The 57,671-nt window shown below is 40.3% G+C and carries 52 protein-coding genes and 1 pseudogene; 35 read left to right on the top strand and 18 right to left on the bottom strand.

Annotation, left to right across the window (positions count from 1 at the left end):
- The first annotated feature begins 221 nt into the window (after positions 1-221).
- From SAE01_RS17965 to SAE01_RS17975, 3 genes are all read left to right on the top strand, one after another.
- Complete coding sequence (locus SAE01_RS17965; RefSeq protein ID WP_170234199.1) at positions 222-1,292, top strand: sensor histidine kinase; 1,071 nt, start codon at positions 222-224, stop codon at positions 1,290-1,292.
- A complete protein-coding gene (locus tag SAE01_RS17970; RefSeq protein WP_147205186.1) occupies positions 1,264-1,971 on the top strand; it encodes a LytR/AlgR family response regulator transcription factor in 708 nt (235 codons plus the stop codon). The genes SAE01_RS17965 and SAE01_RS17970 overlap by 29 nt, the downstream gene beginning before the upstream one ends.
- A gap of 162 nt (positions 1,972-2,133) precedes the next feature.
- Positions 2,134-3,009, top strand: coding sequence for a hypothetical protein (locus SAE01_RS17975; RefSeq protein WP_147205187.1), 876 nt, complete (start codon positions 2,134-2,136; stop codon positions 3,007-3,009).
- Between the two features lie 12 nt (positions 3,010-3,021).
- On the opposite strand, the gene SAE01_RS17980 is transcribed toward SAE01_RS17975, so the two are convergent.
- The 5 genes from SAE01_RS17980 to SAE01_RS18000 all read right to left on the bottom strand — a co-directional run bounded on the left by SAE01_RS17980 (position 3,022) and on the right by SAE01_RS18000 (position 8,604).
- Positions 3,022-3,561: a helix-turn-helix domain-containing protein gene (locus tag SAE01_RS17980; RefSeq protein ID WP_147205262.1), complete on the bottom strand. Its 540-nt coding sequence runs from the start codon at positions 3,559-3,561 to the stop codon at positions 3,022-3,024.
- Positions 3,562-3,672: 111 nt separating this feature from the next.
- Positions 3,673-4,170, bottom strand: a complete 498-nt coding sequence (locus tag SAE01_RS17985) for an ExbD/TolR family protein (RefSeq protein WP_147205188.1) — start codon at positions 4,168-4,170, stop codon at positions 3,673-3,675.
- 71 nt (positions 4,171-4,241) lie between these two features.
- Positions 4,242-5,006 carry an ABC transporter permease gene (locus SAE01_RS17990; RefSeq protein WP_147205189.1) on the bottom strand — a complete coding sequence of 255 codons (765 nt, stop codon included), beginning with the start codon at positions 5,004-5,006 and terminating at the stop codon, positions 4,242-4,244.
- Entirely contained in the window at positions 5,003-5,917 is a 915-nt protein-coding gene (locus SAE01_RS17995; RefSeq protein ID WP_147205190.1) for an ATP-binding cassette domain-containing protein, read from the bottom strand. The genes SAE01_RS17990 and SAE01_RS17995 overlap by 4 nt, the downstream gene beginning before the upstream one ends.
- A gap of 254 nt (positions 5,918-6,171) precedes the next feature.
- On the bottom strand, positions 6,172-8,604 hold the full coding sequence (locus SAE01_RS18000) for an outer membrane beta-barrel family protein (RefSeq protein WP_147205191.1): 2,433 nt from the start codon (positions 8,602-8,604) through the stop codon (positions 6,172-6,174).
- Between the two features lie 260 nt (positions 8,605-8,864).
- On the opposite strand from SAE01_RS18000, the gene SAE01_RS18005 reads away from it, so the two are divergent.
- Positions 8,865-10,409 carry a sensor histidine kinase gene (locus SAE01_RS18005; protein WP_147205192.1) on the top strand — a complete coding sequence of 515 codons (1,545 nt, stop codon included), beginning with the start codon at positions 8,865-8,867 and terminating at the stop codon, positions 10,407-10,409.
- A gap of 9 nt (positions 10,410-10,418) precedes the next feature.
- The gene (locus SAE01_RS18010; RefSeq protein WP_147205193.1) at positions 10,419-11,099 is read left to right on the top strand and encodes a LytR/AlgR family response regulator transcription factor; all 681 of its coding nucleotides are present in this window, start codon (positions 10,419-10,421) and stop codon (positions 11,097-11,099) included.
- Between the two features lie 99 nt (positions 11,100-11,198).
- On the opposite strand, the gene SAE01_RS18015 is transcribed toward SAE01_RS18010, so the two are convergent.
- From SAE01_RS18015 to arr, 4 genes are all read right to left on the bottom strand, one after another.
- Positions 11,199-11,636, bottom strand: a complete 438-nt coding sequence (locus SAE01_RS18015; RefSeq protein WP_147205194.1) for a DUF1801 domain-containing protein — start codon at positions 11,634-11,636, stop codon at positions 11,199-11,201.
- Between the two features lie 152 nt (positions 11,637-11,788).
- Positions 11,789-13,285, bottom strand: a complete 1,497-nt coding sequence (locus tag SAE01_RS18020; protein ID WP_147205195.1) for a SusD/RagB family nutrient-binding outer membrane lipoprotein — start codon at positions 13,283-13,285, stop codon at positions 11,789-11,791.
- Between the two features lie 24 nt (positions 13,286-13,309).
- Positions 13,310-16,576 (bottom strand): SusC/RagA family TonB-linked outer membrane protein, encoded by a 3,267-nt coding sequence (locus tag SAE01_RS18025; RefSeq protein WP_218029189.1) that lies wholly within the window; start codon positions 16,574-16,576, stop codon positions 13,310-13,312.
- Between the two features lie 271 nt (positions 16,577-16,847).
- Complete coding sequence (gene arr / locus SAE01_RS18030; protein WP_147205196.1) at positions 16,848-17,294, bottom strand: NAD(+)--rifampin ADP-ribosyltransferase; 447 nt, start codon at positions 17,292-17,294, stop codon at positions 16,848-16,850.
- A 129-nt stretch (positions 17,295-17,423) separates the two neighbouring features.
- Here arr and SAE01_RS18035 point away from each other — a divergent pair, with 129 nt between their 5' ends.
- Positions 17,424-19,040: an amidohydrolase gene (locus SAE01_RS18035; RefSeq protein WP_147205197.1), complete on the top strand. Its 1,617-nt coding sequence runs from the start codon at positions 17,424-17,426 to the stop codon at positions 19,038-19,040.
- Between the two features lie 444 nt (positions 19,041-19,484).
- Positions 19,485-19,733 carry a hypothetical protein gene (locus tag SAE01_RS18040; RefSeq protein WP_147205198.1) on the top strand — a complete coding sequence of 83 codons (249 nt, stop codon included), beginning with the start codon at positions 19,485-19,487 and terminating at the stop codon, positions 19,731-19,733.
- A 179-nt stretch (positions 19,734-19,912) separates the two neighbouring features.
- On the opposite strand, the gene SAE01_RS18045 is transcribed toward SAE01_RS18040, so the two are convergent.
- On the bottom strand, positions 19,913-20,536 hold the full coding sequence (locus SAE01_RS18045; RefSeq protein WP_147205199.1) for a hypothetical protein: 624 nt from the start codon (positions 20,534-20,536) through the stop codon (positions 19,913-19,915).
- A gap of 424 nt (positions 20,537-20,960) precedes the next feature.
- Positions 20,961-23,375 (bottom strand): outer membrane beta-barrel family protein, encoded by a 2,415-nt coding sequence (locus SAE01_RS18050; RefSeq protein ID WP_170234200.1) that lies wholly within the window; start codon positions 23,373-23,375, stop codon positions 20,961-20,963.
- A 219-nt stretch (positions 23,376-23,594) separates the two neighbouring features.
- Here SAE01_RS18050 and SAE01_RS18055 point away from each other — a divergent pair, with 219 nt between their 5' ends.
- Positions 23,595-24,569, top strand: coding sequence for a nucleoside hydrolase (locus SAE01_RS18055; RefSeq protein WP_218029190.1), 975 nt, complete (start codon positions 23,595-23,597; stop codon positions 24,567-24,569).
- Between the two features lie 224 nt (positions 24,570-24,793).
- Here SAE01_RS18055 and SAE01_RS18060 read toward each other — a convergent pair whose 3' ends face one another.
- The 3 genes from SAE01_RS18060 to SAE01_RS18070 form a co-directional block, all read right to left on the bottom strand.
- A complete protein-coding gene (locus SAE01_RS18060) occupies positions 24,794-25,375 on the bottom strand; it encodes a flavodoxin family protein (RefSeq protein WP_147205201.1) in 582 nt (193 codons plus the stop codon).
- A 184-nt stretch (positions 25,376-25,559) separates the two neighbouring features.
- Positions 25,560-28,841, bottom strand: a complete 3,282-nt coding sequence (locus SAE01_RS18065) for an NHL domain-containing protein (protein ID WP_147205202.1) — start codon at positions 28,839-28,841, stop codon at positions 25,560-25,562.
- Between the two features lie 228 nt (positions 28,842-29,069).
- Positions 29,070-29,729: a TlpA family protein disulfide reductase gene (locus SAE01_RS18070; protein ID WP_147205203.1), complete on the bottom strand. Its 660-nt coding sequence runs from the start codon at positions 29,727-29,729 to the stop codon at positions 29,070-29,072.
- A gap of 314 nt (positions 29,730-30,043) precedes the next feature.
- Between SAE01_RS18070 and SAE01_RS18075 the strand changes: the two genes are divergently transcribed.
- A complete protein-coding gene (locus SAE01_RS18075; protein ID WP_147205204.1) occupies positions 30,044-30,595 on the top strand; it encodes a hypothetical protein in 552 nt (183 codons plus the stop codon).
- Positions 30,596-30,742: 147 nt separating this feature from the next.
- Here the strand turns inward: SAE01_RS18075 and SAE01_RS18080 are convergent, their stop codons facing one another.
- The 3 genes from SAE01_RS18080 to SAE01_RS18090 form a co-directional block, all read right to left on the bottom strand.
- Positions 30,743-31,207, bottom strand: coding sequence for a SusF/SusE family carbohydrate-binding protein (locus tag SAE01_RS18080; protein ID WP_147205205.1), 465 nt, complete (start codon positions 31,205-31,207; stop codon positions 30,743-30,745).
- 64 nt (positions 31,208-31,271) lie between these two features.
- Complete coding sequence (locus SAE01_RS18085) at positions 31,272-32,984, bottom strand: RagB/SusD family nutrient uptake outer membrane protein (protein WP_147205206.1); 1,713 nt, start codon at positions 32,982-32,984, stop codon at positions 31,272-31,274.
- Between the two features lie 19 nt (positions 32,985-33,003).
- Positions 33,004-35,955, bottom strand: coding sequence for a SusC/RagA family TonB-linked outer membrane protein (locus SAE01_RS18090; protein WP_246113274.1), 2,952 nt, complete (start codon positions 35,953-35,955; stop codon positions 33,004-33,006).
- Positions 35,956-36,581: 626 nt separating this feature from the next.
- Between SAE01_RS18090 and SAE01_RS18095 the strand changes: the two genes are divergently transcribed.
- Positions 36,582-38,657, top strand: coding sequence for a c-type cytochrome (locus tag SAE01_RS18095; protein ID WP_147205207.1), 2,076 nt, complete (start codon positions 36,582-36,584; stop codon positions 38,655-38,657).
- Between the two features lie 108 nt (positions 38,658-38,765).
- On the opposite strand, the gene SAE01_RS18100 is transcribed toward SAE01_RS18095, so the two are convergent.
- Positions 38,766-39,428 (bottom strand): basic secretory protein-like protein, encoded by a 663-nt coding sequence (locus SAE01_RS18100; protein ID WP_147205208.1) that lies wholly within the window; start codon positions 39,426-39,428, stop codon positions 38,766-38,768.
- A 656-nt stretch (positions 39,429-40,084) separates the two neighbouring features.
- Between SAE01_RS18100 and SAE01_RS18105 the strand changes: the two genes are divergently transcribed.
- From SAE01_RS18105 to SAE01_RS18220, 25 genes and pseudogenes are all read left to right on the top strand, one after another.
- The gene (locus SAE01_RS18105; RefSeq protein WP_170234201.1) at positions 40,085-41,140 is read left to right on the top strand and encodes a tyrosine-type recombinase/integrase; all 1,056 of its coding nucleotides are present in this window, start codon (positions 40,085-40,087) and stop codon (positions 41,138-41,140) included.
- A 354-nt stretch (positions 41,141-41,494) separates the two neighbouring features.
- A complete protein-coding gene (locus SAE01_RS18110; RefSeq protein ID WP_147205210.1) occupies positions 41,495-41,803 on the top strand; it encodes a winged helix-turn-helix domain-containing protein in 309 nt (102 codons plus the stop codon).
- A gap of 382 nt (positions 41,804-42,185) precedes the next feature.
- A complete protein-coding gene (locus SAE01_RS18115) occupies positions 42,186-42,554 on the top strand; it encodes a hypothetical protein (RefSeq protein ID WP_147205211.1) in 369 nt (122 codons plus the stop codon).
- 16 nt (positions 42,555-42,570) lie between these two features.
- Positions 42,571-43,329: a hypothetical protein gene (locus SAE01_RS18120; protein ID WP_147205212.1), complete on the top strand. Its 759-nt coding sequence runs from the start codon at positions 42,571-42,573 to the stop codon at positions 43,327-43,329.
- Entirely contained in the window at positions 43,326-43,460 is a 135-nt protein-coding gene (locus tag SAE01_RS25095; protein ID WP_262713375.1) for a hypothetical protein, read from the top strand. The genes SAE01_RS18120 and SAE01_RS25095 overlap by 4 nt, the downstream gene beginning before the upstream one ends.
- A 121-nt stretch (positions 43,461-43,581) precedes the next feature.
- Positions 43,582-44,049, top strand: a complete 468-nt coding sequence (locus SAE01_RS18125) for a hypothetical protein (protein ID WP_147205213.1) — start codon at positions 43,582-43,584, stop codon at positions 44,047-44,049.
- 147 nt (positions 44,050-44,196) lie between these two features.
- Complete coding sequence (locus tag SAE01_RS18130) at positions 44,197-44,862, top strand: hypothetical protein (protein ID WP_147205214.1); 666 nt, start codon at positions 44,197-44,199, stop codon at positions 44,860-44,862.
- Between the two features lie 146 nt (positions 44,863-45,008).
- Positions 45,009-45,590, top strand: coding sequence for a hypothetical protein (locus SAE01_RS18135; protein ID WP_147205215.1), 582 nt, complete (start codon positions 45,009-45,011; stop codon positions 45,588-45,590).
- 209 nt (positions 45,591-45,799) lie between these two features.
- Positions 45,800-46,141, top strand: coding sequence for a hypothetical protein (locus tag SAE01_RS18140; protein WP_147205216.1), 342 nt, complete (start codon positions 45,800-45,802; stop codon positions 46,139-46,141).
- A 180-nt stretch (positions 46,142-46,321) separates the two neighbouring features.
- Entirely contained in the window at positions 46,322-46,813 is a 492-nt protein-coding gene (locus SAE01_RS18145; protein ID WP_147205217.1) for a hypothetical protein, read from the top strand.
- 202 nt (positions 46,814-47,015) lie between these two features.
- Positions 47,016-47,432, top strand: coding sequence for an NTF2 fold immunity protein (locus SAE01_RS18150; protein WP_147205218.1), 417 nt, complete (start codon positions 47,016-47,018; stop codon positions 47,430-47,432).
- A 331-nt stretch (positions 47,433-47,763) separates the two neighbouring features.
- Positions 47,764-47,976 carry a hypothetical protein gene (locus SAE01_RS18155; protein ID WP_147205219.1) on the top strand — a complete coding sequence of 71 codons (213 nt, stop codon included), beginning with the start codon at positions 47,764-47,766 and terminating at the stop codon, positions 47,974-47,976.
- Between the two features lie 224 nt (positions 47,977-48,200).
- Positions 48,201-48,668 (top strand): hypothetical protein, encoded by a 468-nt coding sequence (locus SAE01_RS18160; RefSeq protein WP_218029191.1) that lies wholly within the window; start codon positions 48,201-48,203, stop codon positions 48,666-48,668.
- A 183-nt stretch (positions 48,669-48,851) separates the two neighbouring features.
- Positions 48,852-49,451, top strand: a complete 600-nt coding sequence (locus SAE01_RS18165) for a hypothetical protein (RefSeq protein ID WP_147205221.1) — start codon at positions 48,852-48,854, stop codon at positions 49,449-49,451.
- A gap of 216 nt (positions 49,452-49,667) precedes the next feature.
- Positions 49,668-50,237: a hypothetical protein gene (locus tag SAE01_RS18170; protein ID WP_147205222.1), complete on the top strand. Its 570-nt coding sequence runs from the start codon at positions 49,668-49,670 to the stop codon at positions 50,235-50,237.
- 91 nt (positions 50,238-50,328) lie between these two features.
- On the top strand, positions 50,329-50,790 hold the full coding sequence (locus tag SAE01_RS18175; RefSeq protein ID WP_147205223.1) for a DUF3997 domain-containing protein: 462 nt from the start codon (positions 50,329-50,331) through the stop codon (positions 50,788-50,790).
- A 97-nt stretch (positions 50,791-50,887) separates the two neighbouring features.
- Positions 50,888-51,286 (top strand): hypothetical protein, encoded by a 399-nt coding sequence (locus tag SAE01_RS18180; protein WP_147205224.1) that lies wholly within the window; start codon positions 50,888-50,890, stop codon positions 51,284-51,286.
- Positions 51,287-51,948: 662 nt separating this feature from the next.
- Positions 51,949-52,545 carry a hypothetical protein gene (locus SAE01_RS18185; protein ID WP_147205225.1) on the top strand — a complete coding sequence of 199 codons (597 nt, stop codon included), beginning with the start codon at positions 51,949-51,951 and terminating at the stop codon, positions 52,543-52,545.
- A complete protein-coding gene (locus SAE01_RS18190; protein ID WP_147205226.1) occupies positions 52,535-52,798 on the top strand; it encodes a hypothetical protein in 264 nt (87 codons plus the stop codon). The genes SAE01_RS18185 and SAE01_RS18190 overlap by 11 nt, the downstream gene beginning before the upstream one ends.
- A 281-nt stretch (positions 52,799-53,079) precedes the next feature.
- Positions 53,080-53,691, top strand: a pseudogene (locus tag SAE01_RS18195) (SIMPL domain-containing protein); the annotation flags it as partial.
- Positions 53,692-53,808: 117 nt separating this feature from the next.
- A complete protein-coding gene (locus SAE01_RS18200) occupies positions 53,809-54,333 on the top strand; it encodes a hypothetical protein (protein ID WP_147205228.1) in 525 nt (174 codons plus the stop codon).
- Positions 54,334-54,510: 177 nt separating this feature from the next.
- Positions 54,511-55,068 carry a hypothetical protein gene (locus SAE01_RS18205; RefSeq protein WP_147205229.1) on the top strand — a complete coding sequence of 186 codons (558 nt, stop codon included), beginning with the start codon at positions 54,511-54,513 and terminating at the stop codon, positions 55,066-55,068.
- Positions 55,069-55,090: 22 nt separating this feature from the next.
- The gene (locus SAE01_RS18210; RefSeq protein ID WP_147205230.1) at positions 55,091-55,567 is read left to right on the top strand and encodes an SRPBCC family protein; all 477 of its coding nucleotides are present in this window, start codon (positions 55,091-55,093) and stop codon (positions 55,565-55,567) included.
- 63 nt (positions 55,568-55,630) lie between these two features.
- Entirely contained in the window at positions 55,631-56,272 is a 642-nt protein-coding gene (locus SAE01_RS18215; protein ID WP_147205231.1) for a hypothetical protein, read from the top strand.
- 710 nt (positions 56,273-56,982) lie between these two features.
- Positions 56,983-57,519, top strand: coding sequence for a hypothetical protein (locus SAE01_RS18220; RefSeq protein WP_147205232.1), 537 nt, complete (start codon positions 56,983-56,985; stop codon positions 57,517-57,519).
- Positions 57,520-57,671: the final 152 nt, after the last annotated feature.

Here is a 57,671-nt window from a genome sequence, read left to right on the forward strand (position 1 = left end):
AATTAGGCTTTTGTAGTACTGTGGTGAAGGACAATTGTTCCTTGATGCTTTGAATGTTTTTCAGCTCTGTTTCGTTACTAAGTAAAAGAACAGGTAAGGACTAGGCTTGAATTTGGTCAGATTTGCGACTCAGCTGGTTCAAAAGGTTATTTATAGGATGAAAAATGCTGTCGGCAACATGCTTCTTACTATTGACTTTTTTTAATGAATTTTATAAAAATATGAGAAGAGCCTTGCTGCATATATTTTTCTGGGTGGCCTATTTGTTCCAGGATGTTCTGTTGATTTTTCTTTTAAATACTACCCGGCTTCAAGACTCTACAGAAAGAAATCTTACACTATCCTTTTACAACGGTCTCTTATTGCTTTTGCCCAAACTACTATTCACGTATTTTATTCTTTATACCACACTTAATAAAATGATTAGCGAGGGCTTTCAGAAAAAAGGAGCTATGTATTCTCTTTTTGCCTTGCTGCTAACTCTGCTGCTCTATAGAGCGCTAGTCTTCTTTTTTGTTAATCCTGTTATTTACGGTTGGGATGGCGCTACTACTTCATTTTTTTATCCTCTTGCGTTTCCTGTTGCGTTAATGGATATAGGATTTGTGTCGGCAGCGGCCATTGCTTTGAAACAAATCAGGCAACAATTGCGGAGAGAGAAAGTAGAGCAAAGCCTGGTTAGAGAAAAGCTGGAAACTGAATTAAAATATCTTCGAAATCAAACCAATCCTCACTTTCTATTCAATACGCTCAATAACATTTATGCCCTTGCAAGGAAAAAGTCTGATGAAACTCCTGAGGTAGTAATGAAGTTGTCAAAGCTGTTGCGCTTTATGTTGTATGACGCCGCTAAACCCCTGATCACATTAGCTGAGGAGATTAAAATGCTTGAAGATTATATCGATTTGGAAAGAATACGATATAACGACAGGCTTACCTTGAGTTTTTGTAAAGATGTAACAGATGAACAGCAATTAATCTCTCCCTTACTTTTATTGCCGTTTGTTGAGAATGCATTTAAGCACGGTGCTAGTGAAAGCAGGTTCGCATCGATGATTGATCTCAAAATGAAAGTGCAGGACAGCATGCTTACATTTAGCGTGAAGAATACAAAAGAAAACAACGAGCATACGCCTGCAGGTGCAACTATTGGTCTGCACAACGTGAAAAGGCAATTGGAGCTGTTGTACACAGAACATGACCTACAGGTACGGAATGAGGATGCCCTTTTTATTGTGTTATTGACTGTTAACCTTAAAAGCTATGCAAAAAATAACTTGCCTCATCGTTGAAGACGAACCGTTGGCAACAGAAGTACTTGAAGACTATATAAGCCAGGTTCCGTTTTTACAACTAGTAAGTACGTGTCACGATGCAATTTCTGCGCTGGAAGTATTGCAAAGAGAAAAAGTTACACTCATCTTTTTAGATATTCACCTACCTAAATTAAAAGGTCTCGACTTTATAAAAACACTCGATAATCCTCCAAGAATAATTATTACTACTGCGTACCAGGAATATGCGCTGCAAGGCTACGAAATGAATGTAGTGGACTACCTGCTCAAGCCCATTGACTTCAGACGATTTATAAACGCCGTAAACAAAGCAAGTCAACTAATCGAAAGTTCCCAACCAATAGCGGATGGGCAAATGGCTGGCGAGAGAGCGTACTTATTTTTTAATGTTGGAAAAAAGAAGGTGAAAATGTTTCTTGATGAAATCCTCTACATCGAGAGTTTGAAGGAGTACATTAAAATTGTTTCCAGTGAAAAATCAATCCTCACAAAATTCCAGCTGGGACAAACTGAAGACCTTCTAAAGAACAAGAATTTCCTTCGCATTCACCGTTCTTTCATTGTTGCAAAAGATAAAGTAGACTCGTTTTCTGCAACCGATATTGAAATCAAGGGACGCCTTATTCCAATTGGCAGAAGCTATAAAGAACAAGTCTATGCTGATTTAGAGAAATGAGTTTTTTATCGTTTAAACTGAGTAATCGGCGTCTTAAGACCGCAAAGAATTTTGCCGCATTAATTGCTGTTCGTTCTTACAAACATGTTGTTCGTTGATTAGCATCGAAGGTTTTAACCTTTTTGATGAACTTAACGCCAGAGCAAATAAAAAACTTCAGAAATGAACAAACTTATAAAAACCGGCCGCTTGTTTTTTAGTGTAGGCATCGTAGCCTATGGAGTACAGCAAATTATTATCAAAGATTTTCGTCCGCAAATAGTACCGGGATTTCCTACATGGGCTCATACAATAGCTGCGCTACCAATAGTGACCGGAGTAATCATGGTTGTTGTAGGGCTCATCATTGCAGGAGTGTTTAAAGTGAGTGACGATATCAGAAAAAAGACAGCTCTGTATCTTGGCTTCTACTTTCTGGCTCTCATCATTGTTAGTCATATTCCGTATCTTCTTTTCGTTTATCCTCATAAGCTAAGCCATCTCGGGTCGTGGGGAGATGTATTGAAAGAATTAGCTTTTACCGGTGGAGCATTTGTAATTGCAGGATCTTTTTTACACAACTCTTCCGTACCTGGTAAGAATAACTTTTCTACATCTGCTGATCGAAAACTGACCCTGATAGGAAGGATATTTTTTTGCACGACAATCATCTTATTTGGATGCAATCACTTTGCGTACGACATATCGTTTATGGTGCCAAGGTGGTACGGCATGCCTACTTTCTGGAGCTATTTTGGTGGCGCCGCACTCATTCTATCGGGAATAGCAATATTGTTCAAAATATATTTAAAGCCTGTTGCATTACTTCTGGCTCTTATGCTTTTCCTATGGTTTATTTCACTTCATGTGCCCAATGCAATTGCGGACCCTTATGCAGGCCGTGGCAATCGTGTAGTAAGTGCCTTTGATGCATTGCTGTTTTGCGGTGTAGCGTTGGTACTTTCACAATTTAGAAATCAAACAAGTAGTAAAATTTCAAAAAGTTCTTCAACGCTGAACATGGAATATGAAAGCTCTTTGCGGAACGAAAGGGTATAGTTCATTCCGACGTCATACTTTATCAAGTGGTTTTCTTTTCTGTTCACCCACCTTTTTAAAATGGCTTGGAGTTAGCCCTGTTACTTTTTTAAATTGGTTGGAAAGATGGGCTACACTGCTATAGTTAAGTTTATAGGCAATTTCGCTTAAGCTCAATTCGTCATAGATAATAAGCTCCTTAACCTTCTCAATTTTTTGGTTGATGATATACTTTTCGATCGTAACTCCTTCAACTTCTGAGAACAGGCTGCTTAGGTAAGAGTAATCTTTATGAAGAGCGTTGGAAAGTACTTCTGAAAAGTTGTGGTTGCTTGCTTCCTCGCTATGATGGACTTGGTTAATTACTATGTTCTTTATCTTCTCGATTAACTGTTGTTTGCTATTGTCGAGCAATTCAAAACCGAGTGAAGCCAGGTTGTGGGCGAGTTGCTCAACTGTTTCTTTAGGTAATTCATTTTCGGTCTCTACTTCTCCTAAGGAAACAGTACGACTTTCTATATTCAGTTTTTCCAATTCCTGTTTTACAACCAGTATGCATCTGTTGCATACCATGTTTTTTATGTAGAGGTGCATAAGCTCAAATTACAGTAAGGCAAAAGTACTACTGCAGTTCAACAACTTCATAAACGCATAATAAGTGAATGATTTTGTATAGCTACTTTGTTACTTCATCAGCCCTTCTTCCTCGTTTGATATATCTGCTATTGCATACCTTTTTACGTCATTTATCGTCATCTCGTCCAGCACATTAACCACATCGCGGTACACGCAAGCATTGCCCGGTTTGATGATAACGAAAAAGTCTTTTTCCGAAGTTCTCCTCTTTTTGATGAGGATGAGATTACGTATTTCTTCAAGGTTGGATACCTTGAACTTGCCCTTCTCCAAGGCTCCTTCGTAAAAATATACAGACCCATTAGAAGAGGGTAGTAAAGTCAATGCTCCGCTTTCTTTAGTAGGCATTGCTTCACCTGTATCATCAGGCAACACTAGTCTCATAGTAGTTGGCTGACTCATAGTCGTAGTAAATATAAAAAAGGTAATTAAAAGGAACCCGAGATCTACCATTGGAGTAAGGTCGACTCTCGTTGATAACTTTTTTGTTTTAGGAGTACCAGCCGTTTGTTTTTTGTGGCTTTCGCCGGAAGAAATATCTGCCATAGTGTAAGGTTTCTTCTAAGATGCCTGGTTAGAAGAATTCCATATTCCGTTCCTTAATAAACCACTTTCAATCAATTCATGCTCTTTTTCCGGAAATCCCTAAAGCCAATGAAGAGAAACAAAAGTGTGTAAGCAACGGAGGTAAAGCGGATGGTGTTAAGATGCTTTAGCTGGAATTCCTTAAAGCTGACAAACATGTGAAAGCTATACGGGAAGTATTCAGTGAAGAGGAGCTTAGTTTGCATCACTAAGATGGAGCCAATGAACCAAAAGGCTATACCAATGGCTACAGGAATAATGAAGTTTTTATATCGTATTCCTAACCAAAAATGTATAGCACTCATAGCAAGTAGAGCAACATAACCGTTTGCGAGTGTAGCAAACATTGCCGACACATTTAGCGGCTGATTTAATACATGCAACGATGGCTCCATAAAATGAAGGATAACTGCATCTGCAAACATGAGTAACTGGTTGGTGACGATGAATAGAAATATGAGCAACTGGATGTTTACAAACTTTGCGAAGAATACATTGGGTTTGAGTTGGGGTGAAGCAAGCACTTGCTTCCACGTGTTATTTTTATACTCGATTTGCGGCAATAGGGTACAAATAAGTATTATAAACATGGGAAGCACCACCGCGCTTGTCATCTGAAACTTCGTTGTAAACATCTCGTTGAAGATGTCTTTTTGATGATCCTTATCGACACCATCAAAAATGAGATCCAGCATAGACATAAGAGGACCAAATGCCGCAGCGGCAAGAGTAAAATATAGCGAGACGGTCCGTTTAGTTTTAAAAACTTCAGACCGCAGTGATATCAGTAGGCTCATGATTTCGTTGATGTAAGGTCAATAAATAATTGTTCGAGATTATTCTCCTTCGGGTGAAGAAGATATACATCAAGGTTGTTTTGGGTAAGGGTTCTGTTTATGCATGCTATCTGTTCCCTATCCTTTAAGGGGAGAGCTAGTGTATTACCAACCCATTCAGGATGATGCTCCTGCAACAGCTTTAACGCCGCCTCGTTATCAGATGTATCGACTAACAGCTTTGAACCTTTTTGCTCGAATAAATGCAATTCTGCCAAAGAGCCCTGGAATAACATTTTTCCCTTGAAAATAATTCCAACATGACTTACCATTTTCTCTACTTCAATCAACAAGTGGCTCGAGATAAGTATTGTCATGCCGTAGTCTTTGTTCAATCTTTTAATTAGTTCCCGAAGCTCAATAATGCCGGCAGGATCTAAACCGTTTGAAGGTTCATCGAGTATTAAAAGTTCAGGGTTAGGCAAAAGGGCCAATGCAATTGATAGCCGTTGCTTCATCCCTAATGAGAACTTTTTTACTGTCTTCTGGCCCGTCCCTTCAATACCGGTAATTTTCAAAACTTCATTCACTCGTTCTTTTGACGCACCGTATACCGTCCGATAAATTTCGAGATTTTCCTTTGCTGTAAGGTGAGCATATAGGGAAGGTGTTTCAACCAATGAACCGATCTTTTTTAGAATATCAATCCTGTTAGAATGTAAGTGTTGGCCAAAGATTTCAATATCTCCTTGTTGGTTGCCTAGCAGGCCAAGCAGGAGACTTAGCGTGGTTGTTTTCCCGGATCCATTAGGACCAAGAAAGCCGTAAATGCTTCCTTTTTCAACATGTAGATTAATGTCGAATAAGGTTTGCGCTTCCTTCGAATAGTGATAGGAGAGGCCCGTCGTTTTTATTACTGGCGCATTAGCCATTGCGTTTTTGATTTAAAGGGTGTTATGGTTTTGCTTTCTCTATCCATACAAGCATTTGGAACACGGATAGATCATTGTTGCGTCGCACATTTCAACATTCGTCATTGCGAGGAACAGAGCTGTTGATAATAGAAAAGCGGGTTGCTTCGTCGTTCCTCCTCCCAAGTCGAAGCATAGAGTGAGGTACAAGTGTGTGACACAACAATGTTTAATAATGATGTTATGCCGGCTACAAACAAATTAACAACATGCTCCTATTGACCGATACGGTTTTGCTCCTCGTTAGCACTGCCTGCAGTTCTTTTTACGGGTGCAATCTTTTTTCCTTTGCTAAAGCTGTACGAGAAGCCAAGGGTTACAACTTGCGTTTCGCTAACCTGGCGCATTTCAAAGTCTACATTACCATATTGAGTCACGCCTTTTAATCTTTGTGTCCAGAAAATATCGCGTGCTGTTAAGCGCAGCATTCCCTTTGTTTTTAAAACCTGTTGACTAAGTCCCGCACCAATAAAACCTACCGGCCTCACTCGCATAATACCTTCCAGCCAACCATTTCTAAACCTGCCATTTACCTCAGCAGTGAGTGTTTTGTTTACCTTAAACTGCTGCGTTCCGGTGACGGTAAAACTGGTGGCCGCCCTGTTGATGGAAGTGCCGTTAATCGCTCCTTTATAGTTGTCGTTATACACATTTAAGTTGATGCTGCTTGTCCACCACTTGGCGATGGGTGTGTTTGCATTTACGGCAATACCAAACTGGTTAAGAGATGAAACATTTGCAGGCATATTGTAAGCTTCCTGTCCTTTCTGTTGGATTACTTCCTCTATTACGTCTTTTATATTCGTGTAGTTTATCGTCGTAGTGATTTGATTTTTCCAGGTATGTGATAGCTCGAAATTGTTACTGATCGATGGCCTCAGGTTCGGGTTGCCCTGGCTAAAAGTGTAGCGATCTATGAACTTAATAAAAGGGTTTAGGCTTTGATAACTCGGGCGGCTAACTCTTCTTCCGAGGTTTGCACCAAAGCTGTTTTTATCATTGATTTTGTACTGCAAATACGCGGTAGGAAATAACTGGGTGTAATGCCTGTCGAATTTTTCGCCTGTAGTTCTTTGTCTTCCTTTTGCATTTGTATTTTCTACCCGTAGGCCAAATTGGGCAGTTATTTTTTTAGATAAAGGTGTGCTGAAATTTGCATAAGCAGCATCGATGTTCTCTTCGTAAACGAAATGGTTGCTACGATTAAAGTCATGCGAGACTCTTCCATATTGTATGCTATCGTAATTTGCGTTGTTGTCTGTTTTTACTACGCTACTTTTTATACCCGCTTCAAATCTCGCGTTCTTCTTCAAAGGGTGTAGGTAATCTACCCTCGCACTGTATACATTTATTTGTTGTGGTAATAGTCCTGTTAGGGTGTCTGCTTTTCTATATGGATTACCAGTTGCATCGGTATAAGAATTAACCATAAACAGGTTATTGTCCATCGTGTGTTTTGCAAAGTCAATATCTGAAGTGATTTCTTTGCCCGTCTTATCAAGCACGGTGCGGAAGTTTACATTGGTGCTGATGCTATTCCAATCTGTCTCGTTTCCAACTTCGGCCCTTGTTATACTTTGAAGGGTTTTAGCAGCGTTTGAGATATTCGTGATATTTGGGTTGTTTGATGACATCCCCCGTGAATTCACATTTACAACCGCGCCCAGTGTTGTTTTCTTAGTGGCAAAAAAATCAACTCCGATTTTTGCGTTATAAGAATTGCCAGCCGAAATTCTATTAGCCTCCTGGTTGAAGATATTCTCTACAGAATTTGTATTGCTGTCGAAAATGTTTCTATCAATTGAAAGTATCGAAAATCGTTTCTGGTAGTTATGGCTCAGATTGGTGAAGAGGTTCACTTTGCCTTCTCTATAGTTGAAGTTCATGCCTTCTGTTGTTTTAGGGTATCGGCCCTGGGAATAGGCTACACTTGCAGAACCGTTGTACCCGGCAGTAACCGTCTTCTTTGTTTTAATATTGATAATGCCTGCATTTCCCGCGGCATCGTACCGTGCGGGTGGGTTTGTCATTATTTCAATTTGATCGAGTTGGTTGGAGTTCATAGTACGCAAAAGGTTTGCGAGATCCGCTCCGCCTAGTTGCGTTGGCCTGCCATCAACCATTACCAACACACCTGCCTTTCCTTTTAAACTAATATTACCATCCCTGTCAACTGAAACACCGGGAGATTTTTCCAATACTTCCAGTGCTGAGGTGCCAACGTTTGTGATCGACGCATCCACATTTACTATTGTTCTATCTATGCGTTGTTCTACAAGCGCACGCTTAGTCGTAACATTCACGTCCGCCAGAGCTTTTGGTAAGGCAATGAGGTTGACGGTCGGCAGCAGAACTCGTGGTGCGCTGGGCGTAATTTCAAAAAGACGCGAGAAACTTTTTCTATGCCCAACGGTCGTTACTGATACCAGGTACTTTCCGTTAGCTACATTTTCAAAGCTGAAAAGTCCTTCTTTACTGGTGACCGAAAGTTTAATTGTGGCTGAATCTTTTGCTTTTAAAAGCGCAACTGTTGCACCTTCTGCTGCTTTGTTGTTATTGCTCACATTGCCCGAAACCGTTCCTGCATTTTGAGCGCTTACGTTGGATAGAAAAAGAATAATGCATGATAGTAAAACGTAAAACTTCATAATGTTTGATTTGTTTTTTGTAATAATCAAACAAGGTTAGGCTACAATGATGCGTAGCAGGAATGGTATGTGTCGAATGACTTTTATTATGTGACGGAAAGTGTTTTATGGAAAAAGGAGGTACTGGGGCAGGACTATAAACAGTGGAAAGTTTTGGTTAGCAAACGACACCAGGCACTTGTCACATTTTGTGGGTGTTTCGTCACTTTTGATATATCTATGTCTTGCCTATAAACTAGCATTGCAGCATAAGACATAGTATGAGAGAATTATTTAAAAAACCTACAACCTTTACCCGCATCGAATTCTGGGCCATTACTACCATTTTTGCTTTTGTAATATTTTTCTTCGTACGCGATGTCTTCGAGTGGGATGACAGGCAGTTTGCCGATGCACCATACCGGGTGTTTTTTGAACAGGTGAAAATGCCATTTGACTTCTACGGAAATTATTTCCTTCCCCAATTGATACGGCATGTGGGGCTTTATATCGCACTGGTGGCGCTTAATTTTATCATCATTCCATCCCTGCTAAAGAAAGAATTCGTCGTGCGCAATATCGTATTGTTTGTGTTGGTCTTCATAGCCCTGACAATAATGTTTGCTGTTACTGCCACCCATTTGCGTGAATACCTGTACGCCTCCGGAAAAAGGGATCAAATTGACCAACGGCTTTTTCTCGATGCAGTTGGGGATGCATTTACAATCATTTCTATGCTCTTAATTTATACGGCAACAAAGTATGCAGCTATCCGCCTGCTTGCTAAAGCAGAAACGGTCGAAGCTAAATATCGTTTCCTTAGAAAGGAAGCCATCGTTGCTGCCATGATTTGGGCAGTTGTGCTAATCATGTTTAGGTTTGGACGTGCGGAGATCGATATCATTATTGGCTGGGCCATCGTGATCCCATCAGCCATTGCACTCTACCTCTTTTCTTTTTATAGATTAATTCCACGCTCCATGGCCGGCAACAAAGGAAAGTTCTTTTCCTATGTGCTCAGAAGCGCCTTTATTCTGTTCATTGCTTTCTTCGTGGTATACCTTGCATTTGCACTTCCCTCAGGGGCGGATGATACAGGGTTAGGGTATGCTGCCTTCAATACATTTTTTCAGCTTTTTGTTACGGTACCAGTCACCTGGGCAGCGTACAAAAGACATTTAAAAGGGAATGAAGAAATAAACGTGTTGCAAAAAGAATTGAAGAGATCTAGCGCAAGCGTTGATTTTCTTCGTTCGCAAATAAATCCCCATTTTTTGTTCAATGCTCTAAACACGCTTTACGGAACAGCTATACAAGAAAATGCAGATAGAACAAGTGAGGGCATCCAAAAGCTTGGCGATATGATGCGGTTTATGCTGCAGGAAAATATGCAGGATAAAATCTCGTTAGCAAGAGAGATTGATTACCTGAATAATTATATCAGCTTGCAACGGTTGCGTACGGACGCAAATCCAATTGTACAGATACAAACTGAAATACAGGACCGGGAAAACCTGTTCCAGATCGCGCCCATGTTATTGATACCTTTTGTTGAGAATGCTTTCAAACATGGCATCAGTTTTCGAGAACAATCGCATATAAAAGTGACGTTAGAAATAAAAGCAAATACACTCTACTTTGATGTGCACAATAGTAAACATGCTGCTAGAGATAATGATCCCGAGAAAGACAAAAGCGGTATTGGGTTAGAAAACGTAAAGCAGCGTTTGAAGCTTTTTTATCCTAATAATCATGAATTGATAATTCGGGAAACCAGCAAAGATTTTTTTGTACACCTTACGATAGAATTGGCAAAATCATCTTAATCTTACGACATGAGAGCTATTGCCATAGACGATGAACCGATAGCGTTGGAGATTATAAAGTCGCATGCTTCAAAGGTTCCTTTCCTTGACTTGACGGCAACCTTTACAGATGCATTTAAAGCGCTCGAATACTTACAGAAAGAGCAACCGGACCTTTTATTTCTCGACATAAAAATGCCCGACATCTCCGGCCTGGAATTCTTTAATAGCCTAAGCAAAAAGCCGCTTGTAATTTTTACCACAGCTTATAGCGAGTATGCAGTTACCAGCTTTGAAATGGATGCGGTTGACTACCTCTTAAAACCTTTTTCGTTATCCAGGTTTTTGAAGGGATGCAACAAAGCTTACGAACTTTATAATTTTAGAAATGGCACCGAAACTGTAGATCACCTATATATAAAAAATGGTTACGAACAGGTAAAAGTGATGTACGATGAGATACTTTACCTGGAAGCAACCGGGAACTATGTAACGTTTGTTTTGAAGGATAAGACCATACTTTCACGCAGCACCTTTATTGAGGCAATTGGTCTGCTTCCTGCTGAAAAGTTTGTAAGGGTTCACAGATCGTTTGTCGTAGCAGTTAATAAGATTGACAAAGTGGAACGCCAACAGGTGACTATAAACAAGACTGTTATCCCCGTAAGTGAGGCGTATAGCGATCATCTTTCTGCAGCCCTTAAGAAATGATGATAGAGCGAGCACGTTACCTGTGGTATGTAGGAATTTTAGCCTCTTTTTGAAATTACCGAAAAATCATCAAAAGCATTCGACGGTTTCTTACTGCAATTAGTTCTCGCGGCAAGCACATTCATGGTGTTCATTGAGATACTCAATCGACGCTTTGCATAACTTCTCGAGGGTTGGTATATCGATGTCAGAGAGTTTCTTCATGTATATGCAGGCTTTCCCCATTTTGAACTTTCCTAAGTTGTCCAACAGGTGTTTGTTATCTTTTGCCGGAGTATATACATAGAGGGAGAATTCAGGTTTTCGGGGGGAGAAACCAAGGAGAGGAGCATCTCCCTCATGTCCACTCGTATACTTGTAATGATAGCTACCAAAGCCAATAATTGTTGGGCCCCACATTCTTGGCTCAAAGCCTGACCATTCCTGCATTAACTCGATCAATCGAAAACTATCTGCTTTCTTTTGTTCATTGTCTACATACGAGTTAATAAAATCAACTACACTTACTTCAGTTTCGGTTGTCTTATTTTTTGCCATAAGAAGCAATTTAAACTAACGATTGTTTTGAGGCCTAGCTGTTTTAATTTGTCACGTACGAGCACTTTTTAAAACTACTTTTTATTTAAGGAAATTAAAGCAGGTTGGCTGCTTTTAAAGACAACCGGCTTTAATCTGACTATAAGAAAAATTTACCTCTTGTCCCACCAGACTTTGGAAACATAAGTATCTCCGTTCGACATTCTTGCTGAAGCGGCTTTATAATTTTCTGCATTTAACAAAGCTTCGCGGGAAGAATAAATCGTGCGACGGGGAATAGTTCCGTTTGTTGATCCGGCAAATGGGCCGGGCTTCAACGCAGGATAACCCATTCTTCTCCATTCAGTAAATGCCTCATAAGAACGTCCAAACAACTGGATCCATTTCTGAGTGCCGATCTTTTCAAGTTTCTGTTCTTTCGTTAACCCGGTAAAAGAAAGTTCGGTGAAGCTGGCGGGAACAGTGGTTATGTTATAAGGCTCTTGCGCCAATGCGGCTCTAACACCAGCCTGGTAGAAACCTTCTGCCTGCTCAACAGTGGCACCCCAACCTTCCAAAGCGGCTTCCGCTTTATAAAAAGAAACATCAGAGAATGACATTACAATACAGGGAATAGCAGGACTATAGCTCCTATTGAAAAATGTAAGTGTTGATGCGGTAGAGTAATCGTCTTTGATAACATTCTTCAATAGTGCATCAGTAAGCGCCACACCAATGCCTTTGTAACCCGGCGTTCCTGCTTTTACTGAATTTACAGTTGGCTGCGCTATGCGTGGAAGACGAGGATCGTTCGTCGTTACAAGTTTCGTAACAAAGGCATCAGCTAAATATTTAAGGTCAGGGCTACCCGCCAGGAAATGGTTTAGCAACGGATGCACGTTAGCGTTGGTCGCGTTATTATAAGTCGGTATAGTTGCATTGTCACTATTGCTTTCCATTAAAGGCTGAGCCATTGCTTCTGTAACTGTTTTTTGAGCCAAGGCGGGGTCTGCATAACGAATACGCATCCCCAATCTTAACTTGATAGAGTTCGCATACTTTTTCCATTTGGCAACATCGCCTTTATAGTAAAAGTCCGCTGCCCCATAGCTTGCATCGGATGCATTTAGTTGCCCCATTGCTGTATTGATATTAGCTATCAATGATTTATAAATAGATTCTTGTGTATCGAAAGCAGGCTTTGAATTGACCTCCTCAGCGCCAAGTCCGGTTTGTGAATAAGGTACATCTCCAAACAAATCGGTAAGTCTTTGCCAGACAGTTATCTCAACAATTTTGGCCATTGCCAGTTTTGTTCGTCCGGCCGGATCGTTCTCCATACCTTTTAAAATCTCGTTGCGGATCTGGCTGATGTTCCTGATTAAGGTGTAATGTGCGGCCCACGTGTCATTATCACTTTGTTCAACATACCTCGAACTTGAAATCAAAACACCACCTGCCCATTGTTGTATCCATGAGCCAAACTGGTTATTAGGATATTCGTATCCTTCTGCAAAAGCGGCATCTTTCTGCACTTTGCTAAACACAAGGCCGGGATCAATAACAGTAACCGAAGTGGGTGGGGTATTAATTTTTTCGAAGTCTTTAGTGCAACCTTGCAGGAAGCTGATAGCAGCCGTAAGTATGAATAATTTATAGGTACTTTTCATTTTTATAATAATTTCAGTTAAAGATTAAAGCTCCACATTGAGGCTCACTCCAAAATATCGAAGCAATGGCAAAGCCGTTGATTCAAGACCAAGCGAAGAATTATTTACGTTGAATGCAGATGCTTCAGGAGCAAAACCTTCTGTTTTTCTTTGCAGATAAAATAGGTTGCGTCCATAAAAACCGGCGCGAATTCCTTTGAAGGGAGTATGGCCAACGAGCTTTGCAGGAAGCTGGTAGTTAAGCGTGAATTCACGGAAAATAACGTAGCTCGCATCGTTCAACATCTCTTCCGGGATAACATTGTCCTTATCGGGTGCTACCACGTTCCAGTAGTCTTGTGCCTTAATTTGTTTTGTATTTGCCTGCCCTGTGCCTTTCCAAATTCCATCTGCTCCTTTTGAAGCTACCACACCGTCGGCTACATATGTTCCATCGCGACCGGGTAATGTTTTTTTGATGGTTCCGTATACCAGTTCTTCTCTCAAGCTTTGTGAGTAAATCTTACCACCCTGGCTTACGTCTATCAAGCCTGATAGTGTTATTCCTTTAAATCGAAAACTGTTATTAAAACCTCCAATCCAATCAGGTAGCGCATTGCCAAGTGGGTAAAGAACTTTACCATTTGATTTTAGAGGAAGGCCCGTGGTTGGATCGATCAGGCGGTTGCCTTGTTCATCGCGCAGCCATTGAAAACCGTTTCCTACAATCGTTCCAAATGGCTTTCCCGGTTCTGCAACTACGTTTACTCCGCGGTCGGTTCCAAGCACATAAGTATCTACACCTTCAGCAAGCGCAACCACCTCGTTTTTGTTTTTTGAGAAATTGACCGTTGCATCCCATCTAAATCCTGAAGCTGTTTTAACAGGCGTAGCGTTTAGACTTAGTTCGATACCATGGTTGCGAATTTCTCCTGCATTGATACGTCTTGAAGTAAACGTGCTTGATGGAGGCAACGGCACATCAAGAATTTGATTCTTCGTACTTGCATTGTAGTATGACACTGAAAGACCTGCACGATTTTTAAAGAACCTTGCTTCCAAACCAAATTCGGTTGAGGTGGTTAACTCATTTTTTAAGTTAGGATCAGGAATGGTCGAAGAAAAAGATGCTAACGGAACTCCACCGTGAGCATTCTGATCCAACGAATAAGTTCCTGTTAGCTGGTAAGGAGAACCAGAACTACCTGCCTGAGCTACCGATCCCCTGACTTTTAAGAAGCTAAGAGCATCACTCTTAATTTTAAATGCATCAGTAATAACATAACTGGCACTTACTGCCGGGTAGAAAAATGAATTATTTGCCGGTGATAGGGTAGAGGACCAGTCATTTCTTGCTGAGAAATCAAGGAATAGATATTCTTTATAACCGACCTGGCCTGAGAGATAGGCCGAGTTGATTGACGACTGGCTCAAACCAAATACATACGAATTGGTCAGGGTATTATTTACTGCATATAAGTTAGGAACAATAAATTCACTGCCTGTATTACCTGTTGTTCTTGCATAAAACTTTTGGTGGTTCGCACCGAGGTTTAGGCCAAATGAAACATTTCCGGGCAATTTTGGTGAAAGCGATAAAAGTACATCGCTGTTGTCCTCACGAACTCGTGTAACCTGTTCGGTTATATCACCATTTTTGTTTGCACTTTGGTAAGTGCCTTTTTCTCTGTAGCGGAAACGCTGGTCGGTATAAAAATCGGTTCCTGTTTTAGCGGTTAGCCTGATCCAGTCGTTGAATTGGTAGCTCAGCCTTACCATTCCAAGTACACGTTGGCGATCGTCAGAGTTATAAGTATGGTCCCTTGTCCATGCCGGATTAGCAGTGGAAGAATTGGTAGCGTAAGTTTTCTCCATTCCAATAAATGGTACCGTTCCGTAACCTAACTGTTTGCTTAAGTCTGCAGCGGTCCAGGCAGAATTTTCAAGAATGCTCATAGGAATACTGCGCGGTTGGCTGATAAAAATGTAAGCGGGGTTATCGCTTGCATCAGAAACAGTAGGTCGGTTTGCTCCTTTCTGATCGATGTAATTCACCTTGGCGTCCAGCTCTAGTTTCGGCGTTAGCTTGGCAACCGTTCTCAGGCTTATGTTATTTCGACCTAGCGTATTACCGGGGGTGTAGCCGTTAATGTTTGTATTACCATAAGACAACCTATAGTTGATATTGTCGCTGCCACCTTCCAAACTTAGGTTGTTCATCAGCTGCCTTTCAGTTTTGAAATATTGCTGGAAAGTATTTGGTTGAGGTGTGAAGCTTAAAACATTCCCCCACTGGTCCTCGTATTGCTGGCCTTGCATCCTTGCTCCCCAGCTTGCCCTGGTGAACCTGTCGCGGCCGCCACTTGTTTTAGGCATGCCCTGGATGTTCGCCGCTTGTGCTGCTGACCAGGTATAAATCTTACCATCTGTTCCCCTGAAATTGGTAAACGTGCCATCGAGCCCTTGCCCATACTCATCCTGGAAATCGGGTAAAACAAGCGCTTTACCCAAAGAGTAATCAACGCCGTATTTTATACCGATACCTCTGCGTGCTCTACCGGATTTTGTGGTAATCAAGACAACCCCGTTGCTTCCACGCTGGCCATATAGTGCTGCAGCATTTGGTCCCTTTAAGACAGAAATAGACTCTACATCCTCAGGATTTATGTTCGAAATCCCATCGCCATAGTCTATACCGCCACTGCTTCCAGGCGAATTCAGGTTGCTGTTATCCATTGGAATTCCATCGATGACATATAGAGGCTGGCTGTTTCCTACAAGTGAATTGGTTCCCCTGATTACCACGCGTGAAGAACCGCCTGCTCCATTTGCAGAACGGGTTACTTGCACGCCGGCCATTTTTCCGGCCAGCGCATTGGCAAGGTTTGCTTCCTTTGCTGTGGATACTTGCTCACCGGCAATTTCCTGTACAGAGTATCCCAGTGCTTTTTTATCGCGTTTTATACCAAGGGCTGTAACAACCACTTCGTTGTAGTTCTGGGTACCTGGTTCGAGAGTCACGTTGATTACCGACTGGTTGCCCACCAGCACTTCCTTAGGGGCATATCCTACAAAGGAGAATACGAGGGTAGACTGCGGACCTGCTGCAATCTCAAATTTCCCTGCGCCATCTGTAGAGCCGCCGCGATTGGTACCTTTTACAAGTACACTAACTCCATTGAGTACTTCGCCGGACGCTCCTGACACGGTACCTCGTACCGTTTGTTGGGCCGCCGCCCAGCCTGGGATGAGGCAAAGCAGGAAAAAAGATCCTGCCATTCGTAGGAGAAACGAAAAGTAACTTTTCTTCATAAGGGTGTAGTTTTAGCTAATAATAATAGTCCGGTAAAATAACAAAAATTGATACGAAGGCATTGACAATCGGCTGGTCTTACACTATGTCGGCATGTTGTAATAGTTTGGTATCGGCCGGTTTTAGGTAACAACCAATAGCTAGACAAACTTCCTTTACAGTTCGTCCCAAAGTTGCCTAAAATGTTTTTCGAACCATGTCAGTTCAGCAAATATTGTGGCAGCCTGTAGTACAGGGTCAAAGGTTTTAAGCTTATTCCGGCATTTTTCCTCAATCCTCTATTGCTTCAATACCGAGCTGTTTCAGGCGCTCGAGGTGATCCTTCATAACCTTGAGTTGTTCATCAGAATGTCCTTGCCAATCTATAATCTCGCCGCAAATACGAAGGGGATGTTGAGAGCGATATGACTTGGTTGGATTGCCGGGAAACTTCTTGTCGGTTAAGTTGGGATCATCTTCAAAAGGGCCCGTTGGCTCTACTATATAAATTCTTCCGCGTCCCTCACCCAGAGCAAGTTCTGCTCCCCATGTAGCTGCTTCCAACGTAGCAGTAAGGTAGACATACGAAGCCTTCTTCCTCTTACCATAGTTTGAATTAAAGCCCGGTTCAATTAAGTCTCCCGGTTTCAAATCGGCCTTAGTGCCATGATAGAATTCCTCTGAACTTTGGTTGTCACTTGCCCGGGTTGGGTCGTGCCCGCTTATGTTTGTGTTCATGGTCCTGGTAATATGATTTTAAACAAAGGTTAAAAATTTGCTCTAATCTTTAAAAGCCTTGTTTTTCGTTTAAACCTATGCCGATGGTATAACCGCTGATTTCCCTAACTTTCACTAAACCACAACTGCATGAGATCAACGCTTCTTCTCGTAATAGCCACCCTTTCTTGTACAGCCATCTTCTGTCAAACGGCCGACATTATTCTTACCAATGGAAAAATCTTTACGTCCAATACTACACAACTATATGCAGAGGCAATTGCAATTAAAGGCAATAGGGTAGTAGGGGTTGGCAGTACACAAACGATAAACAAGCTAAGGAAACCAACAACAAAAGTGATTGACCTGAAAGGCAAAACTGTTGTTCCCGGTTTTAATGATGCACATTATCATCATGAGCCTTATACACTTGGTTACAATATTCCTTTTCCACAGGACGGAAGCGAACCCTCATGGCAACAATTAAAAGACTCTATCGCAGCAGCGATTAGGCAACAACCAAAGGGAACCTTTATCAATGCAACGATGGGCAACGATGTAGGAACGGATACAAGTATCAATCGCTGGGTGCTCGATCAACTTGCGCCGGATCATCCTTTAATGATCAATGCTTATTGGGGCCATGTCACTTACTTTAATACTGCGGCAATTAAAGTCTTTGGAATATCAGAAACGGAACCCGATCAAAAAGGAGGTTTCTTTGGCAGGTTTCCTGGAACACAAAAACTGGATGGAAGAGCGTATGAAAATGCCTGCAATTACCTCCGCTTAAAACGACCAACCAGCCAGCAATTATTCCTGGCAAGCCTGAACGATCTTGGTAAACAAGCTTTGTTTTTTGGAGTAACTTCTATTCAAAACATGTGTACCGGCGCCTCGCCACAACAATTTATCGCAACGCTTCAAAAGCAGTCGCTACCTATACGTCTCCGGCTCATTCAATGGGGAAAGATGAACCAGGATGGAAGCCTTGCATTACCCTCTAAGAACCTGTCACCAAAAATAAAAGAGCTGCCAATGGTCAATGTATCCGGCACCAAGTGGATGTTAGACGGAACACCGATAGAACGGTCAGCATGGTATTCAGTGGACTATAAGGACCAGCCGGGGTGGAAGGGACGTCTCAACTTTACAAAAGCAGAAACACGATCAATATTAGATGAACTAGAAAGTCGAAGAGATCAACCAATGTTTCATGCCGTGGGCGACAGTACAATTGATTTCCTATTGAATGAACTTGGCGAAAAGCCTGGTACATGGTCAGTCCGACGGGTACGCTTTGAGCATGGAGATGGGTTATTACCTGCTTCTTATGCCGCTGCTGAAAAGCTTCAGATTATTGTAGTTCAAAACCCCACACACTTTTCTATTGCGGGGCTATTGAACCAGCGATATACACCCAAGCTCCTGCAAAACGCCGCACCTATGAAATCGCTTTTACAAGCCGGTATTCCTGTTGCGTTGGGTTCTGACGGGCCCTTAAATCCTTATCTTAATATCATGTTTGCCTGCATGCATCCCTTCCGGCCAGCCGAAGCTTTAACCGTAGGGCAAGCAGTGATTGCATATACCAAAACATCCGCGTACGCGGAAATGCAGGACGATAAAGGCATGCTCGCCCCCGGCCAGCTAGCCGATCTTGTTGTGCTCTCACAGGATATATTTACCATTCCCTTGCCACAACTACCCGCAACAAATAGTGTCTTAACGATGGTAAATGGAAAGATCGTTTTGAATAAATTGTAGCGTTCGCCAGGTAGTTGATTTTGTACCCCGCTCAAGTGCTACTATAAACTTTTGTTGCGTCGCACTCGTGTACACCAGAGCTTGCTTAGCAGCTCGGCCCTACAGCTGTCGTTGTGTCTCTTGACCAACAACTATAGCGCTAGCCACTTCAGCGAATGTATTAGTGATGAACACTAACGCAAGAGCCTACAGTTGTACATCTATTTCTACAATACATAGTAATAATAAATTATGTGTATATAATTTCTGCGCAATTCATTTTTACTTCAATTTCTAATTTGCTGATTTTTAGAACGGTTACAACTTGTCTCAGATTTATGAGATAGCGGAGAAGGATTTGTAACAGTTATCTGAGTGGTGAAAGATGTAAACAGATTATTGCCACAACGAAAAGCACAAATGTTACGAGTGCGACAGATCCGTGAACCTGCGAAATAGATAGCAATGAAAAAGTTAATTACCCCTGCGATTGCACTTATTGCAACAGGATTGTTAGGATGCGGTGCATCTAGAGAAATACAGGCAGATTTTGTATCTGCGCAAGTGATCAAAGTTGATACAGTTTACCGCTACCCCAGGCCGGAAAAGGTACTAACCTGGCAATGCCAAAACAAAGTGACCTTTTTCTCATTCGTACCCATGAGTTCCACTTATGCAGTCGGTACCTATCATAGTGTACAACTTACCAAATAAGAACTAGTCTCCGAAAACTTAGAGAGTTTTGTGTCTTTTGCCTGGCCAGGAATTACTTAGCAAAGTAAGTTTACCCCAGTGGGCAATAATGCGAATTAAAATAAAGCTGTCAGGCTGAGCTTGTCCAAGCCTTAGGAAGGCCATGTAAAGAGCGAGATTTATTGTGGGAATACAGTAAATTATCCGTGCCTTAATAGAAGAAAGGTGGTGACAGTCGAGCCCATTTTAAATTGCCATTTTATGAGCCCAATATTCTTTGCCCAGTATGTTGTAGAAGCTGTGCCGCTAAAATTCGCTGTTGATACATTTACCTCGTTATAAGTTTTGCCTTCTATTGCCATCGAAGGTAAAATAGTCGAAGTTCCAGGGTATGAAAATAATAATATGTTTTTATAGTCTCTCAAACTAATAGCTGACCTGTCGCTTGTAATGAAATTACCTATTAAATCTCCTGTTGTTGCGTTGAGCCACGTCGTTTGATCACGCCCGCTTGTAAGTGTCAAAGAAAATCTTTCATAGTGATAAGCAGGATGATTTCCAAAACAAGAAGGTCCGCAGTAATATGCGGCCACGTCTACCTGCTCCAAATTGCTCTTTGTTACAATCACCGAGTCCTCATTGCCAGTCGCCGAATCTTTATAGATGAAATATTTCCCTATAGGTATTTGAATAAACTTCAATCCCTCCCGGTCAAAACTTTGCCTTGCTTCTTCTACGGAACTTGTAGATGACTTTTCGCAGCCAGCGAAAATAATTACAGTAAGTACTACAACAACAAGTTTATTATATCCATGCCAATACATTTATAAACTTTTTTAATCGTGAAAATTATCATCATCAATAAACAAATTAATAAAAATTCCCAGCGCTCCCAATAGGCAAAACCAACAATATTAGTAGATCAAGTAAAGGACTTAATAGGATGCCTAAAAGTAAGTTTACATCAGTGGGCAATAACGCGAATTAAAGTAAAGCTGTCAGGTTGAGCCTGTCGAAGCCTTGGTGAATAACGATCATAAGATAAGCAATACTTCGACGCTTAAACGTAGCAGCCAAGGCAAAGAAAAACACTGGTCCTCTAGGTCGAATAATATTACAAGAGTACAAGTGAGTGACACAACAATGTTTAATGGCACTACAAAAGCTGGCTTATTAATATTATCAACTTTTTTAAAAAGTCTTCAAAAAACGTTCGTTGCTTTAAATGGGATGAAACTATCGATAGTATTACAACCTGTTCAGTTCATCCGGACCGCTGCGCTGCCGTAATTCTGCTTTTTGTCCCTTACTGAATTTGTAGCGCAAGCTAATACCGAAGGTGCGCCACCTTAAGTACTGGTCAAATTCATTTACGTTACCGCCATAATTAGCGGCCCATCTAAACCGCCATCCCTTAGTAAGATCATTGATGTTAACAGCTACCTCTATTTTCTTCTTCCATAAAGATTTACTGAATGCCAGGTCTATGCGATACATCGCCTGTTGATGGTAGAGGCCGGCTGCTGCAGGACCTCTATATAAAAAAGTAGCCTCGGTACGAAAATCTTTAGGCAGTAAAATGGTATGGGCTGATTGGATGTAGTAAAACAGTTGCTCGTTCAAAACCGGTTCATTATTCTGCACGGTAGAGTACTTGCTGTATGAGACCTGCGCCGTATTTCGTGTATCCCACTTTTTTGCCAGCTTTACGGGAATAATCGCTGAAACCCCCGTGCTGTAGCTGTCATCTACATTACCGGTGGTGTAAACGGTAACACTGTTAACAGGATCAGCCATTGGCAGCTCTATCATTACATCTTTCGTATACTGGTAAAAAAGCTGTAGAATATAAAGCTTTTTAAATGTTTGGGTAACGTTGAACAGGTCTGTATACTGGGGACGCAGCGAAGGGTTTCCAACGGTCCAGGTGTATGGATCACGGTAGCTACGGAACGGATTTAAATTGCTGTAGTTAGGCCTGTTGAGCCGACGACTATAGTTAGCAGTTACATTATAACTTTCGGATGCCTTGTGTTGCAGAAAAACAGACGGGAAAAAGTCGAGGTACTTGCGGTCTGTTATTTCCCCCGTTGTCAAGGAATGACCACGTGACACAGTTTGCTCCGTGCGTAAACCAAGCTGCACAGAAGTCTTCTTTGTTAATGTGCCTGTCCAGTTTACATAACCCGCATAAATGGATTCTTTATACTTAAAATAATTGGTGCGTTGTGGATCTATCACCTTGCCATTATTATTGAAGTAAAACCGGAAATCATTATCAGAATCCACCTGGCTAACGCGGCCACCCATCTCTGCCTTATGATTTTTATTGAGTACATAGCTGAAGTCTATTTTCCCTGAAAAAATATCAAAACCATTCGGAGTAAGGGTGTAAAGATTGTCTGTTGTTTTTTGCCCGTCGCTTAAACGCGTAAAGCTGTTGTAGAAATTTCCGTCACCCTTATTACTAACACGAGCAAAATCTACATCGGCAGAAAGCGTAGAGCCAAGTGTATCAAGCTTACCGGAATAATGAATATTTGCTATCGCATTCTTCAGCGTGTTGCTATTGTAATTATCTGCGTCAATAAATTGCGCGGGCTTTTTCGGCTCGGGGCCTATAAAGGTTTCAGTTAGAAATTCAGCTTTAGCGGTATTGGTAAAATAAGAGGCGATAAAGCCTACGCTATGCTTCTCATTAATAGTAAAATCAGAGCCAATACGCAAAGAAGGTGGACCAATGTTAGCCCAACTTCCAACCGCAGTCTGGTCAAAATAGGTGCTTGTGTTATTATTGCGGAAAACCCTTGTGAAAGTTGCTTCACGTCCACTGCCTCTTCGGTTAAAGTCCGATACGAGGAATGAATTAAACCTGCTGCTTTTATGATTAAGTGTTAGACCGGCACCATAAAAATTTTGCTTCAGGTTAGTACCGTATGTAACATTAACGGTACCGTTAGTTCCCTGTAGTACATTCTTTTTAAACACGATATTAATGATGCCGGAAGTGCCTTCAGCATCGTATTTTGAAGATGGATTGCTTATTATTTCGATGCTTTTAATGTTTTCGGCTGGCGTACTTTCCAGTAAGTTGCGAAGGTCACGTGCGGAAAGATAGGTGAGGCGCCCATCAATCATTACAGTTACACCACCCCTTCCGTTTAGTTGTATGGCTCCTTCAGGATCTACAAATACTCCCGGAGCTTTTGATAGCACCCCGAAGGCATTATTGCCGGCTGCCATAGCCGTGCCCTGTACAGTTATTACCAAGCGGTCAGGGAGCTGGGTGATGGTTGGTCGGATGGCAAGTACGTCTACATTTTCCAACTGCTTCCATTCAGGCTGTAGAGTGATTGTGCCCAACTGGACTGGGGTTCCCAAACTATCCGTTGCGGTAGTAGTATCCTTCTTTGTAAAACCGATAACAGTAAACTGCAACCTCCACCGCCCCACTGTTGGTGTCGACAAAGAAAACATCCCGAAGGAGTCCGTTAATGCCGCACCAACAGATGCTGCGTTTTTTTGAACGGGCAGCATCGTAACATTTACAAAAGCAATAGGGTTGCCTTTTTCATCTGCTACCTTACCTGTAATCGCGCTTTTTTGTGCCGCACCTGCTGTACAAAGCAGAGTGGTTGCCAGGATAACTAGAAGTCTAATCATGAAAGAGTTTATGTGCTGTTTATGCGAAAACATAAAGGTTACGAAATGTTTCGTTTTTTGCGAACCGTTCATCCTTTTTTACTACCATCTAACCAATGCACGGGCACCTCTTTTAAAAACATGTGAGCAATCGGGAATTATGAAGGGTGGAAACGAGATCTTTAAGAACGCATAGCAGTAGATTAAATTTGGAAATCATTTAGATTGAAACACCCCTTGATGAAAAGAAATATTGCGATGATCATTTTGTTCTGTAGCCTAAGTGTATCATCCGTTGCACAACCTCGAATAATCCTTGATACTGATATAGACTCTGACGTTGATGATGTGGAAGCAGTAGCAATGGTGCACGCACTAGCTGACCAGCATAAAGCCCAACTATTAGGAATTATTGTAACAAGCGACGACCCTTATGCGCCCACTTGCGTGAGTGCCCTAAATAAGTATTTTGGACGGCCACGCCTGCCCGTTGGATTTCTTACGAATCAGAAGGAGATAGTTCACAAGGAGCGATACAAATACACAAAACAAATAAGCGAGGAGTTTCCGGGCAAACTAAAGTCTTACCAACAAGCACAGGATGCTGTGTCGCTATATCGGAAGCTACTTAGCAAAAGCCCTGATGGCTCTGTGGTTATTATTACAATTGGCCATCTTACTAGTTTACAGAATTTATTGAAATCCACACCTGATAAAATTTCTTCACTAACGGGGCAGGAATTGGTAGAAAAAAAAGTATCAAAATGGCTTTGTATGGGTGGCTATTTTCCAGCAGGAAAGGAAGCAAACTTTTTTAATCCCGACCCTTTGTCGACTGTCTATTGTTTACAACAGTGGAATAAGCCAGTAGTGTTTAGCGGGTGGGAAATAGGTAAAGATGTGATTACAGGTGGACAATACCTGCGCGACAATATCTCGAAAAAGAGCCCCGTATATCGCGCTTACCAGCTTTATAACAATTTTGCCGGCCGTTCAAGTTGGGACCAAACTGCCATCATTCTCCTCCTCGACGAATGGAAAAAGTTTTTTGATACAGTCAAACAAGGGTATTGTTATGTAAGTGCTGACGGAAGCAATAAATGGATGACCGACAAAGACAGTCCGTACCAGGAATACCTTGTATTTAAACCAGATGCAGACGGGAAAAAATTAGCTAAGATGTTAGATGACCTGGTTATCACTGTGTCTAAATAGCTATTGTCGCAGTGATAGGGAAGGACGCTTTTGTGCCCAGTCGAAGTGCTACTATAAAGCCTTTCTTGCGTCGCACGCTTGTACAGTTGTGGTTGGTTCAGCAAGTTCAGCAGCAAAGTAGTAGTTGTGTCTTTTGACCAACAACTTCAGTGTTGTTATTGCTTCGAGGAATGTGTCGGTGGAGAACACCAACAAAGCGGAACATTAACACAAGCGGAAAGGCACTATTTTGCTGCAAATTTCAGAAGCTGTGAAACCATTTTTTCAGCAGTAGATGTATACTCTTGTTCGTACTTTTTCCATAGTTCTTCTCTGCTCGTTTTAGTCCCTTTTGCTTGTCCTTCGTACATTACCGAAAGCGTTGAATAAGGTGGAAGTATAATGCCAATAGCATTAAAGAAATTGGCCACGTCTGCGATGATATGTTGGGCCCCATCACTATCACCTGTTATTACAATTCCGCCAACTTTGTTTTCAAGTCTTGATGGTTTGCCTTCCAGTATTTCATCGTGTATATTATCGAGCCGTTCTATCACTTTTTGCATTTCCGAAGACATATTGCTCCACCAAATAGGTGTGGCAAATATGATGATATCAGCAGCAATTATCTTTGCAAGAATAGCAGGCCATTCATCACCGGCTCCCATGTTATCATAAGTTCCCGGTAGGATATTATGTTGAACAAGTTTGATTATTTCGACTTCTACTTTTTGTTTCCGCAAATGCTCTCCCAAAAATTCCGACAGGACTTGTGTATTAGACAGACCTTCTTTTTTTAACGTAGCAAGTAAAATGATTGCTTTCATAAAATTTGTTTAAAGTAATTGAGCTTCGTTTGTATTGGTCAACAACTGGCCGCAATAATTAGTCGGCTGATGAAAGTTGCAGCTTAGTTGAATAGAAAACAAAGGTACAAGAGTGTGACACAACAATGTTTAATAGCACCACAAAAGCCTGCTCAATAATTATTATTACTCCTCCTAATAATCATCATCGCATCAGCAACACCGATCCTTTTACGAAGACTTCTTTGCCTTGCAGATCTGTTCCGCTAATGATGTAGATATAGACGCCCATGTCGGAAAGATTACCCTTATACTTTCCATTCCACCCGGTTTGTTGGTCGCGCGTTGTGAAGACTTTTGCGCCCCACCTGTTAAAGACAGTAAACTCCTTTAAAGTAATGGAAGTAGCAGGGGGTATCCTGAACACATCGTTTTTACCGTCGTCGTTTGGGGTGAAGGCAGTGGGCATATACAGGTCAGTAACTACTCTTAAAACGGCTTCTTTACTTGTAGTGCATCCATTTGCAGATACGGCATTGAGTTTATAAGTAGTAGTCGCGAGAACAGGAAGCGTAAGAGGTGAAAGGTTTTGCGAATTAGTGAATGCATTAGCGGGGCTCCACGTATACGAGGCAACATTACCAATAATGCTCACCCTCATTTGAACCTGTGCACCTGGCTGTACAATCGTATCAACAGGGCTAACGATGATTTCGGGAACGGGCTTTACCACGAGCGTAATCGTGTTCGACGAATCTGCAGAGAGGGTAGCGCACGATGAATTTGCAGCCGCAACAACCAATTGTATGTTGTCTTTATTGACAGGTGTGTTGTAAGTAAAAGTTGGATTGCCGGTTGCAAGTGTATTACCATTTACCAGCCAGTTATAGGTTGAGGTGCTACCGGCATTTTGTGTGCGGGCAGTGAAAGTTATTGGCTTAGTTCCGCAGATATCATTAACGGATGCTGTAATGTTAACAGTAGCTCTGACGGGTGTGGTTACTTTAATCGTTATGCTGTTAGAAGTGGTATTGGAACTACTGAAACATTTCGTTGCATCAACAATTACTACGCAAGTAACTACGTCGCCATCGTTTAGATTTTGAGTCGTAAAGCTTTTACTATTTGTGCCTGCGTTGGTGCCGTTGATCTTCCATTGGTAAACAGGATTCACCCCGACTTCTGCAGTCGTAGCTTTGAATGTTACCGGAGCATTTTTACAAATGTTCGTAAAATCTGACGAGATACTAATCGACGGATTCAGGGCAGTATTTACAACTATCTTAATGGGATCAGAATAGTCTTTTGTACTTCCTCCCCCGCATTGTGGCACGGTCATACGGCATTGTACTTCAGATCCATTAGTAAGTGTAGTGGTAGAATAGATAGTGCTGTAGGCGCCCACCTCTTTTCCATCTACGAACCATGTATAAATAGGGGTGGGGTTGCCACTTTTATTTGTAGCTGTAAAAGTCACAAGGTCACCGGTACAAATACTGATTGAAGTAGCAGCGACGGTTACTTCGGGTGTAGGCCCCTGGTCGAGAATGATCGTAATGCTGTTGCTTGTTGCCGAAGAAGGTGGGCCGCAATCGCCCCTGGTCATTACCGTACAGGTGATGACCTCGTTATTTAAAAACATATTAGAAGAATAAGTTGGGCTATTTGTTCCAACCGGCAAGCCATTTTTTTTCCATTGGTAAACAGGATTATTGCCGGCGCCTGTAGCGGTTGCGGTGAGCGTAATAGGTGCACCATAACAAACGCTATTTGTAGAAGAGGTGATGCTTATCGCAGGAGCTTCTACGGGATTAACGGCAATCGTGATGGCATTACTTGTGGCTGTATTTATAGGGAGACAATTATAGATGGAAGTTATGGTACAAGTGATGATGTCGCCTGTAACAGGGTTCTCATGGATATAGCCTCTTGAGTTCTGTCCAACGTTTACTCCATTTTTTTTCCATTGATAGGTAGGATTTGTGCCTGCATTAGCCGGGGTGGCAAAAAAACTTATACTATAGTTACTGCAAAATGTTGTTGAGGTTGTATAAATGGAAACGGTTGGTGGAACGGTAGGCGCAATAGACAAAGTAGCAACGGCTGAATAGCTAACTCCACACGCATTAGCAACTGCACAGCGATAGGTATAAGCGTTCATGGAAGGAGTAGCGCCGGTGATTTGTAAAGTATTTGTTTTGGCGCCTGTATAGGTTACATTATTAGGAACATCCACCCATCCAGCACCTGTGTTCACGAGCCACTGATAGGTTGCAGTATTAACTGCCTCGATGGTAAAGCTTGTTGCGCTATTGCTGCAAACAATTACGTCTTTAGGCTGAACGGTTACGGTAGCTGAGGAGGATGAACTTATTTTTCTTACCAGCTGGTTATAAGTGTCTGTTATGTACAGGTTATTACATGCATCTACTGTAACGGCTGTAGGAAACCATAGTCTTGCCGCCAGGGCAGGTCCGCCATCTCCTGAAGTTCCTGCGTGTTGTCCAAGGCCGGCAATGGTTATAATTATTCCTGTGGGATCGATCTTTCTGATTACGTGATTTTGATAATCGGCAGCATAAATATTGCCTGCGTTATCGACTGCCAAATCATTGGGGGAGTTGACCGTAAATTGCGCCGCTGTCGCCGGACCGCCATCGCCTGTGAAACCATAGGTGCCATTTCCTGCAATGGTGATTATTATTCCTGCAGTGTTTACTTTCCTGATGACTGCGTTTTGTCCGTCAGCTATCAGAAGGTTACCAAGGTTATCAACGGCGACACCATCAGGCGATGTGAGTTGGGCGGCAGTAGCCGGACCGCCATCGCCGCTATAGCCTGCAACGCCGCTTCCGGCAATCGTAGTGATAATGCCTGCTGCGTTTACTTTTCTAACAACCTTATTGTATTTATCTGCGATGTAAATATTGTCGAGGGCATCAATGGCCATGTCTACCGGGTTATCAAGTTGTGCAGCTGTTGCAGCACCACCATCACCGCTATAGCCTTTTGTGCCATTGCCCGCTACAGTAGTAATCTTGCCTGCTGCATCGACCTTTCGTACAACAGAGTTAACAGCTTCAAGAATAAACAAATTGCCTTTGCTGTCAATTGCCACACTATTGGGAAACCAAAGCCTTGCTGCCGTTGCCAGACCGCCATCGCCGCTGTACCCAAAAGCACCTGTTCCGGCAACCGTGCTAATTATTCCTGAAGCCGAGACTTTTCTGACAACATGATTGTTGCCATCCGGGATATACAGGTTGCCAAACTGATCGACTGTTGTTCTTCCCGGGTAACTCAACCTTGCTGAAATGGCATAGCCTCCGTCACCCGAATAGCCGGCACCTCCAGGTTGTCCTGCATAGGTGTCGATAGTTTGAGCATTAATTTGTGCAAATAAGAAAAGAAAGAAAAGAGATAATAGTAGAGTAGGATAGGAGCTTCTTTGAATGATTATTGTGCTTTTTTTTAAAACGTCGAACATTGCTTTACCGTGGCTTTATAGGTCGCCGCAAGCGTTGATGCAAGTTTGTGTTGCACGATACCAACTGCTGCGATAATATGACATCAGCATAAAAACGCTGTTTCTTTTGTATTAGTATACATGAGGGGCAACTTGCAGCAGCGGCTAACGGTGTAGATTGATGAATAGAAAAAGATCGTGGCCGAATTTTAAGAATAACGGAAATAGGCATCAAAAACATACAAACCGCTATTTTGTCTTTTGGAACCTCATGATTTTATTCTTGTTTAGATTGGCCCATGTAACTACCCTTTCCTTCGATTCGATTGCATCCATAAAAGATGCAGCTGTCGACCTTCCTTTTACACCTCCATCAATTGAATATAAAACCAGGTAATTTTCAATATCGGGAAGTACCCCTAAGATGGTACCTGTCTTTGAAACAAGTAGTCGGGTAGGAAAGGTGTTGATCTTTTGTTTGTAGAAATTATTTCCGGACTTCAAAGCTTTGTCTTTAGCCATGAATAATTGAATGCCGGGCAGTTTGTATTTACTGATCATGTTTTTCCATCGCGGCTTGTTCGCGATATTATCGATACAGACACTTACAAAAACCACATTGCCGGAAGGCTTATAAGCTGAGTAAAGATTTTTAAAAGCTGGTATTTCATTAATGCAAGGAGCGCAAGTGGTAAACCAAAAGTCTAAGATTACAACTTTGTTGTTTACACTCTTTAGATTGAAGACATTTTCGGCAGTGTCTGGTAAAGCAAAATTTGGGGCAAGCTTACCGTTCAGAAACTTCAGTTGCTGTAAGTATTCATCAACATCTTCTTTGTCAAGAACCTGGCCGAGAGAAAATAGCGGTGATAGTAAAATAAACAGCAGGATAGTTTTAAATCTTTTCATAAGCAAGGTTGCATCTTAAACATTTAGTTTTCAGTATGAACTTATCACTAATAGCCTGCTCTAACAAATCTTAAAAAGTTCTATCAATATTATCGCTGTTGATCTTCATAATGATGCATGTGCCGTGAATTCGAGAAACATATAAAATGTCAAAAGCTTTAAAGATGATTATCGCGAGCTATGTCAAAACGCATTAAGACACGGAGCTATGAAAGCCCTTCGACTTAGACAAGGTCAGCGTTTTGCATTATTAGGATTAAGCTTTTTAAGCACTAATTTTAAATATTCTTATAACACAACTAAAATCAATTTTTATGGTAGAAAATCTGAACAACCTTGTAAAACAAAACGCAGATGCTGTCATCATCAACAACACTGCTATCCCCAACGAGCGAAACGAAGAAGCGGTGCAGGAAGCAAGTTCCGCAATAGAAAATTCTTTGAAAACTTCCTTATCAAGCGGCAACGTGAAGGAAGTCGCTAACCTTTTTAATAGCGCGGGAGAAAACGTCGCTTCAAGTCCAGTAACTCAGGAGGCGACCGGCAATTTTATTGACAGACTTCAAAGCAAGTTTGGCCTGAACATCACGCAGGCCGCCAACATTGCAAACAACCTGATACCTACGGTATTTAAGAAATTGGTTCAACAAACATCCGATCCTGCAGACAAAAGCTTTGATCTTCAAAAGATTTTTAACGAGGTAAGTGGCGGAAAAACTGATGGGCTAAATGTTCAGGGAATGATGAATAAACTTAAAGGAAGCATGGATAAGGATGGCGATGGCGACGTTGATCTCCAGGATTTAAAAGCGTTCTTTACCGGAAGCGGTGGGGTAGTAGATAAGGTAAAAGGATTGTTTAAGTAGAGCCGGACTTGTTAGATAGATAGTTGTAATGGTTGTCTGAAGATTGTTATTGCATTTGCAGGAATGCATTCATAAAAATGGCCCGCTATAGGTTTAATCCTTTAGCGGGCCATTTTTTAAATACCCAAAATCTCTTTAAAAATTCTTTTACTGTTTCTGGAAATCGACCGTCAAACTCTTTGTATTTAAAGTGACTTTATAAGTACCTGCTTCGGCACTTGTCAGCTTCCATTTTACATCGGGGTTGCCGCCGGGGCTAAGCTGAGCTTTGTTGTTACTAATAGATTGCGCAGCAGTAGCAGCCCCAAACGTATCGGAGCTGAAGTTTAAAGCAGTAGGAAATTTTATTTCACCTGCAGTCAAAGGACCGGTCCACGTGAAAACGTTCGCTTCTGTGCCTTTTGTCATCGGTAGGGCGTTTGCAATCGTCCATCCGGCAGTGGTTGCATCGCCGATCAGGTAGGCTTTATCGTAGTCCAATGTTATCGGATCGCCTGCCTTCAGCTCCTTGCTGCAAGATGCAACTAAGACTACACATAGTATTAGCAAAAGTGAATTCACCGCTCTGAATGTTCGTCTGCTTCGTGAGGCGGCTGTTAGAATAAATTTCATCTTTTTTATGTTTGATATTTTTTAATTGACAGCTTCTACGTCTGTCACAGAAATTGAACAGCTATTAATATCCCGGGTTTTGTTTTAACTGCGGAGACAGGTTAAGGATGGCCTGGCCGATTGGAAAAATCTGTGTGTGATTATCCGGATCCGGCGTCTTATCCCACCATGTACCAGTATTAAATACTCCCCAGCGGATCAAGTCTGTACGTCTGCGTCTTTCCACCAAAAATTCACGCATCCATTCGTCCAGCATTTCGTTGTCGTTTAATTCGCTTCCTGAAACGCTGTACAAACTTGGAGAACCTGCAGGATAATTTCTCTTGCGTACTGCATTTAACAGGCTTGCTGCCCCGGCCTTATCACCTGCTCTGTACTTACATTCTGCAAGTGAATAATAGATTTCTGCGTACCTGATTTCAGCATAAGCAGATGTAATTTTATTAGGATCATCAGAAGGATAGATTGGATATTTAACCGGCCACACTCCCGAGTTATCGTCTGCGTGATTCATGTTAGACTCTTTGTCGGCAGGCACCTGTCCCGGAGGGGTAGCTTTAAATAATCCTACCTGGTCACGCGCGAAGATTGTATAACCCCGGTTGCTTTTAACGAACTGGTTAGGGTTATTGTAGTAGGGGAGGTAGCCGTACATGAACATCCCTTCACGTTTACTTCCACCCAAATTCTTATACTTTTTCAGACGCAGGTCATCACTGTATTTCTGAAACTTTACAAAGGGTTTTCCAAGTGCAAACGGATATTCTACGCTGTCAACATTTCTTCCGGGTTGCAGTGCATATCTTGTATTCATACCTCCAAAGTCGGTGAAGCCAAAATAGTTCTGCGCCTGGTGAGGACCCATCCACCAATACATATCACCCGTGTACTGCCAGTGTGTAAGTGCGAAGCTTCCGGGGAAGCCAAAAATAACTTCAGGAGAAGTAGAGTTTGTATAATCGAACGGAGCATCCCAACGACTCTCTAAAGCATAGGTGCCATATTTGCCATTGATGATGTCCTGGCAAACTGCTGCACACTGGGTAAATTTATCCTGCCCGATGTACACCTTTGCATTGAGGTATAGACGTACTAACAAAGACGCAGCTCCTGCTTTTGTCCAGCGTCCAATAGAGCTTGTCCCTAAGGCTTGTCTTGTAGGAAGTCCGGGAATTGCATCCAGCAATTCTTTTTCAATGAAATCGAAAACCTCCTGCGGTGTAGCCTGAGGCGGCATAGTTCCCTCTCCTTTGATCTTTGTAACAATGGGAATATTTCTATAGAGATCAAATGCGCGAAGGTTGAACCAGGCGCGTAAAGTTTTCAATTCTGCAACATAATCTGCCTTCTCTGCTTCTGCCAGGTTAAACTTAGCAGGGTCAATTGCCTGGATGTCCTCAAGAGAGTTAGTCGCTAAACTGATACCTTGGAACAGACCGGTCCACATATCACTTGTGTAATTGTCCTGTATGGTCCAGGTGTGATAATGCAACCGCTGGTATAGTCCACCATCAAACCAGTCGCCTTCCCTGTTTGGCGTCATCAACTCATCAGAGGGTAATTCTTGTGCATAGAAGTTTCCACCTCCCTGGATTGTCCAGTAACCATGTTCAAATGCCCTTAGAAAATCCCGAACAACATCATCTTTCGTTTGAAGAAAGTTGGCTGAAGTAATACGATCATACAAGGTTTCATCGAGTTTCGTACAACTATTAGAAAATGCCATAATGAAGCAACTGATGGCAATCGTGTACTTGTATTTATTAATGAGTTTCATCTTATTAATTCGTTAAGCGTTAAAATTTAAATTGTAATCCCACAAGCAACTGCAATGATGAAGGGTAGTAGGACAATGATGAGTTGATACCCGGTGTTAATCCATTAACCTGTACTGACTCAGGATCGCCTGTTGTGAACTTAGTGAATGTGTACAGGTTTCTTCCTGTTAAGTAAAGCCTGCCTGAATTCACAAATTTTATCGGTGACTTAAAGTTGTATCCCAGGGTTACGTTGTCAATTTTTACATAGCTACCTTCTTCCAAAAAGTAATCAGACAAGCTGGAATAAGTTGCAGGGCTGGTCAACGCTGCATATTTACCATCGCCATAGGCTGTAGTAAGCACATTAGCACCTGACTGTGTTACCGGAGTTCCTGCATAAAAGGCAGTAGTATTAAAGATTTTGTACCCAAAAGTTCCTCTCAGGTAAATATTAAGATCGAGGTTTTTATAAGTCAGGGTATTACCAAGACTTGCAGTATACCTTGGCAACCCATTACCTACGTATTGTTTGTCAGCAGCAGAAGCCTGGTTTCCGGGAATAATTTTTCCGTCTTTATTATACACTAACAATCTTCCGACAGCATCTCTTCCTGCAGACCGCAGCATATAAAAACTACCGATTCTTCTTCCTTCTTCCAAACGTTGCGCTGTTCCTGGTGAACCCGGGCTTGGCATACCAACCATGTCAACAAACTTTTGTCCGCGGTAAGTTTCGTTTGAAAATGATACGAACTTATTTTCATTGGTAGATCCTGCGAAAGAAAGGGAATAATTAAAGTCTTTACCTCTTATTGCCTGCGCTGTCAACTGAACTTCAAATCCTGTATTTTTCATTGTACCAACGTTCGCAAAAGTGGTTCCCTGCACGTTAGGGGGAACGGGAACGTTATAACTTCCCAACAAATCTTTATTGGTTCTAACATAATAATTTAAGCTACCTGAAAGAACACTCTTCAAAATGTCGAAATCTACACCAAGGTTGAAGTTTTGTGATTTCTCCCATCTTAGCTCGTAGTTTGTATTCTGGCTAGGCCCCCATACCTGGTAAGAAGTTCCGTTGTACAGGTAGTAACCATAACCAGAATAAGTATCAAGGGAAAGGTAATTTCCAAAATCCTGGTTACCTGTTTCGCCATAGTCGGCACGTAATTTCAACTCGCTGATCCAGGGAACGGAAAAGAAGTTTTCGTTGCTAATTCTCCAACCAACCGAAGCGGCCGGAAAGTAACCCCACTTGTTAGCAATACCGAATTTGGATGAACCCTCTCTTCTTACGCTCGCAGACATAAAATACTTCTTACCGAAGTCATAGTTTAATCGGCCAAAAAAGGAAATCAGCTTTGAGTCATTTTTGAAAGATCCAACCCCATTTTGCCCCACCAGAAGATTGTAGGCACCAGTTCCAAGATTGTTATAGGTTAACACATCTGAAGGAAATCCCTGGTTTGAAGCGTTCAGGCCGGAGCTATTTGCATAAAAGTAAGAATACCCTCCTAAAAGCTTGAAAGCGTGAGGACCGAGGTTGAGCGAATAATTGGCGATCCACTCAAGGCTTTTCTGGTCATTTTTATTGTAATCTCTGCCGGCAGTATTTCTACCACCATTCGAATTGATCAGGCTTGTATTATACGAAGGCGTAAAGTTGAAGCCAAAGAAATCCTGTGTTTGCTCACCTACCGTAAGCTGAGTGTAAAGATCTTTCGAGATGTTGAGCCTGAATGAGCTGCTCATATCCAGGTATTTGCCTTCTGTTCCACTCAATACTGTATTGAGTTCTTCAATCGGGTTGTATGATCCCGAAAAACCTGTGCGGATGTTATAGTACCTGTTAGGATTTGCCGTGTCTCTTATAGGAATTGTAGGGTTAAGTGTAATCCCCTGGTTAAATGCTCCGTAACTCGCATTGCTTGTTTTAAGATAACGGGGAGCTATGGTAACAGCCACCGTATATAAGTTATTAGCTGAAGTATGGTTTAGATTTAAACGCGCACCATATTCCCTTTTGGCCGATCTTAAATCTAAACCTTGTGCATTACGGTAGTCCAACGAAAGCAAGTAATTTGTCTTTGAACTTCCCCCTGAAAACTGGACTGTATGTTTTGTAGAGGTTGCATGATCCCTGCTAACTGCTTTAAACCAGTTCGTATTTCCGCCATAGTCAACCCCTCTACCACGTTTTACAAACTCGTCGCGTGAAAGTACTTTCAGCTGGTTGGTAGCAAAATCAAAACTCGTGTAACCGTCATAAAAAGCTTGTGGCTGGCCTGTGCCTTTTTTAGTAGTAATGATAATAACACCATTTCCACCACGGGTACCATAAATAGCAGAAGCTGCGCCACCCTTCAATACATCAATTGACTCGATATCATTCTGGTTTATGTTATCGATGTTTCCGCCGGGTATTCCATTTACAACATATAAAGGTCCCAGTCCTGCATTACGAGACGAGGCACCGCGAAGTTGAATATTAGGTGATGAGTTAGGATCTGCAGGAGCAGTATTTACAACGGACAATCCTGCCACTTTACCTTGCATTGACATTAAGGCGCCATTTCCACCTACGGTCAGTAAGTCTTTAGAAGAAAGATGGGTAACCGCGCTGGTAACTTCTCTTTTTTCCAAGGTTCCGTATCCGACCGAAACTACTACTACGCTGGTGAGCGAGTTGGCGGATGAACTAAGCGTAACATTAACAGGCCCATTTCCTATCGGCACTTCCTGGGTTACAAAGTTTACAGAACTAATAACCAGGGTAGTGGCATTCGATGACACGCGCAACGAAAAAGCTCCATTAGAAGAAGTTTGTGTTCCCGTCGTGGCACCTTTTACTAATACAGACGCATTAGCTACCGGTGAACCCGTAGAATCGGTTACCCTTCCGGTAACTTGTCTGTCTTGTGCAACCGCTCTTCCTGCTAAAAGGAACAAAGGCAGGACGATCGCTAAGAGTAATTGTTTAAACATCATTTGTTTTAAAATTTAATAAAAAGGTTATGGTGATGTCAGAATTGGCTGAAGAGTCTGCAGGTAAAGTACTAGGACAAGATCACTTGCTTATTAAAAAGAATACAAGAAGGCGGTGAAAAATGTAAGAGAAACAAATTTTGAGAAGACCGGTCTACATACAATTTCATACGGCTTTCGTTTATCAAACTTGCTAGAAGCAGCTTTAAGGCGATGCAATATTATGAAACATTAAAAAGCAAAAACACAAGTGAAGAAAAAAAATTTTCACCGATTCTAACCGACCATTCGTCGTCGAATTTGTAGATTTTTATAGCCTGCAGTGATGATAGTTTAAGTGGTGGTGTGTGATCATGTTAAGCTGTTAAGTGATTGCAGGAATGAGTTTTATTTATTATAATTGAGGTAAGAGGCATTGCGGCGATGCAAGAGGAGAGATCGGGAAACAATAGGTTTTATAAGACAAGAACTTTCCTTCCATTGCGTCGTCCTAAAAGCTTCTTTTAGCTGACTGTGTTTTGCTTTCCTTTCTTCCGCAACGGTTTGCCATGTCCCGATAAGTAGTGTGTAAATTTTAGGTTCTGTGGATTTTAAAAATTATTTTTCTTCTATAACCAAATCTAATTAAGATGAAAGCAGCCTTCCCTGCAGTAGCGTTTATTCTTGTCGGACTTATTTCATCTTGTGTTTCTAAACAGGAAAAAGAACTTGGCAGAAATTTGTTACTGGGTGCAGGATTTGGCATTAACAGCGCTACATTAATTGTCCAAAACTTAGATAGCGCCCGAAATTATTACACGAATGTTCTAGGGTTTAATTTGCCGCGGCCAAAAAAGTTCAATCAGGGAAGCTATGATGGAACAGTGGGTCTTTCTGTTTATTTTCCTGACCTTTCGTTTATAGAACTTCTTTCAGTTAAGGATACAGGACTGGTTGAAACGAAGCATCCATTTATTACTTCTTTTGCCCAGCACCAGGAAGGCGTGCGCGTATACTCGCTATCCACGTCTTCGGCTGATACAACATACAGTTGGATGAGTTCACAAGGAATTAAAACAGAGGCAGTCAAGGCCGGCCGTGCCACAGCAGAAATGCCAAAGGGCTGGAATTGGGATGATGGCGGACCTCAATACCGCACTATAGAGTTTAGCAGTAAAAACCCTCCCGGTTATCTCCCCAGCTTTACAGAATGGATTGGTTATCCTTACCAGGAAATGCAGGAAGGATGGAAACCTTACTCCTGGCGCAAATACTATCCGGAACAGCCTAACGGCGTAGTGGGAATATCTTCTTTGCTTGTTGTTGTTAACAATCTTGACTCTGCGCGTAAGGAGTTTTTAAAAATAGGACTGACAGAATTGGAAGCAACTAACACCTCTGCCGGTTTTAAAATAGCACACAGCCAAAAGTTGCTTTTGATGGCCCCTAAGTCTCCAAACAATGAGCTTAGTAACTTTTTGAAAACACGCGGACCAGGTGTGTATGCTATACGTTTTGAAGTAAAAAAACTTAAAGACACGCAGGAGTTTCTGAAAAAGAAATTGCCGGCTGGAGCTTTGCGGTTTGACACGTCATTGAAACAACTGACAGTACCAAAGGAATATGCATACGGTGTTCAACTTGAATTTATAGAAGAACCGAAAGAGCAGGCAGAACTAGCTAAAATATACAACTTTAAGGAAGGTTCGAAACTGGATAGCGCATCGTCGCGGCATGCCTTGGGCATCTACACAAAGTACTGCGCCTTGTGTCATGGCAAAAATCGTGAAGGCTACGCGGCAGACTTTGCGCCTTCATTACGTTCCCATTCCTTAATGGCGACAACTCTCTTACCCAGATACAGTTACAATTATCTCAGTCATACTATTGCTTATGGGCGTTCAGGCACCGCTATGGCACCCTATGCAAAAAGCCAGGGCGGACCGTTGGATGAGGATGACATCGATTTATTGTTACAATGGCTCCATGAGTTGAGCGGCGTAAAAAAACCTATTGAAATGTCAACCAAACCTGTCATAGGCAATGCAACGCTCGGAAAAGCACTGTACGCAAAATATTGTGCATCCTGCCATGGTATCAAGGGAGAAGGAATTCGTGCACCTGCACTAGGAAACCCGATGCTGTTAGCTACAGCCAGCGATGCGTTTTTACGCTACACCATTTCAGAAGGGAGAGACAGCACTCCAATGCCTGCATTTAAAGACAGCCTGAGCAAAGTTGAAATCAATGCGGTTACAGCTTATATCAGAAGTCGGGCTTCAGGCTGGAACGCTCCTGAAGCAGTTACTATGACACAACCCCTTTCTAAAAATTATGTATTAAACCCAAACAAGAAGGCACCGAAGTTTACATTACGTGACGACCGCTACATATCTGCGCAACAACTTCTAAAGGCATTAAAAGACAGTTCGCGTATGATTTTACTGGATGCCAGATCGGAGGCGGCATGGCATCAGACACATATTCCAGGTGCTATTTCTGTGCCTTACTACGAAGAGCCTGATACCTTTGTTAAGCGTATACCCAAAGACAGCACATGGATTGTTGCTTATTGTGCTTGTCCTCACGCTGCCTCCAACAGAGTTGTAAACACATTGCGGCGCTTTGGATATAAGCATACAGCAATTCTTGACGAAGGGATTCTTGTATGGGCGCAGCGCGGGTATCCCGTGCAATACGGACAAGGCAATATGACTAAAAAGTAAAGCAAAGGAACTATTACCACCTATAAGTTCCAAAAGCTATTGCTGGTAATGGGCGAAACAAGAAGTGGTATCAGTAAGAATTGAACGAAGCTTTATTGGTTTAATTATTTATCCCTTGGCGTAACTTGCCCATAACTCGTCTAAAGTTTTCCCGGTCAAATTTTTCCAGCTTTCTGCACTATAAGTATGTTGGCGCAATTGCGAGTCTAATTTTTTTACGATCCCCTTATGTTGATTTGTTTCAAGCCAATTAAAAAAAGCAGCAGTTATGCGATAACTATTCGTATAGCTTTGTCCCGCTTTATATGCAGGTAGTGCCCATTTTGCTCCTTCATTATTTACCCCAAACTTAAACCTCGCATAATCTGCGATTCCTTCTGTAAGCCAACCCGGACCGCCGCTTCTCCCATAGTTCTGAACGATATGCATTACTTCGTGCGTAACTACATCAATATCCTGTGGATGCTTTTCCATATAGTTCGAACTAAATACTACTTTTCCGCCGCCGGTTGCCGCTACCCCTTTATAAGCAGTATCGATCAAAAATTTTACCTCCTTGCTTGTATTCTTATTGTATTCTTTCGCCAGCTTAGGATAAACTTTAAAAAAAGTTTTGATAAGTACTTCCTTCAGAGCTGGATCAAATGAAGAGTTATTGCTTTCGAACGTTAGGGTGTACCCTTTTTTCGAAATGATATCTTGTCCCTTCACTTTTGAAGAAGAAAAACAAACAGAGAAAACTGTGGCGGCTAGTAGAATTAATTTTTTCACTAAGGGGTGTTTTTATAGATGATAATGTTTGCAACAATACTAAGTTTTGTTGTTACATTTTTCATAGTCATCCAACTTATTTGTTCGAGTATAATTGCATCGAGACTATTTCGTCCTGCTAGTGCTATTAAAGAATTTCTAAGAGGCAGATACAGCGTATGTATTGAAATTAAAAAACCCTTGTAAGTCATTGCAAAAAATGAAGTACAAGGGTTATTAAGTGCCCAAGACTGGATTCGAACCAGCACATCCTTGCGAACGCTGCGACCTGAAGACGAAAAGTGCGTGTCTTTAATCGCCAATATTTATGGCAGCAACTAAATGAGTCGTTTTATATGGGATGTTGTTTTTATTTTCTTAAAAGATGTAAATGGCTGAAAATGAGCACAAAAGTTTTATAGCGTAATCTTTGATGTGCTGCTCCTTATCCAGTCGGGGCACTTGAAGAAGGGCATTTCCTCGGTTTTAAGTGTGCTACTTAAAAACCGAAAAAAATGAGTTTAGGTACAAAAAGATCGAAATTAGGTACAAAAAGTAGAGCATCTAATGGCAGTGTTTCAATCCAGAATTTGCAGAACACAACCAGGCTCAAGTACACCTATAAAGGTAGCAGCTGCTATCTTACTATCCCTGCCAAAAGTGAACTCCAATCGACAATGGTTGAGTTGATTAAAAAGGGAATTGAAAAGGATCTTTATTTGGGTGTATACGATGAATCTCAATTGAAGTATAAGAAGTGGATAACCGAAAGAACTGTAGCTGAACAGCTTCAGCCAAAGTGCCAAGAATTACCCTTTGATGAGCATTTAATGCTTTGGATGGATGCAACGGACAGAAACGATTCAAAGGATGTTTATCACTACACTTATACTATGGTGAGAAATTGGGTAAGAGATGGTCGAGATGTTCAGGCAATGAGGTTGCCTGGTCTTTTAGGTTCCATGAACTATGCCGCAAAAACGTATAATAACAGACGATTTGTTTTAAATTTATTCTGCAATTGGTTAGTTAAAAGAAAATTTATTGAATATAATCCTTTTGATGATGTTGCTATCAAAAGAAGAAAGGTTGGCAAAGATCCTAAAAGAAAAAGACTAACCGATAGTGAAATAAGCAATATTTTGGTTGCAATTAAAGATGATCGATTCCAAAAGCCAAACAACCGTGGATACACCCACAGTCATTATTATTCCATTTTTTGTTTTCTGATCTTTACAGGATGTAGACCTGCTGAGGCAATTGGTTTAACGGTTAAAAAGGTGGATTTTAATAGAAAAGCTATTACCATTGACTCTGCGTTCGCAAGAACCAGGAAAGGAACATCTTTTGCCTGTAGGAGAATGAAGGGAACTAAAACCGAGGAAATTAGGGAATTGCCATTTGAGGAAAACAGTATGTTATATGCCGTACTTAAGAAAGAATGTGAAGGTAAAAAGGCAAACGATTTCGTTTTTAAAGGTCCTGACGGTCCGACATGTGACGATAGGAAAATGAATGACACGGTTTTGAAGAATGTACTGGAAGGACTGAACATACCACCACGTGTGCTTTACTGTTTTAGGCATTCCTTCTGTTCACGTTGCTTTGAACAAGGTATGGATATTAAATCTGTTCAAGCATTGACTGGGCATAGAGATGTAACAGTGTTATTAAATATCTATGCAGAGGTAACGCATAAAAAAGTATGTATACCTGAACTAAATATCGTCTGACAGTTTCAAATCCTACTAATTTGGTTTGCTCTAACGTTGTTGTTAGGGCTTTTTAGTTTATTCCCCTTTTAGTTATTACAAATAAGAAATTTATGCATAACTGAGCATATTGTAAAGACACGTTAAAACAGGTCAAAATTGTAATGTTAGTGGGACGTTTCAACCGTTTTTAAAAGAGATATTTTAGTTTTTGCCGAGAACAGGAATGGCATGTATTTGTGTTTCTTCCTGACAAGCCAAGCTTTAAGGCCGTAAGATTGACCCTTAAAGCAATCTAACCATTCAATTCGGCAACTTTTTTGTTTTATTCTGGCTTTAGCATCTTCTGGCTACTATTTATAACTAAATGAGAATATGCGAAAAAAGAACGAGCAAGTAGCTCCACCTACAGCAAACGAGCTGCAAGCAGCAGCAACACAGCTATCTAACCCTACTTCATTAACGCTACTCAGTTACTTGTACAAATCAGGTTTTGGATTACAAAGCAGCATTATCAAAGCAACAGCGTTTAGCCAATCAACAGTAAGCAAGCAACTAAAGGCGTTATTGACTGCAGGGTTGGTGTCAAAGGAAAAGTTCCGAACATGTAATATCTACAGCTTGAATCGGCCGCAATTTGTACGGTTCGGATTAGCCATTGACGTATGGTTAAAAGAAAATTAGGTGAAGGACTTACTCTGTTAGTAAGTTTAATTTGTTAGTTATTTATTTTTATTCTAATACTCATAGCCTTTATTTATTGCTAAGTACATTTAAAAAGGACTGATTTAGTCACTAAAAATTTAGTAACTAAATTATAAATAAATATAATGTATAAATTCTTGAAAAACAATTTTTTCTTCTTGATTTGCTGCCACATTTTTGCCAAGCCAAGAGTGGGGGCGCCCTCACTTTTAGCTTTAAAGCAAGTTACCTATTATGAGGTGAACGCTACTTAGCAGCTCTAAGAGGTAAATCAACAAAATTTAAGCGTAGAGATGTAATAAGCATCTCAATTTTTTTAAACCTAAAAAAAGGTAGGGGGAATGCCTTTGCCTAAAAAAATATGAAGAACATTAAGAATTTTAATAAGATGAGTAATAATAGTGAGAAGTTAGAAATTACAGTGTTTACCGACTGGTTATATTTTCAACCTCAACACTTGAGCAACTTGATTGATGTGCTTGAGTTTGTTGAGTGTACTGTGTTGTATTATCATATCAAAAGGGGCAAGCAGGAAATTTATTTATGCATCGAGGAAAAGATGGAACTGAACATTAGAGAGGATATAAAAACGAATATTAAAAAGATGAACGATGATGAAACGAAAAAACAGGTGGTTATCGTAAAAGTAAGAGGTATTGACCTGGAAGGTCATAAAGTTCAAACGGTTACTGTCAAGGAATATGCAGTTGAAATAATGGATGCAGAGTAATTTAAAAATTCAAGAAATGAAAAAGGTAAAGGAAGATACAACAGGTAAGATGATACATGTACGCTTAGCTGATTTGAATAGACTAATTGGGGTATCCGACAAAAATGGTATTAAGGTGTTGATGTACTTCGTTGACAACTACAATGCAATGATATTAATACCTGAAGAAATGTACATCAATGTGCTCAGAGATGTTACCGAAAGGAAGCTGGCAGCTTGCTTAAAATATAATGGTTTCAATGGCGCTGAGACCATTGAGTTTCTGGTGAGATTCGATGAAGAGAGAAAAGAGGAAATTCTACACGCACAGAGTTATCTGGTAACGTTGGATGATACCGTGGATACTGGAGTTAAGAATGAAGAGTTGGTTGAACCGATTGAAGTACCAGAGCATACAGACCCGCAAAAAGGCGATGGAGTTATACCAGTACCAGTGGATGTACTCGTAGACATGCAGAACGGGTTACAGTACGCTGTGGAGTTGTTGTTGACCATTGGTGAAGAGTTTTACAACAACAACTATGATGGCTTCCAATATTTAATTACGATACAGAAAAAGGTTAGGCTATTTCAAGACTTTCACATGGGTAAAGGGAAAAAGGACTGTGGAGTTTCCAACGAAGAAGAAGTGGTGGATAAGTTCAAAGACAAGATTTTCACGTCTAAAGGTGACATAAATCTGCGAACGGTAAAACAGATAGCTTTTGCAGCTGGATGGATAGACCAGACGTACATAGGGGTGATACATCTAATCTATATGTTAACGGTGAAATGATCGACCATTACGGTGGTAATGCTGCTGAAGAAGTTGCTTCAGTATATAAGTTCTGTTTATACCTAAAAAATAAAGAAGAGTACGCAGTACTGAAAAGGGCAGATATTCGACAGTATCACTATTCAGCCTGACATTATTAATTGAAAAAGATATTGATGAAACAAAAGAGTAAGCATTCAGAGCAAACACGTAACATATTTTTAGAACTAAGACGGGCAATTGAAGATGAGCTTTAAGGTGCATCTTCTAAGCATGAGAAGACTTTTAATACTTATACTGCTTGTACCAACACTTACCTTATCACAAAAAGTGACGACGACAGAGTTTGGTGGAGCTAATAACATTTATAATGATGGGATAAAACGTTACTTAATTCTATCGGTACAGAATAAAAAACACAACCAAGACACGTTCTATGTTCAGCAGGACAACGTTATTACTGATAGCTTAATGACGAGAATTTATGGTAGTAAGGTGGTGGTTGCTGATAGCAGCGTTATTGAAGAGAAGCTTAGGCAAAATGGCTCTTTTATGCTACACAAGTTGTTTCCACTGAGCTTTGATAAAGGTGTGTTTTACGTTAGCCTTGTGCTCTTTAGTGTAACAAAGACAAATGGTGAAGTTTACTTTGCAAATACAGCGACTTTCAAACTGGAATACCTATTCTATACCAGAATGAAAGCGTTTCAATTTACCAAAGGTAGAAGCTACGGTCACTAAAGCAGCGTACAACAAAGGCTTATGTTCAAGTTGGGCTGAAGGACGTATATTAACCATTGAAACAATAATTAACGGCAGTGGTGGTTTGAAGCGTTAGCTTTCCAAATAACCAACCTGCGCAAAGCCATCCACGTTGGCTGCAAAATTGTGAGACACTTTCTATCCATATTGGCAATATTTTTCACTGCTTCTTGTTTAACAGCAACCGACAAGACAATTCAAGGAAACACAAGATTTGACACGTTGCCTTTGCCTGCTGATAGTGCGACATTCTACTTCAAAATAAAAACTAACTGGCAAGACACAACACGAGATGCACTTGACACATTTGTCAATACATGGTATTCTAAGATGTTATTTGCACTAAAAGAGCCAGTTTTAAAAGATTATAAAGCTGGCAAAGAAGTTTATCGTTTCACCTGGCTGCGCACTTTTAATCATCCTGTTGTTATTAGACTTGAAAAGCAAGGAGACATTGTTCGACTGTTCAGCAAAGTAAGTGATGGTGCTGGCGGTTACGAGCCAGGAAAGATTATTTTTGACACGACCGTTAATTTAACTTCAAAGCAGATTGACACCATTAATTCCAGGCTTGATACTGCAAAGTTTTGGTTGCTTCAAACAGAAGCAAATAATAACAATGGTAACGATGGCTCAGAATGGATCATTGAAGTCTACAAAGACAAACATTATCACATGGCAGTTCGTTGGACACCAGACAAGGGAACAGCCTTTAGAAGTATTGGGGAATATCTGCTTTCTATTTTGCAAATTAAAAATGAAATGACAGGTAGAGACCAAGGGGACTATTAATTGCCAAAATCAGCTTTATGGAAGCAGGGCAGAAGAATATAAATTCAACAAACTTTATTGAACAACATCAAGCAAGTGAAGCGACAGAACATTAATTCCCTGCCTTCATAAAGCTGAAAAATGTTATAGGCAATTTTTTTCAACACATGAACTTCACCAATCGTCGATACTTCCTTACGCAAACCTTCCAGATTAAAGGAAGCTCAATACTTGTTAACAGAAAGACGCTGTTTGAAGAAGTTGAATTTGAGATTTTGTTTGAGCGGTTAGCAAGTAAGAAAAGAACAGAGGCAAAAACTAACAGTAATCTTTTCTTTACAGGAATTATCTTCTTTATAATGAATATGTTTTTCTTATCAGGCTCTATAATTGAAATGGCAGGAATTTGTATTGTGGTTGCTTTGATTTTAATTATTACATCTTTCATAGACAAAAAGAGAACGATAACAATTGCTGGCTATGACGGAAACAATATTGTACTATATTTTACAAAATCTAACAAAGGAGAAGTTTCAGGTTTTGTGGACCAATTATTCAAAGCAGCCAACGACTTCCTGCTCAATAAGTATAAGAAGATAGATAAGGCTCTTCCTACTGAACCGCAACTTGACAACATTCAGTTTCTTAGGAACAGAGAAATTATTTCGGAAGAGGAGTACGAAGCTCTTAAAGACAGGTTATATGGACGTGATAATATTTCCAACATTGGATTTGGCAACAGTAATTAAAACTGCCTATAACAAGGGTATTGATGCAAGTGTGGCATGACGTTGTTACTTCAGCTATGTGCAACCATAAGCTGTAGTTCAAGCGTAACGATTAACATTCAGCAATCGAACAAACAATGAACTTTTAACTATAAATTGAGCAGCGGTTATCAGCAGACGGAATGCTATTTACCCACCTGCACAAAGCCCTCTTCGTTGTAAGCAACTTTATGACACCACACTTGGAAAACAAACTAAAGGCTGAAATAAGAAAACTTGTTTCAAATGCAAAAGCCATCTTGACTAACCAAATTGGTTTTCCATTAGGTGTAAGCAAAATGCACACACTAATCGTTTATATCAATCAGATTGAGCCGATAACAAACATTAATTTTTCTGTTGTTAACGAATACCTGTCGAAGATTGATGGATGTCCAATAGGTTCAGAAAGACTTCAATGGGAAAAGGAAGCACTTAAAAAGCAAGATAAAATTATTGACGAAGCTACTTATTACTATAAAGATAGAATAGTGGATACTTGCTTTCACATCATTAATCTTCTTAATAATTAAAACGGAAAAGCTGCTTACAACATCAGCTTCTATGCAATAGTGGCTTAGGAACAGCGTTAAACAGAATATCTTTAATAAGCTTTAGAACAGTAGTTAAAATTAAAACATGAATACCACTACTGCATAAAGCTGAAAAACGTTGTGCGTCATGCTAAAGCGAAGAAAATTCCCCTAATCTTTATGAAAGACAGGAAAGTTGATATTGACCAAATGATGATAGATGAATGGAGACAGCTTGGTTTCTATTATGACTTTGACGACCGCCTTTCGGTAAATCAGTGGAGATTTTACGGAAGCAAACAAGGACTTTTAAACTTTGTAAAGCTGCTGGGCGATTATGTAAATAACAAAAACAACGACCAGTTTTCAGAACATGAACACTACGGACCATATATGTATCTGAAAATTATTACACTGGAGAACCAATGTGTAATAAATGAAAATGCTATTGGTGGGACAATTGAGGACTTGAAAAGACTAAGAAATCTACTTGCTGACAAAATCGAAAAAAGTTTACCTGGACAAACGTTTTCAATTGACAAAGACTTTGGAGAAGACAATACTGTCACCGCAAAATTCTTTGTTATGGCTAAAGACTTTGACCCAGTGACAATGGATGAATTAATAATGTCTGGTAGACAAAAAATAGTAAACGAGCAAAACATAAAGTAAGAGCTTTTAGGTGCTGAAAGAAGCACGAACGCACAACAGTGTGTTTATAAAATTGTGGCGGCACATTAAGCATTCAACTTTTTATCTCTATTTTGCTTGTGTGGTTATTGTAACTGACGTTTTTCAATTGCCACAACTTCATTAACACTTTAACGTTAGGCGCAAATATGGAAAACTCTTCAATTAACATCTTATAGTCTGAATGACAAGATTATTTTACTTCTTACTTATTTCTTTGTGCTGTGCGTGTAGTTCATCTACAAATTCAAATCAGGGTACAGCTCCTAAGCCTGAAACTATTTCAACAGACCATTCCATTCTTGGGGAAGAAAATGCAAGAAAGCAGTTAAATGATTGCCTAAAAGGAAAAGGTCAGCCCTTTACTTGGGACACCTTAATTAAAACTCCTGCAACTGCAATAGCCATTGCTGAACCAATATTATTTGATGTTTTTGGCAAAGAGCAGATACTCCAAGAGAAGCCTTATGAAATTTATCAGATGGAAGGATACTGGTACATTGCAGGAACGTTACCAAAGAGCTATAACAAAGGTGGAGCATTTGAAATAATTTTTAGCGCAAAAGATGGACGGATTATAAGGTTAACGCACTACAAATAACAAACATGCGCCTAACAACAGCTTGTATGCAATAGTGGCTTTAGTAATAACCTTAAACACAATATCTTTAATCAGCTTCAGCACAATGGTATACTTCATAACAATGACTACCACTACTGCATAAAGCTGAAAACCGTTAGGCGCAATTCATATGAATAAGTATTCTTCTATTAAATACCGTCCTTCAATTCTCCTAATTGTTTGCTGTCTTCTTTCTTCATGTAGGGGGTCCAAGACTAAAAGCCTCTCGTTCGAAGGGTGCCGAGCAACATATGTTGAGTACTTAGGCGGTAAAAAAGAATTGTATGCAGGTCACTTTATCACTAATGCGATGGAGTTAGAAGCTGCACAACGAAAGTTGGGTGATTGCCTTTGTGAGGAGTACTTGAAAACAAGAGACAGCACAATACGTAATAAAATTATCGAACTCTACAATGAAAAGGAAACGTACTTCACTCCTTCTACTGAAATCACTACCAATAATTTTGATTCTATTATCAAGCATAGAAAAGAGGTTTTTGACACTACGATGTTGATTGACTAACATGCGTCTAACAACAGCTTCTATGCAATAGTGGCTTTAGTAATAATTTTAAACAGAATATCTTTAATTAGCTTTAGTAAGGTGGCAAACATTAGAACAACGAATACCACCACTGCATAAAGCTGAAAAACGTTGGCTGCAACTTATGGAACCAGCCTTAAAATGCGTCTTACTGAAAAGACTTTATGCGATTACCCATTCAACTTATTATCTGCTTTTGTACTGTGACAACATTTGTTTCGTGTTCACCTAAAGCTGAGAATACTGAAGATGAACTAAGTAGACAGAATAACACTTTTGACACCTCGAAAATTGCACTGATCTCCTTCAAGCAGACTTCGAATTGGCCTTTTCCTAATGAATACATACCTACAACTCTAAATGCGCTGGAAATTATTCAGCTGGATAGCCTAATCAATTCATGCGCCCTAAGCTACAACAGTAGGCTGTCAGAGGACAATAGGGATGCTTATGGAATAAATTTTAGCAAACGTCATTACAAAAGACAGTATGTGCCAGTTCTCAATTCAAAAGGCGAAAAAGAGGTGTGGGCAAACTTCTTCTGCAAAGAATGGGAGAATTGGAAACAAGAAATTGTCTTTATAAAAGATGGTGGAAACTGTTTTTTTGAACTCAAAATTAACTTGACCACCAAGGCCTGTTCTGCGGTACATGTGAATGGTTATGCTTGACACGCTGCAACCAACATAGGCTTCATGCAATACAGGCAAAAGAATAAATTCTCAACAAAAGAATTACTATTTTGCTTCAGAAAGCGTATGAGGCAACAGAACATAAATTTCCTGTACTGCATGAAGCCATTTCAACGTTAGCTGATATGTTAGGAGAGAGGTGGTAAGCCCGAAAACTATTTGATGAAGGAAAAATTTACTGTCTTTTTTATGGTTGTCCTTATTGTAGGTATAGCCGTCTACTTTAGTTATACAAATGGATGGTACGAGTTTCGGAGAAACACTGATACTCCTAAAGAATTTTTAAACCCGACAAGTACAAGTAAAGAAAATTATAGTAGAGACAGCATAGAGATAAACAATCAGGTTAAAACGCTGATAGCAAGACACAAAGATTTTTTTTATAGTAAAGAGTACTTTGAAGGAACTAACATACTTATTGACACCATCGTTTATAGCCCCCGTTTAGACAAATTAGCCGTTTTAGTAATCACAAAAAATCCAGCATCACGACAGTTGCAGCCAGCCAAGGACAAGCATTATTATTATAACGGGACAAGTTACTTAGGTGTTAGAAAAGGCGATACAATAAGTCTAAGTTGGCTTGGCCCCGTTTTTACTAATTCAATGGACAAAAGTGAATTATCTAATGAGCTAAGAGAGGCTTGCTTCAGAACTTTTGTTTCTAAAGACACCACTAAAGAATATTCTTATAAGTACAATCTTAACGACATACGGTTTTGGACAAGCAGCGTATGGCGGTTAATTGATGAAACAAATTAAAACAGAAGAATCAAAAGACGACAAAGTGAAATTCCCTGAAAATGGTTTACGAACCCATTTTATAGAAAACACATCAGCTAACAACAGCTTTATGCAATAGTGGCTTTAGGAATACTTTAAACAGAATATCTTTAATGAGCTTTAGAAAGTAGTCAGACGGTGAAGCGAATGAACACCACTACTGCATAAAGCTGAAAACCGTGACTTGCAAGCACAATGACAACTCGGTACTTAATTATCTTCTTCTTACTTGTAGCTTCTTGTAATTCTGGTAGGGACACAAATTCTTTAGGTAAACCCACATCTTTTGAAGCACCAGAGCTTTCTGTTGCCTGTTCGAAAGTCATCAAGACATTACGTAATGAATTTCATGGAGTTGCGATTATAAGCACTGCTGGTAACATCGAGAAAGACAGCCTTATATCACACCTTAATCGCCTTAAGTCGTATGGCGTGGTAGAGAACAGCGGGTTTGAGACATTCGTCAAGAGATGTAATAATTTGAGGTTTGTTACTTGGAAGTCAAATAACCGTGAACAGATTATAACACGGATAGAGAAAGTAACTTACAAAACTGATGTAAGTGGAAATACAATTAAAGTAACAGACTTTGACGTTTATTCTACTAACAAACCAAATCATTTTGCATTGAGAATAATCAACGACTACCAATTTGAATATTTAATACTGGACCATGAGAAATACACAAGAGTATCAGAAAGTGTTTTAGTAGGAGTTGATGAAGCAATGGCGGGCTTAGATGCGACCAGGAATGCCTGCAAGTAACAATAGCTTATATGCAATAGTGGCTTTAGGGCCTGCCTTCATAAAGGTGTAAACGTTGTGCGTCATTTTACAGGGACTCCAATTTCAAAGAATGGTAAGACTCAAATTAACTTTTTTATTTTTCATCGGATTGCTTTTTAGTAACTGTTGGGAACAACTGTGGGGCGACAATGACCTGGGTGATAATTTCTCATTACTGGAAGGCGATAGAACTGAAGACAGGATAATAGTATACTGTAGTGGACGAAGTGCTGGTGCTTGTATGGCTGGTACCCCTATCGTACCTGTTTACTCAAGGCACATGGACAGCGAAGGACAGTATGCGGAATATGTAGAAACCGCTAACTCAAATGACAATTTTATTATTGCCAAGACTGTACAGCTAAAGGACAAAAGAACAAACTATTGGATTATCACAAAAGGTTACGGTATTGACAATTGCGACAAGATAAACTGTGACAGTATTATTCAATCTCATGTCCTTGGACCTCTGGACCAAAACCAGTTTCAAAAAGAGGCTTCCAAACTTAAAATAAATTTAAGGTTTCAATAACTGCGTGACAAAAACGAACGCACAACAGCAGCTTCTATGCAATAGTGGCTTGAGGAATAACTCTAAACAAAAAGCTAAAAAACGTTAGCCGCAACTGATGAAGCAGATAATCATTACAACTCTTTTCTTAATAATCGGACTTGCTGCATTCAGTCAGAAAGACTCCGTTCGTGGAAAGCAATTTCACCTAAAAGGCAAGTTAACAGAGACGGTTCAGATTACACCATCTTGTGGTTATATCGCTTTTGGAACCGTTGTAGAATTTGAAGTGAAAGACCTTTTAGGCATGCGGTACAAAAATAAAAACATAGGAATTATTGTTACCTGTCCAGACATGTATAAAGAGGGATTTTTTAAAAAAGGGAAAATGTATGAGGTATCGTTTTCCGACACCAATCCAGCAGACTTCGGGTGGACTGTTGGGAATAGAAATCTGCTGAAAAAGAATGGTCTTGCTTTTGACCCCTATGTAGTATCCCTGAAAAGAATACAGTGATGCGGCTAACAAAGGCTTCTGTGCAAGTCGGGCTGAAGGAAGTATATTTAAACTGTAAAACAATCATTAACGGTATTGGTGGTGTGAGGTTCGGGCGTACTGTACAACTTTACCATCCACAGCTCCCCTAAGCCCGCTTAGCCCCTTCAAATGACATGTTTAACCTTGGTGATGCTGGGAAGTTATAACCGTATTTTCTTTGGATGTTGAGCGACATGTTGAGCACGCCAGAGTCTTGCCTAATCCTGCACCTTCCCCAGCTTTAAAACTGTACAATCCACAATCTCCACCAGACCAATAGACAGAAGGAAGCAGAACAGTTATTCGAATAGCTGTGAGGAGCGTCTGGCTGGCCCTTTGGTTGACTCTGGTCACGGTATCATCTTCAACCTTTACAAGTCATGCAAGCCTTTATGGCCCTTGATCTAAATGGTGAACTGAGCTTAATCTTGGGTATTACCAACGGTAACCTGATGTCTCTGGCTGCTTCCCGTAGAACAGGTCCAGTACCAGCAGCGAGCTGAAATGGTAGCAAATCTCCAATGTTTGGTAAATGATCATTGGTAAATGAGTAATAACTTCAGTAGTCCAGTGGAGAAAGTAATATGTGCTTTACCTGAAAGGTTATCTTCACTTCAAACGTTAATGAGTAACAGCAAGCTATGATCAAACAACTGAAGTTTACCTGTATCACTTCTACAGTTCTAATATTAGCTTTTATTGTGACACGTGCTAATGCTTGCTCATGCTTGGGGAAAGAAAAGCAAACGCTTTCGGTCACAGGCGATAGACAAGTTGATACTTATTCAATTGATAGTTTATTCAAGAGAGTTCCTGAGCTTACTATCGAAACTACACTGCCTGATAGTGTTTTTTCCAGTTATTTCAAAATAATTAGGCTTGAGCAAAGTGACGGAATTACGCTACGTGCAGACTCCACTTTTGAAAGTGTTATTAGAAGTTCTTTTTCTAAAAGCGGTAAATGGCGAATTGACAAGAGAGAGAAGCAGATCGTTTTCAATTCTAACCAAAAGAAACAAGAACGGTTTTATGTTGTTAAGTACTGGGGTTGGCTTTACTTAGTTCGTCCGCAGGAAATAAGAGATTTTGTTAATCGCTTTAACGTTAGTAGAAAAAAACATAAAAACGCAAAACCCTTTGAACTGGAAACAGGGGGCAAGCTATACACATGGGAGTTCTTGGTAGCTTCTGATTTAGCTAATAAAACTTACGTCATGAATTGGTCGGATGATTATTAACAACACCCAACCCAAACCTACCGTTGACGTAGCTAAAATAAATATTTATACTTTGACGGCATCTGTGGTTCCCAATATAAAGAAAGCTTGGAATAGCCTTTACAGCTCTTTCAATCATGCTATCTCGTGCTGCAACGACAACTACCAGCAAACCACGGAACCTGTCCTCACCAAAGCCCATCAAAATGCGAAGCTAACCTTATCAAACGAGCAGGGTTATCCTGCAATTTTCATACGGCCCGTATCGTTATAGAAGTGCACAAGTTTCAAGGTTCGACTGGACAGGAAAGTTGCATACAGCATCAGTCGTTGTGATTCGACCTTTGACCGATTATATTTAAACAGTAAATATACACCAACAGTATCCATTCATCGAATACGCAACATTCAGTAAGCGGAAACCGTCGTCAGTCATACTAAACTGACACCTCACCATATGAAAAACTTAACGCTAACTGCTTTTTTTTTCTTACATGTCTCGCTGGACAATCGCAGACAAAGAATTTTCTTGACCAGCCTTATTTAGAGGTTACTGGAAGTGCAGACACATTGGTAACACCGAATGAAATCTTAATCAAAATTTTCATTTCGGAGAAAGATAGGAAGGACAAAACATCAGTTGAACAATTAGAAATAAAAATGTTCAACACCCTTAAGACATTAGGTATAGACGTTGAAAACAACTTAACGACAAGCGACATGTCGAGCAATTTCAAATTCTACTTTTTAAAAAGTAAGGATGTAATTAAGACAAAACAGTATCTTTTAAAAGTAGGTGATGCTGTGACAGCCAGCAAAGTGTTCATCCAACTCGAAGATTTAGGCATTTCAAATACATCTATTGACCATGTTGACCACTCGGAATTGGAGAACATAAGAAATATTATCCGAACTAAAGCGGTGGCTAATGCAAGAACAAGAGCATTGGCCTTAATAAAACCATTAAATCAGAATATCGGACCCGCTATTCATATTGCTGACAATGAAGCATACAATGTAAACCAACAGCTTCAAGGACGAGTAGCAGGAGTTGTTGTGACAGGATATTCGATAAGAGGAAAAGCTTCTGATGAATTACCAAAAATTGAGTTTGAAAAGATTAACGTCACTACGAACATCAATGTGAAGTTCATTCTTAAACCATAAGCACCAATGCACAGCATGCCGCTTTGTAGAAATTGGACGGAAGGCAGCATATTCAACAGTAAAAAGAGCCAATTGTTATTTTACCTTCCACAATAGAAATTACTAATAAACAATTATATGAGAAAAGTATTTTTTTTAATAGTCCAAACACTGCTTTTTAATACTTGCTACAGCCAGCATCAAGAAGATTTAAAAATTTTGTGGCCTGAAGAATTTAAATGGAAATTGGCGTTAAACCAAGAGGACTCATTTTCGCATACAATTACTTTGATTCCTGAAAATGAAAGCTTAACAAAGTGGACCGTTTTAGGGCAGATGATGGCAATTAAAAATAATTTTAAAGCAAACAATATAGATCAGGTTGTCAGTACATTTACGCAAGCGTCACTACAAGAATCTCCGAAAGCAAAATACTTGGTTTTAGAAAAAGATGAAACGACAAAGAATTTTTGGGCAATTTTTAAAGTTGAGACCCCTAACTATCCAAACGACCCTATCCCTGAGTCGCAACTGTGGTATGCAATACAAGGAAACTCTACTTTATACGTGAATTTTGTTGCAATCAAGGAAAAGACGTTAAGCAAAGCATTTGTTGAAAAGTGGATAAAGGTTTTTAAAAGCAGTCACCTGATCAACAAATAATTATCTTTCAATATCATTTTGCAGTGTTTCTATTGTAAATAGTAAAGCTTTCAAAAGATGATTTGCTTTTGTGGTCAATTGAACTCGACGTTTTTTTAATTGCCACCACTTCATAGACTCTGTAACGTTGTCACAGACGTGTTTGCCAAACAACTGGTTATAGGAAAAAAAATCTTGATGTATTTGATTGACGATACGGAAGCAAGTCTTTTAATTGATGACTTTACACAAAATAAATCGATTCAGATTACTAAAGTTGCTGGTAATAGACTAAATCTTTTTGTAGATACTTTTGAATTCCCTGAAAGAGATTGCTCCATAGAAAGTTTAAGAAAAGTTAGTTTTCAATTTGCTTATCATGAGAGACAATTCTACATACGTTTGAAAGGATCTATTAACAAAGGAGACACCATTTATTTCTTGTTTGAAAATGGTAAAGTAATCGAAAAGACTATAACTAAGGCTCTTCCTTTTCATAGGGCAGAATACGCAGAAGCAGTTCAAATAAGTGTCGAAGAAACAAAAGTATTTGCCACTACTTTATTAAAAAAATGGAAGGTAACAACGAGCCGAACGAATACTTTCATTATCGGTGGATTTATTGATAACAAATACCTGGAACAATACCCAACCAGTGAGGAAGGCCAATATCTTTTATTGCTTACTGCACGACAATTAATCAAACAGGTAATTTTTCATTATCCTAACTTGGAATATCAACAGCTACTGGGGTAAAGCTTGAGAACCAAACTAAGAAATGACTACAATAGAACTTTACACCTATATCAAAGCTCCAATTACCGTTTGCTTCAACCTCTCCAGAAGTGCTGAACTTCATATGATTTCCACTTCAAAAACAGATGAAAAAGTCATTGCAGGAAGATCATCAGGTTTATTTGAAAAGGGTGATACTGTTACCTGGAAAGCAAGACATTTCGGGGTATACCACACCCTGCAAATGGAAATATCGGCTTTGTCATTTCCTTACAGCTTTGAAGATAGAATGGTCAGGGGTCCTTTTAAATCCATTTGTCACAACCATCATTTTCAGGAAGCGAATGGACTAACGGTAATGAAGGACGTATTCCAGTACGAAGTTCCTTTTAGCTTGTTTGGTCAATTGTTCAACCAAATGATTTTAAGGAAGCACATGAGAAATCTGCTTGAAGAAAGGAACAGAACGATAAAGGAATATGCTGAGTCGAATAGATGGAGAGAGGTATTACCTGTTTAATTCCTTGTCTTTAAATCTTATTAAAAAGCCTTATAGATCGCTAATAACTTCAACTTAACCCACATGTTCAAAAACACCGTTTTTATCCTCACTGTTGCCCTCATTATTTTTACAGGCTGTCGCAGCAAAATGTTAGCGCAAGTCCCAAAAACAGCTTCTAATGCAGAAGTAGAGGCAAAGTTTCTCGATTCGATTGAAAGAGTGGCTCAGGCAATAAAATTTGAACCACCTGGAGAACTGATAGCAACCATAGAATTTAGAATCAGGGCGACAGGGGAAGACTTGAAAAACTTCAAAGAAGGTTTTATTCCCTGGGTTAGCCTGGAACATCCAGAGAAGCAATTGCCCAACTTAATAAATCCAGAGCAAGTGGCTTTGCCTTACCAGCATGTATTCTTAATCATTGGTTATCCTTTGAACCATCCTGATACTTCTCAGCTCACTGGGGCTGTTGCTGGTTTTACAAATAAAATGTTGATACAAAAGATAAGCGAACGTTATCGTCAGATTTATCAAGAGGAAGAAGCAGGAGCAAAAGTCAAGACCATCCCAATTGAAAAAAGAACGGGTTTAATCAACAGGAATCAAACTGATGGGAAATACGAGGTATGGGGACATGACTTGGGCGATTTGGATTTAAGCAGCGTAGAGGTGTATAGAACTGCTGAAGGTAAAATCGTATTAATGTTAGGGGTGGAGTCTTAACAGCCTTCATGCTGTCAGGACTATTTGAATATTTTTAAGTTATGGTAGTTTCCAAATGGCATATTTATCTGGCGGTTCTACTTCTGTTGACCTCACCGTTTGTGATATACCGATTCATATGGTTACATCGGTCATTGCCGACAAAGGCAGTAGTGTTGTACGTAGAGGGGACAAGGTTGGTTCGTCCTCAACAAACTTTTCCAGTCTTTAGATACACTGTCGATGGACGCACCATATTGTCCTCTGGTAACTATAATTCACCCTTTGTTGCTGGTGATTCTATTTTTATAAGATACAATCCCTAAAAACAACTGAATTTAAAATAGATAACACCTGGGATTGTTGGAAGGATCTCATTTTTTATTTCAGTCTCCCGTTAATTTTCATTACGATGATATTTGCTGCAAGAGATATATTTCCAGGCAATATCAAATTAGGTCCAAAACAGAAAGGAGTTGTTAGCTAAGAGGCATTCAGATGACATTAACGATGGCATGAATGGTGAATAAAGCTGCTGCTTCCCGTAATTTAAGGCATAATAAAGACGTTATTAGAGATGTGAGTGTAATGTTGGCCTTAAAAGGAAATTTCCGTTGTAGGTATATTCATTTGCTACGAGAAACACTAAGGGTGTTTGCTGGAGTAGATTAACCTAATTTTTTTGAATTTTTAAACTGCATACATTAGCAGAAATAACCCTGAAACAAAATATGCACTTTTTCAAAATTGCTATTATTTCCTTTGTCTACCACGTAACTTTTATTAATGCATCAAGTGCACAGAAAGCAACCTCTCCAGCAACTAACCTTAAAAGGCAGGCTGAACAGATGGTGAACTTTTTCAGTACTGGTGACCTCGATAAGTTCAGCAAATTCACCTATCCAAAAGTTATTCAAATGATTGGTGGAGAAACAAAAATGATTTCAGTTTTAAAAAAAGAAATGGACAGTTGGGAGAGCCAGGGAATAAGGATAGATTCAGTAAGTGTGGGAGATGTATCCAAAATTGTAAAAGCTGGGAACGAATTACATTCTTTGATTACACAGCGTCTGGTAATGAAGGTTCCAGGCGGCAGGATGGTGAAAAATTCATTTTTACTTGCCATATCACCAAATAATGGTGCTAATTGGTATTTTCTCGATACAGCTCCATTAACCCCTGATATTTTGAAAAAGCTTTTTCCAAACTTTAATAAAGAAATTGTCATTCCAACTAAGGAAGAGCCAGTGATGATACCTAACGAATAACCTCTTTTCATTTCAGCTATAACAAATCTATTAACCTGGATAGAAGTGTATGAACAGTGTTAGAAGAAATGTATTTTCAATGCTGCGGAAAGTATTTTTAACTAATAAGTTTCTCACAGCCACCTCTTATGTTCGTCATTTTTCAATTCAAG

This window comes from Segetibacter aerophilus, from assembly GCF_007991655.1.
Taxonomy (GTDB): Bacteria; Bacteroidota; Bacteroidia; order Chitinophagales; family Chitinophagaceae; genus Segetibacter; species Segetibacter aerophilus.

Excerpts from the sequence above, each read along its gene's own strand:
- SAE01_RS17965 (WP_170234199.1), top strand. The coding sequence starts at position 222 with ATGAGAAGAGCCTTGCTGCATATATTTTTCTGGGTGGCCTATTTGTTC.
- SAE01_RS17970 (WP_147205186.1), top strand. The coding sequence starts at position 1,264 with ATGCAAAAAATAACTTGCCTCATCGTTGAAGACGAACCGTTGGCAACA.
- SAE01_RS17975 (WP_147205187.1), top strand. The coding sequence starts at position 2,134 with ATGAACAAACTTATAAAAACCGGCCGCTTGTTTTTTAGTGTAGGCATC.
- SAE01_RS17980 (WP_147205262.1), bottom strand. The coding sequence starts at position 3,561 with ATGGTATGCAACAGATGCATACTGGTTGTAAAACAGGAATTGGAAAAA.
- SAE01_RS17985 (WP_147205188.1), bottom strand. The coding sequence starts at position 4,170 with ATGGCAGATATTTCTTCCGGCGAAAGCCACAAAAAACAAACGGCTGGT.
- SAE01_RS17990 (WP_147205189.1), bottom strand. The coding sequence starts at position 5,006 with ATGAGCCTACTGATATCACTGCGGTCTGAAGTTTTTAAAACTAAACGG.
- SAE01_RS17995 (WP_147205190.1), bottom strand. The coding sequence starts at position 5,917 with ATGGCTAATGCGCCAGTAATAAAAACGACGGGCCTCTCCTATCACTAT.
- SAE01_RS18000 (WP_147205191.1), bottom strand. The coding sequence starts at position 8,604 with ATGAAGTTTTACGTTTTACTATCATGCATTATTCTTTTTCTATCCAAC.
- SAE01_RS18005 (WP_147205192.1), top strand. The coding sequence starts at position 8,865 with ATGAGAGAATTATTTAAAAAACCTACAACCTTTACCCGCATCGAATTC.
- SAE01_RS18010 (WP_147205193.1), top strand. The coding sequence starts at position 10,419 with ATGAGAGCTATTGCCATAGACGATGAACCGATAGCGTTGGAGATTATA.
- SAE01_RS18015 (WP_147205194.1), bottom strand. The coding sequence starts at position 11,636 with ATGGCAAAAAATAAGACAACCGAAACTGAAGTAAGTGTAGTTGATTTT.
- SAE01_RS18020 (WP_147205195.1), bottom strand. The coding sequence starts at position 13,285 with ATGAAAAGTACCTATAAATTATTCATACTTACGGCTGCTATCAGCTTC.
- SAE01_RS18025 (WP_218029189.1), bottom strand. The coding sequence starts at position 16,576 with ATGAAGAAAAGTTACTTTTCGTTTCTCCTACGAATGGCAGGATCTTTT.
- arr (WP_147205196.1), bottom strand. The coding sequence starts at position 17,294 with ATGAACACAAACATAAGCGGGCACGACCCAACCCGGGCAAGTGACAAC.
- SAE01_RS18035 (WP_147205197.1), top strand. The coding sequence starts at position 17,424 with ATGAGATCAACGCTTCTTCTCGTAATAGCCACCCTTTCTTGTACAGCC.
- SAE01_RS18040 (WP_147205198.1), top strand. The coding sequence starts at position 19,485 with ATGAAAAAGTTAATTACCCCTGCGATTGCACTTATTGCAACAGGATTG.
- SAE01_RS18045 (WP_147205199.1), bottom strand. The coding sequence starts at position 20,536 with ATGTATTGGCATGGATATAATAAACTTGTTGTTGTAGTACTTACTGTA.
- SAE01_RS18050 (WP_170234200.1), bottom strand. The coding sequence starts at position 23,375 with ATGATTAGACTTCTAGTTATCCTGGCAACCACTCTGCTTTGTACAGCA.
- SAE01_RS18055 (WP_218029190.1), top strand. The coding sequence starts at position 23,595 with ATGAAAAGAAATATTGCGATGATCATTTTGTTCTGTAGCCTAAGTGTA.
- SAE01_RS18060 (WP_147205201.1), bottom strand. The coding sequence starts at position 25,375 with ATGAAAGCAATCATTTTACTTGCTACGTTAAAAAAAGAAGGTCTGTCT.
- SAE01_RS18065 (WP_147205202.1), bottom strand. The coding sequence starts at position 28,841 with ATGTTCGACGTTTTAAAAAAAAGCACAATAATCATTCAAAGAAGCTCC.
- SAE01_RS18070 (WP_147205203.1), bottom strand. The coding sequence starts at position 29,729 with ATGAAAAGATTTAAAACTATCCTGCTGTTTATTTTACTATCACCGCTA.
- SAE01_RS18075 (WP_147205204.1), top strand. The coding sequence starts at position 30,044 with ATGGTAGAAAATCTGAACAACCTTGTAAAACAAAACGCAGATGCTGTC.
- SAE01_RS18080 (WP_147205205.1), bottom strand. The coding sequence starts at position 31,207 with ATGAAATTTATTCTAACAGCCGCCTCACGAAGCAGACGAACATTCAGA.
- SAE01_RS18085 (WP_147205206.1), bottom strand. The coding sequence starts at position 32,984 with ATGAAACTCATTAATAAATACAAGTACACGATTGCCATCAGTTGCTTC.
- SAE01_RS18090 (WP_246113274.1), bottom strand. The coding sequence starts at position 35,955 with ATGATGTTTAAACAATTACTCTTAGCGATCGTCCTGCCTTTGTTCCTT.
- SAE01_RS18095 (WP_147205207.1), top strand. The coding sequence starts at position 36,582 with ATGAAAGCAGCCTTCCCTGCAGTAGCGTTTATTCTTGTCGGACTTATT.
- SAE01_RS18105 (WP_170234201.1), top strand. The coding sequence starts at position 40,085 with ATGGTTGAGTTGATTAAAAAGGGAATTGAAAAGGATCTTTATTTGGGT.
- SAE01_RS18110 (WP_147205210.1), top strand. The coding sequence starts at position 41,495 with ATGCGAAAAAAGAACGAGCAAGTAGCTCCACCTACAGCAAACGAGCTG.
- SAE01_RS18115 (WP_147205211.1), top strand. The coding sequence starts at position 42,186 with ATGAAGAACATTAAGAATTTTAATAAGATGAGTAATAATAGTGAGAAG.
- SAE01_RS18120 (WP_147205212.1), top strand. The coding sequence starts at position 42,571 with ATGAAAAAGGTAAAGGAAGATACAACAGGTAAGATGATACATGTACGC.
- SAE01_RS25095 (WP_262713375.1), top strand. The coding sequence starts at position 43,326 with ATGATCGACCATTACGGTGGTAATGCTGCTGAAGAAGTTGCTTCAGTA.
- SAE01_RS18125 (WP_147205213.1), top strand. The coding sequence starts at position 43,582 with ATGAGAAGACTTTTAATACTTATACTGCTTGTACCAACACTTACCTTA.
- SAE01_RS18135 (WP_147205215.1), top strand. The coding sequence starts at position 45,009 with ATGAACTTCACCAATCGTCGATACTTCCTTACGCAAACCTTCCAGATT.
- SAE01_RS18140 (WP_147205216.1), top strand. The coding sequence starts at position 45,800 with ATGACACCACACTTGGAAAACAAACTAAAGGCTGAAATAAGAAAACTT.
- SAE01_RS18145 (WP_147205217.1), top strand. The coding sequence starts at position 46,322 with ATGAAAGACAGGAAAGTTGATATTGACCAAATGATGATAGATGAATGG.
- SAE01_RS18150 (WP_147205218.1), top strand. The coding sequence starts at position 47,016 with ATGACAAGATTATTTTACTTCTTACTTATTTCTTTGTGCTGTGCGTGT.
- SAE01_RS18155 (WP_147205219.1), top strand. The coding sequence starts at position 47,764 with ATGGAGTTAGAAGCTGCACAACGAAAGTTGGGTGATTGCCTTTGTGAG.
- SAE01_RS18165 (WP_147205221.1), top strand. The coding sequence starts at position 48,852 with ATGAAGGAAAAATTTACTGTCTTTTTTATGGTTGTCCTTATTGTAGGT.
- SAE01_RS18170 (WP_147205222.1), top strand. The coding sequence starts at position 49,668 with ATGACAACTCGGTACTTAATTATCTTCTTCTTACTTGTAGCTTCTTGT.
- SAE01_RS18175 (WP_147205223.1), top strand. The coding sequence starts at position 50,329 with ATGGTAAGACTCAAATTAACTTTTTTATTTTTCATCGGATTGCTTTTT.
- SAE01_RS18180 (WP_147205224.1), top strand. The coding sequence starts at position 50,888 with ATGAAGCAGATAATCATTACAACTCTTTTCTTAATAATCGGACTTGCT.
- SAE01_RS18185 (WP_147205225.1), top strand. The coding sequence starts at position 51,949 with ATGATCAAACAACTGAAGTTTACCTGTATCACTTCTACAGTTCTAATA.
- SAE01_RS18190 (WP_147205226.1), top strand. The coding sequence starts at position 52,535 with ATGATTATTAACAACACCCAACCCAAACCTACCGTTGACGTAGCTAAA.
- SAE01_RS18200 (WP_147205228.1), top strand. The coding sequence starts at position 53,809 with ATGAGAAAAGTATTTTTTTTAATAGTCCAAACACTGCTTTTTAATACT.
- SAE01_RS18205 (WP_147205229.1), top strand. The coding sequence starts at position 54,511 with ATGTATTTGATTGACGATACGGAAGCAAGTCTTTTAATTGATGACTTT.
- SAE01_RS18210 (WP_147205230.1), top strand. The coding sequence starts at position 55,091 with ATGACTACAATAGAACTTTACACCTATATCAAAGCTCCAATTACCGTT.
- SAE01_RS18215 (WP_147205231.1), top strand. The coding sequence starts at position 55,631 with ATGTTCAAAAACACCGTTTTTATCCTCACTGTTGCCCTCATTATTTTT.
- SAE01_RS18220 (WP_147205232.1), top strand. The coding sequence starts at position 56,983 with ATGCACTTTTTCAAAATTGCTATTATTTCCTTTGTCTACCACGTAACT.